Origin of the sequence: Actinoplanes sp. NPDC051346, assembly GCF_040682215.1 — a bacterium.
GTDB lineage: Bacteria > Actinomycetota > Actinomycetes > Mycobacteriales > Micromonosporaceae > Actinoplanes.
Map to the genome: position 1 here is coordinate 160650 of NZ_JBFBAJ010000014.1, position 56317 is coordinate 216966.

The 56317-nt window shown below is 71.2% G+C and carries 52 protein-coding genes and 1 pseudogene; 29 read left to right on the top strand and 24 right to left on the bottom strand.

What is annotated here, in order from left to right:
• Nucleotides 1-117: 117 nt before the first annotated feature.
• Genes AB0M36_RS30315 through AB0M36_RS30330 form a run of 4 tightly spaced genes read right to left on the bottom strand, consistent with a single transcriptional unit; the run spans nucleotide 118 to nucleotide 7641 of the window.
• Complete coding sequence (locus AB0M36_RS30315) at nucleotides 118-1197, bottom strand: hypothetical protein (RefSeq protein WP_364164313.1); 1080 nt, start codon at nucleotides 1195-1197, stop codon at nucleotides 118-120.
• On the bottom strand, nucleotides 1194-2723 hold the full coding sequence (locus tag AB0M36_RS30320) for a copper-binding protein (protein WP_364164316.1): 1530 nt from the start codon (nucleotides 2721-2723) through the stop codon (nucleotides 1194-1196). The genes AB0M36_RS30315 and AB0M36_RS30320 overlap by 4 nt, the downstream gene beginning before the upstream one ends.
• A gap of 2 nt (nucleotides 2724-2725) precedes the next feature.
• The gene (locus AB0M36_RS30325) at nucleotides 2726-6640 is read right to left on the bottom strand and encodes a ThuA domain-containing protein (RefSeq protein WP_364164318.1); all 3915 of its coding nucleotides are present in this window, start codon (nucleotides 6638-6640) and stop codon (nucleotides 2726-2728) included.
• Nucleotides 6637-7641 carry a multicopper oxidase domain-containing protein gene (locus tag AB0M36_RS30330; protein WP_364164321.1) on the bottom strand — a complete coding sequence of 335 codons (1005 nt, stop codon included), beginning with the start codon at nucleotides 7639-7641 and terminating at the stop codon, nucleotides 6637-6639. The genes AB0M36_RS30325 and AB0M36_RS30330 overlap by 4 nt, the downstream gene beginning before the upstream one ends.
• A gap of 179 nt (nucleotides 7642-7820) precedes the next feature.
• Here AB0M36_RS30330 and AB0M36_RS30335 point away from each other — a divergent pair.
• Nucleotides 7821-8156 (top strand): annotated as a pseudogene (locus AB0M36_RS30335) (ATP-binding protein); the annotation flags it as partial.
• On the opposite strand, the gene nhaA reads toward AB0M36_RS30335, so the two are convergent.
• The 4 genes from nhaA to AB0M36_RS30355 are packed head-to-tail and all read right to left on the bottom strand — an operon-like array spanning nucleotide 8144 to nucleotide 12555.
• Complete coding sequence (gene nhaA, locus AB0M36_RS30340; protein WP_364164324.1) at nucleotides 8144-9409, bottom strand: Na+/H+ antiporter NhaA; 1266 nt, start codon at nucleotides 9407-9409, stop codon at nucleotides 8144-8146. The pseudogene AB0M36_RS30335 and the gene nhaA sit on opposite strands and share 13 nt — an antisense overlap.
• A 5-nt stretch (nucleotides 9410-9414) precedes the next feature.
• Nucleotides 9415-10365, bottom strand: coding sequence for a VWA domain-containing protein (locus tag AB0M36_RS30345; RefSeq protein WP_364164326.1), 951 nt, complete (start codon nucleotides 10363-10365; stop codon nucleotides 9415-9417).
• A complete protein-coding gene (locus tag AB0M36_RS30350) occupies nucleotides 10362-11354 on the bottom strand; it encodes a DUF58 domain-containing protein (RefSeq protein WP_364164329.1) in 993 nt (330 codons plus the stop codon). The genes AB0M36_RS30345 and AB0M36_RS30350 overlap by 4 nt, the downstream gene beginning before the upstream one ends.
• A gap of 10 nt (nucleotides 11355-11364) precedes the next feature.
• On the bottom strand, nucleotides 11365-12555 hold the full coding sequence (locus AB0M36_RS30355) for a MoxR family ATPase (RefSeq protein WP_364164332.1): 1191 nt from the start codon (nucleotides 12553-12555) through the stop codon (nucleotides 11365-11367).
• Nucleotides 12556-12848: 293 nt separating this feature from the next.
• Here AB0M36_RS30355 and AB0M36_RS30360 point away from each other — a divergent pair, with 293 nt between their 5' ends.
• From AB0M36_RS30360 to AB0M36_RS30380, 5 genes are all read left to right on the top strand, one after another.
• The gene (locus AB0M36_RS30360) at nucleotides 12849-13055 is read left to right on the top strand and encodes a hypothetical protein (protein WP_364164335.1); all 207 of its coding nucleotides are present in this window, start codon (nucleotides 12849-12851) and stop codon (nucleotides 13053-13055) included.
• An 85-nt stretch (nucleotides 13056-13140) separates the two neighbouring features.
• Nucleotides 13141-13629, top strand: a complete 489-nt coding sequence (locus tag AB0M36_RS30365; RefSeq protein ID WP_364164519.1) for a PH domain-containing protein — start codon at nucleotides 13141-13143, stop codon at nucleotides 13627-13629.
• A gap of 20 nt (nucleotides 13630-13649) precedes the next feature.
• Entirely contained in the window at nucleotides 13650-14987 is a 1338-nt protein-coding gene (locus AB0M36_RS30370; RefSeq protein WP_364164522.1) for a PH domain-containing protein, read from the top strand.
• Nucleotides 14984-15316 carry a hypothetical protein gene (locus tag AB0M36_RS30375; protein WP_364164338.1) on the top strand — a complete coding sequence of 111 codons (333 nt, stop codon included), beginning with the start codon at nucleotides 14984-14986 and terminating at the stop codon, nucleotides 15314-15316. Before AB0M36_RS30370 ends, AB0M36_RS30375 begins: the two co-directional genes overlap by 4 nt.
• 68 nt (nucleotides 15317-15384) lie before the next feature.
• Nucleotides 15385-15780, top strand: coding sequence for a hotdog domain-containing protein (locus AB0M36_RS30380; protein WP_364164340.1), 396 nt, complete (start codon nucleotides 15385-15387; stop codon nucleotides 15778-15780).
• Between the two features lie 19 nt (nucleotides 15781-15799).
• On the opposite strand, the gene AB0M36_RS30385 is transcribed toward AB0M36_RS30380, so the two are convergent.
• Nucleotides 15800-16732: a carbohydrate kinase gene (locus AB0M36_RS30385; RefSeq protein ID WP_364164342.1), complete on the bottom strand. Its 933-nt coding sequence runs from the start codon at nucleotides 16730-16732 to the stop codon at nucleotides 15800-15802.
• A gap of 114 nt (nucleotides 16733-16846) precedes the next feature.
• Between AB0M36_RS30385 and AB0M36_RS30390 the strand changes: the two genes are divergently transcribed.
• From AB0M36_RS30390 to AB0M36_RS30410, 5 genes are all read left to right on the top strand, one after another.
• Nucleotides 16847-17521, top strand: a complete 675-nt coding sequence (locus tag AB0M36_RS30390) for a superoxide dismutase (RefSeq protein WP_364164345.1) — start codon at nucleotides 16847-16849, stop codon at nucleotides 17519-17521.
• Nucleotides 17522-17631: 110 nt separating this feature from the next.
• Nucleotides 17632-19098 carry an aminopeptidase P family protein gene (locus tag AB0M36_RS30395; protein ID WP_364164347.1) on the top strand — a complete coding sequence of 489 codons (1467 nt, stop codon included), beginning with the start codon at nucleotides 17632-17634 and terminating at the stop codon, nucleotides 19096-19098.
• A 148-nt stretch (nucleotides 19099-19246) separates the two neighbouring features.
• Nucleotides 19247-21838 carry a S8 family serine peptidase gene (locus AB0M36_RS30400; RefSeq protein ID WP_364164350.1) on the top strand — a complete coding sequence of 864 codons (2592 nt, stop codon included), beginning with the start codon at nucleotides 19247-19249 and terminating at the stop codon, nucleotides 21836-21838.
• 223 nt (nucleotides 21839-22061) lie between these two features.
• Nucleotides 22062-22463: a hypothetical protein gene (locus AB0M36_RS30405; protein ID WP_364164353.1), complete on the top strand. Its 402-nt coding sequence runs from the start codon at nucleotides 22062-22064 to the stop codon at nucleotides 22461-22463.
• 59 nt (nucleotides 22464-22522) lie between these two features.
• Nucleotides 22523-23440 (top strand): hypothetical protein, encoded by a 918-nt coding sequence (locus AB0M36_RS30410; RefSeq protein WP_364164356.1) that lies wholly within the window; start codon nucleotides 22523-22525, stop codon nucleotides 23438-23440.
• A 27-nt stretch (nucleotides 23441-23467) separates the two neighbouring features.
• Here AB0M36_RS30410 and AB0M36_RS30415 read toward each other — a convergent pair whose 3' ends face one another.
• On the bottom strand, nucleotides 23468-24151 hold the full coding sequence (locus AB0M36_RS30415; protein ID WP_364164359.1) for a DUF998 domain-containing protein: 684 nt from the start codon (nucleotides 24149-24151) through the stop codon (nucleotides 23468-23470).
• Nucleotides 24152-24565: 414 nt separating this feature from the next.
• Between AB0M36_RS30415 and AB0M36_RS30420 the strand changes: the two genes are divergently transcribed.
• On the top strand, nucleotides 24566-25324 hold the full coding sequence (locus AB0M36_RS30420) for a hypothetical protein (RefSeq protein WP_364164361.1): 759 nt from the start codon (nucleotides 24566-24568) through the stop codon (nucleotides 25322-25324).
• A gap of 15 nt (nucleotides 25325-25339) precedes the next feature.
• On the opposite strand, the gene AB0M36_RS30425 is transcribed toward AB0M36_RS30420, so the two are convergent.
• Nucleotides 25340-26233: an alpha/beta fold hydrolase gene (locus AB0M36_RS30425; RefSeq protein ID WP_364164363.1), complete on the bottom strand. Its 894-nt coding sequence runs from the start codon at nucleotides 26231-26233 to the stop codon at nucleotides 25340-25342.
• A 70-nt stretch (nucleotides 26234-26303) separates the two neighbouring features.
• On the opposite strand from AB0M36_RS30425, the gene AB0M36_RS30430 reads away from it, so the two are divergent.
• The 4 genes from AB0M36_RS30430 to AB0M36_RS30445 all read left to right on the top strand — a co-directional run bounded on the left by AB0M36_RS30430 (nucleotide 26304) and on the right by AB0M36_RS30445 (nucleotide 28845).
• Nucleotides 26304-27215, top strand: coding sequence for an SPFH domain-containing protein (locus AB0M36_RS30430; RefSeq protein ID WP_364164366.1), 912 nt, complete (start codon nucleotides 26304-26306; stop codon nucleotides 27213-27215).
• Nucleotides 27216-27219: 4 nt separating this feature from the next.
• Nucleotides 27220-27435 carry a hypothetical protein gene (locus tag AB0M36_RS30435; protein WP_364164368.1) on the top strand — a complete coding sequence of 72 codons (216 nt, stop codon included), beginning with the start codon at nucleotides 27220-27222 and terminating at the stop codon, nucleotides 27433-27435.
• A gap of 1 nt (nucleotide 27436) precedes the next feature.
• Nucleotides 27437-28066, top strand: a complete 630-nt coding sequence (locus AB0M36_RS30440; protein ID WP_364164371.1) for a GPP34 family phosphoprotein — start codon at nucleotides 27437-27439, stop codon at nucleotides 28064-28066.
• A gap of 125 nt (nucleotides 28067-28191) precedes the next feature.
• Complete coding sequence (locus AB0M36_RS30445; protein WP_364164374.1) at nucleotides 28192-28845, top strand: hypothetical protein; 654 nt, start codon at nucleotides 28192-28194, stop codon at nucleotides 28843-28845.
• A gap of 72 nt (nucleotides 28846-28917) precedes the next feature.
• Here AB0M36_RS30445 and pulA read toward each other — a convergent pair whose 3' ends face one another.
• Together pulA and AB0M36_RS30455 are read right to left on the bottom strand one after the other, a co-directional pair.
• Nucleotides 28918-32172, bottom strand: coding sequence for a pullulanase-type alpha-1,6-glucosidase (gene pulA, locus AB0M36_RS30450; RefSeq protein ID WP_364164376.1), 3255 nt, complete (start codon nucleotides 32170-32172; stop codon nucleotides 28918-28920).
• Between the two features lie 32 nt (nucleotides 32173-32204).
• Nucleotides 32205-32594: a hypothetical protein gene (locus tag AB0M36_RS30455; protein WP_364164379.1), complete on the bottom strand. Its 390-nt coding sequence runs from the start codon at nucleotides 32592-32594 to the stop codon at nucleotides 32205-32207.
• Between the two features lie 188 nt (nucleotides 32595-32782).
• Between AB0M36_RS30455 and acnA the strand changes: the two genes are divergently transcribed.
• Both acnA and AB0M36_RS30465 read left to right on the top strand, forming a co-directional pair.
• A complete protein-coding gene (gene acnA, locus AB0M36_RS30460; protein ID WP_364164382.1) occupies nucleotides 32783-35554 on the top strand; it encodes an aconitate hydratase AcnA in 2772 nt (923 codons plus the stop codon).
• 96 nt (nucleotides 35555-35650) lie between these two features.
• On the top strand, nucleotides 35651-35896 hold the full coding sequence (locus tag AB0M36_RS30465; protein ID WP_364164385.1) for a DUF2630 family protein: 246 nt from the start codon (nucleotides 35651-35653) through the stop codon (nucleotides 35894-35896).
• Nucleotides 35897-35975: 79 nt separating this feature from the next.
• On the opposite strand, the gene AB0M36_RS30470 is transcribed toward AB0M36_RS30465, so the two are convergent.
• On the bottom strand, nucleotides 35976-36860 hold the full coding sequence (locus tag AB0M36_RS30470; protein WP_364164525.1) for an RIO1 family regulatory kinase/ATPase: 885 nt from the start codon (nucleotides 36858-36860) through the stop codon (nucleotides 35976-35978).
• 183 nt (nucleotides 36861-37043) lie between these two features.
• A complete protein-coding gene (locus AB0M36_RS30475) occupies nucleotides 37044-37694 on the bottom strand; it encodes an HAD family hydrolase (protein ID WP_364164388.1) in 651 nt (216 codons plus the stop codon).
• 161 nt (nucleotides 37695-37855) lie between these two features.
• Here AB0M36_RS30475 and AB0M36_RS30480 point away from each other — a divergent pair, with 161 nt between their 5' ends.
• From AB0M36_RS30480 to AB0M36_RS30500, 5 genes are all read left to right on the top strand, one after another.
• Nucleotides 37856-38431 carry a helix-turn-helix domain-containing protein gene (locus AB0M36_RS30480; protein WP_364164391.1) on the top strand — a complete coding sequence of 192 codons (576 nt, stop codon included), beginning with the start codon at nucleotides 37856-37858 and terminating at the stop codon, nucleotides 38429-38431.
• 63 nt (nucleotides 38432-38494) lie between these two features.
• Nucleotides 38495-39415 carry a TIGR04222 domain-containing membrane protein gene (locus tag AB0M36_RS30485; protein ID WP_364164394.1) on the top strand — a complete coding sequence of 307 codons (921 nt, stop codon included), beginning with the start codon at nucleotides 38495-38497 and terminating at the stop codon, nucleotides 39413-39415.
• A complete protein-coding gene (locus AB0M36_RS30490; protein ID WP_364164397.1) occupies nucleotides 39403-40233 on the top strand; it encodes a DUF692 domain-containing protein in 831 nt (276 codons plus the stop codon). The genes AB0M36_RS30485 and AB0M36_RS30490 overlap by 13 nt, the downstream gene beginning before the upstream one ends.
• Entirely contained in the window at nucleotides 40230-40667 is a 438-nt protein-coding gene (locus AB0M36_RS30495; RefSeq protein WP_364164400.1) for a hypothetical protein, read from the top strand. Before AB0M36_RS30490 ends, AB0M36_RS30495 begins: the two co-directional genes overlap by 4 nt.
• A 96-nt stretch (nucleotides 40668-40763) precedes the next feature.
• Nucleotides 40764-41717 (top strand): hypothetical protein, encoded by a 954-nt coding sequence (locus AB0M36_RS30500; protein ID WP_364164403.1) that lies wholly within the window; start codon nucleotides 40764-40766, stop codon nucleotides 41715-41717.
• 122 nt (nucleotides 41718-41839) lie between these two features.
• Here AB0M36_RS30500 and AB0M36_RS30505 read toward each other — a convergent pair whose 3' ends face one another.
• Nucleotides 41840-43225 carry a hypothetical protein gene (locus AB0M36_RS30505; protein WP_364164405.1) on the bottom strand — a complete coding sequence of 462 codons (1386 nt, stop codon included), beginning with the start codon at nucleotides 43223-43225 and terminating at the stop codon, nucleotides 41840-41842.
• A 66-nt stretch (nucleotides 43226-43291) separates the two neighbouring features.
• On the opposite strand from AB0M36_RS30505, the gene AB0M36_RS30510 reads away from it, so the two are divergent.
• Complete coding sequence (locus AB0M36_RS30510; RefSeq protein ID WP_364164408.1) at nucleotides 43292-44047, top strand: SDR family oxidoreductase; 756 nt, start codon at nucleotides 43292-43294, stop codon at nucleotides 44045-44047.
• A gap of 10 nt (nucleotides 44048-44057) precedes the next feature.
• Here the strand turns inward: AB0M36_RS30510 and AB0M36_RS30515 are convergent, their stop codons facing one another.
• The gene (locus tag AB0M36_RS30515) at nucleotides 44058-44696 is read right to left on the bottom strand and encodes a M15 family metallopeptidase (RefSeq protein ID WP_364164410.1); all 639 of its coding nucleotides are present in this window, start codon (nucleotides 44694-44696) and stop codon (nucleotides 44058-44060) included.
• Nucleotides 44697-44799: 103 nt separating this feature from the next.
• Nucleotides 44800-45822, bottom strand: a complete 1023-nt coding sequence (locus AB0M36_RS30520) for a pyridoxal-phosphate dependent enzyme (protein WP_364164413.1) — start codon at nucleotides 45820-45822, stop codon at nucleotides 44800-44802.
• 124 nt (nucleotides 45823-45946) lie between these two features.
• On the opposite strand from AB0M36_RS30520, the gene mug reads away from it, so the two are divergent.
• The 3 genes from mug (at nucleotide 45947) to AB0M36_RS30535 (ending at nucleotide 47393) form a co-directional block, all read left to right on the top strand.
• Nucleotides 45947-46546, top strand: coding sequence for a G/U mismatch-specific DNA glycosylase (mug, locus tag AB0M36_RS30525; RefSeq protein WP_364164416.1), 600 nt, complete (start codon nucleotides 45947-45949; stop codon nucleotides 46544-46546).
• Nucleotides 46543-46716: a hypothetical protein gene (locus AB0M36_RS30530; protein WP_364164418.1), complete on the top strand. Its 174-nt coding sequence runs from the start codon at nucleotides 46543-46545 to the stop codon at nucleotides 46714-46716. The genes mug and AB0M36_RS30530 overlap by 4 nt, the downstream gene beginning before the upstream one ends.
• A 248-nt stretch (nucleotides 46717-46964) precedes the next feature.
• Nucleotides 46965-47393: a hypothetical protein gene (locus AB0M36_RS30535; RefSeq protein WP_364164421.1), complete on the top strand. Its 429-nt coding sequence runs from the start codon at nucleotides 46965-46967 to the stop codon at nucleotides 47391-47393.
• A 53-nt stretch (nucleotides 47394-47446) separates the two neighbouring features.
• On the opposite strand, the gene AB0M36_RS30540 is transcribed toward AB0M36_RS30535, so the two are convergent.
• Entirely contained in the window at nucleotides 47447-48544 is a 1098-nt protein-coding gene (locus tag AB0M36_RS30540) for a hypothetical protein (protein ID WP_364164424.1), read from the bottom strand.
• The gene (locus tag AB0M36_RS30545; protein WP_364164426.1) at nucleotides 48541-49038 is read right to left on the bottom strand and encodes a SigE family RNA polymerase sigma factor; all 498 of its coding nucleotides are present in this window, start codon (nucleotides 49036-49038) and stop codon (nucleotides 48541-48543) included. The genes AB0M36_RS30540 and AB0M36_RS30545 overlap by 4 nt, the downstream gene beginning before the upstream one ends.
• Before the next feature lie 131 nt (nucleotides 49039-49169).
• Here AB0M36_RS30545 and AB0M36_RS30550 point away from each other — a divergent pair, with 131 nt between their 5' ends.
• Nucleotides 49170-50012: a carbon-nitrogen hydrolase family protein gene (locus tag AB0M36_RS30550; RefSeq protein WP_364164528.1), complete on the top strand. Its 843-nt coding sequence runs from the start codon at nucleotides 49170-49172 to the stop codon at nucleotides 50010-50012.
• On the opposite strand, the gene AB0M36_RS30555 is transcribed toward AB0M36_RS30550, so the two are convergent.
• From AB0M36_RS30555 to AB0M36_RS30570, 4 genes are all read right to left on the bottom strand, one after another.
• The gene (locus AB0M36_RS30555) at nucleotides 49981-51918 is read right to left on the bottom strand and encodes an ABC transporter ATP-binding protein (RefSeq protein WP_364164428.1); all 1938 of its coding nucleotides are present in this window, start codon (nucleotides 51916-51918) and stop codon (nucleotides 49981-49983) included. The genes AB0M36_RS30550 and AB0M36_RS30555 overlap by 32 nt on opposite strands.
• A gap of 95 nt (nucleotides 51919-52013) precedes the next feature.
• Nucleotides 52014-52790 (bottom strand): enoyl-CoA hydratase/isomerase family protein, encoded by a 777-nt coding sequence (locus tag AB0M36_RS30560; protein ID WP_364164431.1) that lies wholly within the window; start codon nucleotides 52788-52790, stop codon nucleotides 52014-52016.
• Nucleotides 52787-53014 (bottom strand): helix-turn-helix domain-containing protein, encoded by a 228-nt coding sequence (locus AB0M36_RS30565; protein ID WP_015620263.1) that lies wholly within the window; start codon nucleotides 53012-53014, stop codon nucleotides 52787-52789. Before AB0M36_RS30565 ends, AB0M36_RS30560 begins: the two co-directional genes overlap by 4 nt.
• A gap of 515 nt (nucleotides 53015-53529) precedes the next feature.
• Entirely contained in the window at nucleotides 53530-55134 is a 1605-nt protein-coding gene (locus tag AB0M36_RS30570; RefSeq protein ID WP_364164434.1) for an ABC-F family ATP-binding cassette domain-containing protein, read from the bottom strand.
• A 218-nt stretch (nucleotides 55135-55352) separates the two neighbouring features.
• Here AB0M36_RS30570 and AB0M36_RS30575 point away from each other — a divergent pair, with 218 nt between their 5' ends.
• Nucleotides 55353-56270 (top strand): neutral zinc metallopeptidase, encoded by a 918-nt coding sequence (locus AB0M36_RS30575; protein WP_364164437.1) that lies wholly within the window; start codon nucleotides 55353-55355, stop codon nucleotides 56268-56270.
• The last annotated feature ends 47 nt before the right edge of the window (nucleotides 56271-56317 follow it).

Genomic DNA, 56317 nt, shown 5'->3' on the forward strand with positions numbered 1-56317 from the left:
CCTCAACGGCAGCCGCCCGCCGCGTGCCGGTACGCCGGTCCCCCGCGTCGCGGTCGCCAGCAACACGGTCCCCAGCAACGCCGTCCCCAGAGGGGCCGCTAACCCCGACAGCACCCATCAGAGACCGGCGTCGCCGGCCGCGCGGGCTTCCTCAACGGCAGCCGCCCGCCGCGTGCCGGTACGCCGGTCCCCCGCGTCGCGGTCGCCAGCAACACGGTCCCCAGCAACGCCGTCCCCAGAGGGGCCACTAACGCGGGCCCCCGAAGGGCCACCAGCAACCTCGTCCCCCAACGAACCATCAACGACGCGATCGACGGCGGACATGTCCGCCGCGGCCCGCGACGAACCGCCACCGGGCGGCGCCTGCTCGCCGACGACGCCGCCGCGGATGCGGTTGTTTGTCGCCACGCGGGCCACCGGGTTGTTCGCGGTCAGCGTCAGCTGCCCGTCGATGATGGTGTCGTCGACCGTAACCCCGCCGGTGGTGTTCGTGATGCTGACGTCACGTCCCCAATAGCCGCCGGACGCGCAGCCGTCGAGGCTTCCGTGTGGGCCGAGCTGCACCCCGCCGAGATTCCCGGCGAAGGTCGCCCGGCCGCGAACCGCGCTGCCGCACACGACGCTGCCGGTGGCGCTGTTGAGCACGGAGAACGTGCCGTCGACGAACGAGTCGTGCAGATCCGTGTAGTAAGTGCCGGAGCTGCTGACGTTGCCCGTGACCTGTGTGGTTCGGTCGAGGCGCACCTCGCCGGCGTTCGTGGCGACGTTGCCCTCGATCGTGGTGTGTTCGGCGAACAGGAAGCTGTCGATCGTCGCGGTGCCCTTGGCGCGGATGGTGACCTCGCCGCTGTGGACGTTCCTGAGGAAGATGCCGTAGCCGCCGGAGGCCAGCTCGACCGCGCCGCCGATGGTGGTGTCCGTGGCGTCGAGGTAGCCGTCCGCGGCGATCTGGATTTGGCCGCTCAGGCGGCCTCCGGTGACCACGAGGTTGGCGCCCGGGGCGACGCTGACGTTGCCGGTGACGGTTGTGCCGGTGAGGGCGCAGGATTCGCCCGCCGGCACGTGCAGGTCGTTGGGGACGGTCACCGCGCCGCCGGTGCCGACGCAGTAGGTGACCAGGCCGGCGTGGGCGCGGGGAGTGGCCATCAGGGCCGAGACGGCGATGGCGGTGCTCAGGACGGCGACGGTACGTCTCATCGGGCTGCTCCAGGTCCGTGGGTGCGGTTTCCGACGTCCGAGCGTGCCGCCGCCCGGACGATGACGCCCTGCTGCCGGAGGGTCAGCGTGCCGGCGGCGACCAGCGGGCCGGTGACCGCCTCGACGTGGCGGACGAACGTGCCGTGGTCGGGGTACGGGGCGTGCTCGGCGATCAGGTCGTTGATGGTGCAGCCGTCGCCGGTGTCCACATTGGCGATGCCGGTGTCCTCGGCGCCAATGGTCACCGTCGGCCGGGTGTCGGAGTTGGGGCAGGCGTCCGCGCCCGGCGGCACCACCGTGAAGGTGACCGTCTTCTCCGAGGCGGAGTTGCCCGACACGTCCGTGGCCCGATAGCGGACGGTGTGCGCGCCCGTCGCGGACACGACCACCGGGGTGCCGTAGGTCGTCCACGGCCCGGCGTCGAGGGCGTACTGGACCGTGGCGACGCCGGAGCCGGTGTCGGTGGCGGCGATGGTCACCGTCGCGCGGCCGAGGTAGGCGCCGGACGTGTCCCGTTCGCCGGTCACGGACGCCGAGGTCTGCGGGGGCGTGGTGTCGTCGACGGGCGGCGTGACGATGGTGAACCCGACCATCTGCTCCGCCGAGGTGTTGCCAGCGGCGTCGGTGGCGCGGAAGTGCACCATGTGTGTTCCCACCGCGTCGATCACCAGCGGTGTGGTGTACGCGACGAACGCCCCGCCGTGGAGCTTGTACTCCACTCCGGACACCCCGGATCCGGCGTCGGTGGCGGTGATCGTGACTGTGGCCGTACCGAGGTAATTGCCGGACGGGTCGCGCGACCCGGAGATCTGGGCCGACACTGTCGGGGGTGTGGTGTCCTGTGGTGGCCGCTCGACGACGCGGAACGACACCGAGCCGGTCTCGCTGACGTTTCCCGCCCGGTCCGTGGCGCGGTATCGGACCACGTGGTCGCCGATCGCCTCGATCTCGAGCGGGCGGGTGTACGGCGTGAAGCCGGCGTCGTCGAGCCGGTATTCGACCCTGTCCACACCGGATCCGGTGTCGGAGGCGGCGACGGTCACGGTGGCCCGGCCCAGGTATTCCCCGGACGGATTCCGCTGTCCCGCCACCTCGGCGGCGACCGTGGGCGCGGTGGTGTCCGGTCCACCGCCGCCGTCGGTGACCACCAGTTCGCCGGCCATCTGGCCGTGGCCGGGGATCGCGCAGAAGTAGCGGTAGCGGCCGGGCGTGAGGGTGACCGTGGCCTCGTGGCGGCCGTTGTTGGTGTCGAACGGGCCGGCCAGGATGTTCAGGGTGACGTCGTGGTTGTAGCCCGTCGTCGTGGTGTCGAAGGTGAGGGTGTGCGGCATTCCGGTGGTGTTGCCGGTGGCCGCGCTGTTCTCGAAGACGATCGTGGTCGCACCGGCCACGGCCTGCGCGGGCGCGGACTTGTAGCGGGTGATGTCGTCGTCGGCGGTCCAGGTGAGGACGGCGGCGGCGGCGACCGCCGGCGACGGCGCGACGAGGCCCGCGGTGACGAAGAGCAGCAAGCTCAGCAGGAACATGGCTAGAGCTCGCGGATCCGGATGTCGCGGAATTCGATGAGGTCGGCGTCGCCGTGGTTCTGCAGGCCGAGGAAGCCCGAGGCGAACTGCCGCAGATCCGTCGGCGGATCACCGGGGCGTGCGGACTGCTTGCCGGGGGTGTTGTCGAACTCGTTGATCACCACACCGTCGCGCACCACCGTGTAGTGCTGGCCGGTGACCCGGATCTCGTAGTCGCTCCACTGATTCTTCGGCACGGGGCCGACTAGCGGCACCGGGTCGAAGTTGTAGATCGCGCCGGTTTTCTGCGGTTCGCCGGTGTCGCCGTCGTAGATCTGGATCTCGTGTCCGCAGTAGATCGCCACCCAGGCCGCGGACGTCCGCGCCGATCCCACGGTGCCGCAGCTGCCGGGCGGGCGCTGGTCCAGCGGGATGCGGGGGTCGGGGAAGCGGACGAAGACGCCGCTGTTGGCGCGGCCCGCGCCCGGTGACACGTCGCGGAACTTCAGCTTCAGCGAGAAGTCGCCGTACGGGCGCCGGGCGTACCAGAGCATGCCCAGTCCGCCACCGGTGCGCAGCGAGCCGTCCGGCTGGATGGTGAACGCGCCGGGGCCGGCCTGCTGCCAGGCGAGCAGCGACTCGGCGGTGCCGTCGAACAGCGGCTCGTATCCGGTGTGGCCCGGGCGTCCGATCGGCGAGCCCGCGGCCGCCCGGGTCAGCGTGCCCGCCTCGCGCCCGCCGATCAGACCGTCGTCGCGCAGCCCGTCGGCGACGGTGGTGACGTGGCGAACGAAGCTGTCGTGGTCCGGCCAGGTGCTCTCGTCGTCGATGAGGTCGTTGATCGTGCAGTCGCCGCCGGCCGGCCGGTTGGGCACGCCGGTGTCCGCCTCCGCCAGCCATACGGTGTCGCGGCGGTCGGGCGTCGGGCAGCCGGCCGTCACGGTGATCCGTGTGGTCGCGGTCTCGCCGTCGGCGTAGGTCACGGTCAGCTTTGCCGCGTACGTACCCGGCTCGGTGTAGGTGTGTCGGGGGTTCGCCTCGGCCGAGGTGGCACCGTCGCCGAACTCCCACCGGTGGGAGACGCCGCCGGCGCGGGCACCGGTGAACGCGACGGTCAGCGGCTTGTTCTGCACCGCCACCGAGGACGCCGACGGTGCGGGTGTGGCGGGCCCGCCTCGGTAGGTGATCCGGATCAGCTTCTGGTTGGAGTGCAGGCTGAAGAATCCGCCGCCGTAGTCGAGCAGGTAGAGCGCGCCGTCGCTGCCGAACTTGGCGTCCATCCAGCTTTGCAGCCGGGTGTCGCCGTTACCGGCCGGGATGATCGCGCGCAGGGACTCGCCGAAGAGCGGCGGCCGCTGGCTCGGCACGCCGGCCGGGTCGACGGTGACGGCGACGCGGTTCTGCGAGTTCGACTGGTCGCCGATGAACCACTTGTCGTCCCAGTACGCCGGCCACGCCACCCCGCTGGCGGTGTCGACGAGCTCCCGGTGGTACGTCGGTCCCGACATGATCGCCTGTCCGCCGCCGCGCAGGTAGGGCTGGGTGTAGGTGGCGTCGGCGGCGTTGTAGGTGGGCAGTCCGCTGCCGTCCGTACGGGTGGGGAAGACGGGCCCACCGCCGCCGGGCGCGTACCAGATCATGTTGTCGCGGGCGGGCGGAAGCCCGACCCGTCCGGTGTTGCGCGGCGAGGTGTTCGTCAGGTCGTCGCAGTCGTACCAGCCGGTGAGCACGGTGGCGTCGGTGTTGCTGCGGTCGCGGTAGGGCTGCCGGTTGCCCATGCAGTAGGGCCAGCCCTGGTTGCCCGCGGAGGTGATGATCGTGGCGGTCTCGTACTTGGCCGGGCCGAGGGTGGGGCTCGGCGCGGGGGCGTCCGGCCCGACCCAGCCGGCGGTGAGCCACCGGTGCACCGGGTCGACGGCCAGCCGCGCGATGTTGCGCACGCCCATCACGTAGATCTCCGGCCGGGTCTTCGCGGTGCCGGGCGGGAAGAGATTGCCCGGCGGGATCGTGTACGTGCCGTCGGGTTCCGGATGGATGCGAATGATCTTGCCGGCGAGGTCGTTGGTGTTCCCGGCGGTGCGCCGCGCGTCCTGGTAGGAGATGCCCTTGTATTCCGCGGTCCAGTTGTTGCCGGAGTAGCCGAGCGAGCCCTCGGACGAGTTGTTGTCGCCGGAGCCGACGTAGAGGTTGCCCTGGTGGTCGAAGGCCATGCCGCCGCCCGCGTGGCAGCAGCTGTGGATCTGCACCGGGAATTTCAGCAGGTCCTTGCGGGTGGACTGGTCGATCGTCGCGGCCGCCCGGTCATAGGTGAACCGCGAGACGGTGCGCTGCCCGATCCGGTTCTCCCGGTCGATTGACTCGTGCGGCATCCAGAAGACGTAGAGCCAGCCGTTGGTGGCGAAGGCGGGGTCGGTCACGATGCCGAGCAGCCCCTCCTCGTTCTTCACCAGTTCCGAGCCACTGCCCCGGTTGCCCATGACCCGCAGCGTGGTGAGCAGGGTGACCCGTTTGGTCGCCGGGTCGTACGCGTGGATGGTGCCGCAGCCCAGACCCACGTCCGGGTTGTCCCAGTCGACGATCGGGCCGCTGGGGCACGCGGCCTTGCCGACGTAGAGCACCGTGCCGTCCGGTGCGATGGTCAGCCCGTGCGGCTCTCCGATCTGGTCGAGCCGGCCGGGCTGGTTGGCCGCGGTGAGCCGTTCGACGGAGTAGTTCGCGGCGATGGTCGCCTGGCAGTCGCCGCGCTGGATACCCGTGGTCCAGCGCAGGGCACCGCTGAGGTGGCCGCGGAAGCCGGGTTCGGCGTAGCCGTCCGCGGTGTGACCCATGCCGGTGTAGAAGGACCGGCCGCCGTCGTAGTCGCGGCACCAGGAGACCGGGTGGAACGGGCCGTTGGCGCCCGGGCCCGGGTCGTAGAACCGCTCCTCGACCTGCGCGAGGGTGTGCACCGCGCCGATCGGGTTGGGGTCCCAGTTGATCCAGCGGTCCGCGCGCCGCAGCGTCGCCGGCAGGGTTCGGGTCGCGGGATGCTGCCGGTCCAGGACGTCCACCACGGCCTCGCGCACGGCCGGGGGCGGCGGCGTGGTCACGGCACCGGTGAACAGCCGCAGGTCGGCGAGCTGGGTGTACGGCTCACCGCCGTTCGCGGTGACCGAGAGCCGGTAGCTGCCGAACTCGCGGGGGGCGGCGACGTCGAATCTGCGGGTCTGGAAGCGGTCCGGGAATGTCTGCTCGGTACGCCGGTCGAGGTCCGTCCACGTCGTACCGTCGTTGGATCCTTGTAACGTCCAGTCCTTCGGGTCACGGCCGGGTGCGTCGTTGGCGGAGGTGAGGGCGTAGCCGCTGATCGCGGTGGGCCGGCTCAGCTCGTACGTGATCCAGGCGGTCGGGGTGCGCGCGAGCCACTTGGTGTTCGCGTCGCCGTCGCTGAGCTTCTCCTTGGTCTCGTTGGGTGGGTTCTCCGCGTTGGCGCCGACGCGCGTCACGGGTTCGGTCGCGGGGATGCTGCCGGCGGGGCGCGTGCCGATCAAGCCGGTGAACCAGGCGGAGTCGAGCTGGGCCCGGGCGGCGTCGCCGATGCCGAGGAATCCCCCACCGGCCTTGATGTAGCTCTCCAGCGCCGACTCCTGCTCCCGGCCGAGGCCGGCGCCGGTGGCCGACAGGAACACCACCGCGCGATAGGGCGCCAGCCTGGCCGGGGAGAACACCGCCGGGTCGCTCGACCGGGTCACCGCGAGGTCGTCGGCGCCCGCCAGGTCCTCGATGGTCTGCGCGGCGCGTTCGACCGGGTCCTGCTGGTCGGCCGCCGGGCCGTGGAAGACGAGGACGCGCAAGGGCTCCCGCGCCGCCTCCGTCGCGACGGCGACCGCCACGACCGGCGTCGAGCCGATGAGCAGCGCGGCCACCGCGATCGCCGCGAGACCGATCCGATGTCTCATCTCCGCACCCCTTCATGATGCGCGCTGTGCGCGTGGCCGTGGAAACGGTGGATGGCCTCCTCGGCGCCGGGCGGCATGCTGCCGTCGGCGTTACGGACGAGGAAGAGCCCGGCCATGCCGCCGTCGGAATGGAACTGGACGTGGCAGTGGTACATCCACACGCCCGGGCCGACACCCGCGCCGGCCAGGACCTGGAACCCGAACGAGCCGCCCGGGTTCAGGTCCTTGGTGTCGATGACGGCGCTCGGGTCGGCGGGCCCCTCGAGCAGGCCGGTCCGGTTGTCCGCCCACCGGTGGGCGTGCAGGTGGAAGGTGTGGAAGGTGCCGCCGTGGCCGATGGCGATCCACTCGACCCGCTGCCCGAGGTTTGCCTCGAACATCGGCGTGTTCGGCGCGTTTTTGTTGTTGATCAACATGTCGTTGAATACGACGGTGAACTGCTTCTCCGGCAGCGCGTCGCCGCGGCGGCGCACGATCAGCGCGCCGTAGAGGCCCTTGGCGATGCCGGCGGTGCCGTGGTCCGTACCCATCGCGTGATCGTGGTAATGCCAGTAGCCGGCGCTGCCCGGCAGGAAGCGTCGCCCCTCGGCCGCGACCATCTCGCGGGACCGCCAGACATAGGTACGCGTCTCGCCCGGGCCGTTGAAGGACGCGTTCAGCGGGCTGCCGTCGGAGTCGGTGCTGTAGTCGACACCGTGCGGATGGATGGACAGCCGCTGGTCGGTGCGGTTCACCAGGGTGATCTCGAGGGTGTCGCCCTCCCACATCTGAAGGACCGGTCCGGGCACGGACGCCTGCCCCGGCGCCAGTCCGTAGCCGTAGAGCCCGCCGGGTAGGGCCTCGGCGTAGACGGTGATCCCGCGGGTGGCGCCCGCCGTGGCGCCGGCGGGTCGTCCCGCGAGGGAAACGCCGGCCGCGACCGCGGGCACGGCCAGCCCGGCGGCCCCGGCGGTCAGCACCGAGCGGCGCGACACGGCCCGGGTGACAACGTTGTCGTCCATGCGATCTCCATCCGGATGCGGCAACGTCGCGAACCTTCCATCAATTGACAGCAATCTATGTGTGGTGGCGACCGAAAGTAAAGGACCCGTCGGCAAAAGTCATCGATGTCCGCCATCCCACGATCGTGCGATGATGGCGGCCGCGGGTTTGGCCGTGGCGCCCGCCCCGGGCGGCGCGGCACGCCACCAAGGCCGTGCTCACGGGCTGGGGCTACCGGGACGAAATCTGGCTCGACCAGGCCACCGTGGTGATCAGCGAGCTGGTGACCAACGCCGTGCGCCACGGCGGCGGATGCGTCGAAGTGAGCCTGGAATGCCACGACGGCCAGGTGACCCTGCTGGTCGCCGACGGCTCGTCAGCCATCCCCCGGCGTCGCGACGCCGACTCGTGCGGGGGACGCGGGATCGCCCTCATCGAGGCGCTGACCGCCCGCTGGGGAGTTCGCGACCACCAGGGCGGCAAGCAGGTCTGGGTCGACCTCTGCACACCCGGGTCACCGGCTCATCTCTCGTAAACGTCCGGGATGTCGTTGCCGTCGGCGTCGACCTGTTCCGCCTCACGCAGGCGTCGGTAGGTGCGGTTCCGCAGCCGCAGGATGACGGTCGCCACCACCGCCGCCGCCAGGGAGCCGGTCAGCACGGCCACCTTGACGTGGCCGTCACGGGCGGTGCCGGCGCCGAACGACAGTTCGCCGATCAGCAGGGACACGGTGAAGCCGATCCCGCCGAGCACCGCGAGGCCGACCACGTCGATCCAGGCCAGCCCGGCGTCGAGGCTCGCCCGGGTGAACCGGGCGGTCAGCCAGGTCGCGAGCGTGATGCCGACCGGCTTGCCCAGGACCAGGCCCGCGACGACACCGACCGCCACCGGATCGGTGAGCGCCGCGGAAAGGCCGTCGAGGCCGCCGATCGTGACCCCGGCCGACATCAGCGCGAAGATCGGCACCGCTACCCCGGCGGACAGCGGACGGAACCGGTGCTCGAAGTGTTCCGCCAGTCCCGGCGCGTCGCCCCCGTCGCGGCGCAGCACCGGCACCGCGAACCCCAGCAGGACCCCGGCGACGGTGGCGTGCACCCCGGAGGCGTGCACCAGCGCCCAGGCGGCGAAGGCCAACGGCAGCAGCAGCCACCAGGAGCGGATGCGGCGCTGCACCAGCATGGTGAACAGGACGAGCGGCACGAGGGCCCCGACCAACGGCAGCACCGACAGGTGCGCGGTGTAGAACACCGCGATGATCACGATGGCGAGCAGGTCGTCGACCACCGCGAGGGTGAGCAGGAACGTCCGCAGCGCTGAGGGAAGGCACCGCCCGATGACCGCGAGCACGGCGAGGGCGAACGCGATGTCGGTGGCGGTCGGGATCGCCCAGCCACGGACCGCCCCGCCGAGGTTGACGGCGGTGTAGATCAGCGCGGGCACGGCGACACCGCCGACGGCGGCGGCCACCGGAACCGCCGCCCGGCGGGGGTCCCGCAGATCCCCGGCGACGAACTCGCGCTTGAGCTCGAGACCGGCGACGAAGAAGAAGATCGCCAGCAGGCCGTCGGCCGCCCAGGTGGCCAGGGAGAGGTCGAGATGCCAGGCGGCGGGTCCGATCGTGAGGCTCAGCAGGTCGTGGTAGCTCCGCGCCCACGGCGAGTTGGCCCAGACCAGCGCGATCAGTGCCCCGGCGAGCAGCAACGCCCCGCCGATCGTCTCCTTGCGGAGCACGTCGGCGATGCGCCGAGCCTCGGGCCAGGAGCCGCGACCGAACAGGTTGGGGGCCATGGGTGCTACGGCAGCCGTGAGGTCCAGAGCAGGCTCATCGCCGCGGCCGCCAGGCCCAACAGCAGCGCCGCTCCGGCGTACCACTGGGTGATCTCCTCGGCTTGCACCCGGTGCCCGATCGAGCTGCCCATGTCCTCGTAGACCTGCTTCAGCTCGCTGACCGAGGCGGCTTCGTAGAAATAGCCCTTCGTCTTCTCCGCCAGCTGCTGCAACGAGAGCCGATCCACCGGTACGCGCTGGAGCACCCCCCGGATGTCGACGACGCCGGTGTCCGTACCGAAGGCGATCGTCGAGACCGGGACGTTCGCCGCCTCCGCGGCCGTGGCCGCGTCCTCCACCGAGCGCCCCGAGGTGCGGTAGCCGTCGGAGAGCAGCACGATCCGCGCCGGCGGCGCACCGTCAGCCCCGTCCGCCGGCACCGAGCGGATCGCCTCCAGCGAGGTGAACACGGCCTCGCCGGTCGCCGTCGCCTCGGCCAGCGTCAGCCCGTCGATGCCGGCGATGACCGCCGCGCGGTCCTTCGTCGGGGAGACCAGCACGTTCGCGGCCTTGGCGAACGACACCAGACCCAGGTTGTAGGAGGGTGGCAGCTCCTGCACGAACGCCTTGGCGGCCTCCTGCGCCGCCTCGATGCGGTTCGGGGCGACGTCGTCGGCCTCCATCGACAGCGACACGTCGATGGCCAGCATCACGGTGGCCCGCTCCAGCGGCTCCTCCTTGTCGACCGACGGCCGCGCCATCGCCAGGGCCAGCACGAACAGGCTGAGCAGAGACGCCGCGGCGGCCACGTGACGGCGCCAGCCCAGGCCCTTGGGCGCGAGTGAGCGCAACAGGTCCACGTTGGTGAACTTCATCGCGTACTGGCGCTTGCGGAACTGGCGCCAGACGTAGGCACCGACCACCAGGAGCACGGGAAGCACGGCGAGCAGCCACCACGGCTGCAGGAAACGGATCATCGGGTGGTCCCCCGGGTGCGAGCGTGTCGTTGGGCGGCCACGAAACGGACCATGTCGAGCAGCCAGTCGGTGTCGGTACGCAGTCTCAGGTGGGCGGCCCCGGCCGCGCGCAACGCCCGGGCGATCTCGCCGCGCTGCTGCCCGGCCGCCTCGGCGTACCGCACCCGCAGGTCCGGATCGCTCGTGCGCACCTCGTGCAGCACTCCGGTCTCCGGGTCGGCGAGGGTCAGCACACCGACGTCCGGCAGCTCCAGTTCCCGGGGGTCGACGACCTCGATCGCGAGCACGTCGTGCCGCACCGCGAGCTTGCGCACGGGCCTCGCCCAGCCGTCGACGGGTGCCAGGAAGTCCGAGACCACCACGGCGACACCCCGGCGGCGCGGCGGCCGGTTCAGCATGTCGATCAACTCACCCAGATCGGTGCGACCGGGCCTGATCCGGGTACGCGCGATGGCCCGCAGCAAACCCTGAGCCTCCTTGCGCCCGGGTCGCGCGGGCAGGCGCACGACCGGCGCGGCCGTGGGCTCCACCACGGCCTGCCGCTTGCGGGGCCACCAACCGCCGCCGCCCGGCTCCTCGGCCACGCCCGCGCCGGTGCCGACGACCGCGCCGATCCGGTTGCCGCCACGCACGGTGAGGTGCGCCATCGCGGTGGCCGCCGCCAGCACCAGGTCGCTCTTGAGACACTGGGCGGTACCGAAGTCCAGGCTCGCCGACAGGTCGATCGCCATCCAGGTTTCCAGCTCACGGTCGGCGACCGTACGCCGGACGTGCGGCAACGTCGTACGCGCGGTGACCGGCCAGTCCATCCGGCGCACGTCGTCGCCGGGGCGGTATTCCCGGCTCTCCCCCGCCTCGCTGCCCGGCCCGGGCAGCAGTCCGGCGTAGTCGCCCTGGAGCAACCCGTCGAGCTTGCGGGTCACCAGGAGCTGCAGGCGCGAGAGGACGGCCTCAGCCCGCGCCGTGCCGGATCCGGAGGCTGTCGTCACGAGTGGACCGTCACTGCTGTCCCGGCCAGGCGGACTGGTGCGGGTGCTGCACGCCGTAGGCCGGCCCGCCGCCACCCGAGGGTGAGGGGGTGCCGAACGCCGGGCCGCCGCTCGCCGGAGCCGGAATGCCGGAGGCGGGTGCGGCATGGCCGTTCACCCCCGCGTCCTGGCGGGCGGACACCGACGGCATCGGCACGCTGGCCATGACGCGGGCCACGATGTGGTCGGCCGGGATGTCGTCCGCGAGCGCGTCGTAGCTGAGCACGAGCCGGTGCCGCAGGATGTCCGGCGCGATGTCCTGCACGTCCTGCGGCAGGGCGTAGTCACGGCCCCGGAGCAGCGCCAGCGCCCGGGTGGCGCGCACGATGCCGAGCGAGGCGCGCGGGCTGGCGCCGTACTGGATGAGCTGGGCGACGTCCGGCATGCCGTGCTGGGCCGGGGCGCGGGTGGCGAGCACGAGCCGCACGGTGTAGTCGACGAGCGCGTTGTGGACGAAGACCTGGTCGGCGCGGCGTTGCAGGCCGAGCAGGTCCTCGGAGGTGAAGACCTGCTTCGGCTCGGGCGCGCTGACGCCCATCCGGTAGACGATCTCGCGTTCCTCGGCGTCGGTCGGATAGCCCACGAGGATCTTCATCAGGAAGCGGTCGCGCTGCGCCTCCGGCAGGGGGTAGACGCCCTCCTGCTCGATCGGGTTCTGCGTCGCCATCACCAGGAACGGGTCCGGCACCCGGTGGCTCTCGCCGCCGATCGACACCTGGTGCTCGGCCATGACCTCGAGCAGGGCCGACTGCACCTTCGCCGGGGCCCGGTTGATCTCGTCGGCGAGCAGGAAGTTGACGAACACCGGGCCGAGCTCGACGTCGAACTTCTCGCTGGACTGCCGGTAGATCCGGGTGCCGACGATGTCGGCGGGCACCAGGTCGGGAGTGAACTGCACCCGGGAGAAGGAGCCGCCGACCACCCGCGCCAGGGTCTCCACCGCGAGGGTCTTGGCCACGCCGGGCACGCCCTCGAGCAGGCAGTGCCCCCGGGCCAGCAGCGCGACGAACATCCGCTCGATCATCCGGTCCTGCCCGACGATCACGCGCTTGACCTCGAACATCGCACGCTCGAGCTGCGTGGCGTCCTGCGCGGGTGGCACCGGCGTACCCATCGTGGCGGGCCCGGTGGTCGGGCCCTCGGGCGTGGTCGGCTCGGCCACCGGTCCTCCAGGGTGTCGCGCTTCGCGGTCGTGTCGGCGCGGATGCCGACGCTCAAGACTTACACGACCATGCGGGAAGCGGTCCGGCGGAGCGGTATTACGCGCCGACCGCAAGGGTACGAACATGTCGATCTTTCTGCGCGATACGCACGGACGGGCACGCCCCGCGGGTAGACGACGGGCCGGATGAGCCGTGTAACATTCAGCGCGTCGCCGGGCGACTTCCCCCGTGGTCGCCCGGCGCTCAACTCCCCTCCCGACGCCCCGCGACCAGCGGTCGATAGGCTTCCGGAGTGGTCGAGGAGCTTGCACCCCAGTGTTCCGCCAAGGGCTGTCGTGAGGCCGCCGAGTGGGAGCTGCGGTGGAACAACCCCAAGCTGCACACTCCGGAGTACAGAAAGACCTGGCTCGCCTGCGCCCGACATCGGGTGACCCTCGGCGACTTTCTCGGCGTCCGGGGTTTCCTGCGCGAGGTGACCGAATTCCGCGCCACGGCCTAGGCTCTGCTTCGTGACCGAGCCCAGCGCACCGGCGAGCCCCGCCACCGGCCCCACCACCGCCAACCCCGCCGCCGGGCCCGACGCGGTGAGCGCGCTGGAGCCGTGGCCCGACACGGTCGACTGGCGGCAGGTCTCTCCCAAGCTGATCACTGTGGAGCTCGTCGGCCTGGCGACCTGGATCGTCATCCTGCTCGCCGGCCTGGCGACCGCCTGGGTGATCACCGATTTCTGGGCCTGGCCGGTGGCCATGGCGGCGGTCGCGCTGCTCGCCGTCTGGCGCGCCCTCGTCACCGTGCGCGCCGTCCGGGCCTGGGGCTACGCCGAACGCGACAACGACCTGCTGGTCCGACACGGCCTGGTGATCCGCCGGCTGTCGATCGTCCCGTACGCCCGCATGCAGTTCGTCGACGTCACGGCCGGACCGCTCGAGCGCGCCCTGCGGCTCGCGACCGTCCAGCTGCACACGGCCTCGGCGGCGAGCGACGCCCGGGTCCCCGGCCTTCCCCCGGACGAGGCGGCCCGCCTGCGCGACCGCCTGACCGCGCTCGGCGAGGACCGGGCCGAGGGCCTGTGACCGAGCCCGTGGCCGAGCCCGTGACCGAGCCGCTGGGCGCCGAGGGCGGCGAGCAGACCGGTGGCGAGCCGCGCAAGCGCCTCCATCCGCTCAGTCCTCTGCTGCACGGCGCCAAGTCCATCGCCGTCATCGTCGCCGCGCTCAGCTGGCAGACGCTCTCCCAGGTCGGCGTGGAGCGCTTCGCCCTGGTGGTCGCCGTGCTCGCCCTCGGCGTGGTCGTCCTGTCCGTGATCGGGTGGCTGAACACCGGCTACCACATCGTCGGCCGGGAGCTGCGCATCCAGGACGGCCTGCTCTGGCGCCGCAACCGGGCCATCCCGCTCGACCGGCTCCAGGCCGTCGAGCTGCGCCGCCCGCTGCTCGCCCAGCTCACCGGGCTGGCCGAGCTGCGCCTCGAGGTGGTCGGCGGCGGCAAGACCGAGGCGCCGCTGGCCTACCTGACCGTACGCGAGGCCACCGCGCTGCGGGGACGGCTGCTCGCCCTCGCCGGGCGGGCCCCGGGCACCGTGGATCCGGCGGCGCCCGAGCACGCCGCGCCGGCGCCCGAGCAGCCGCTGCTCCGGGTCGACCACGGAGACCTGCTGGTCAGCCAGTTGCTCACGCCGCAGGCGTTCTTCCTGCCCATCGGCGTCGCCTTCGTGATCACGCAGTTCGTCCTCGACGGCTCCTGGACGTTCGTCGGCATCGCGAGCACGGTCACCGCGATGGCCGGCGTCATCCTTCAGCCGGTGCGCCGCGTGCTGCAGGACTGGGACTTCCGGCTGGCCCGGGACCCCGACGGCCGCCTGGCGGTCCGTTACGGCCTGGTGGAGACCCGCAGTCAGATCGTGCCCCTGCACCGGGTCCAGACGATCGGCGTGACCTGGCCCCTGCTGTGGCGGGTGAAGAGCTGGCTCCACCTGCGGCTCGACATAGCCGGGTACGCGGGCCCGCAGAACGGCGACGCCAAGCGCTCGGACCGACTGCTGCCCGTCGGCGACTTCGAGACGGCCAGGCTGCTGGTCTTCCAGGTGCTGCCCGGCGTCGACCTCGCGGCGCTGGCCACCGTCGCGCCGCCGGCCCGGGCCCGCTGGCTGCACCCGATCGGCCGGCGCTACCTCGGCATCGGCCTGACGGCGGAGGTGTTCGTGTCCCGCTCGGGCGTGCTGACCCGGGAGATGACGCTGGTGCCGTACGCCCGCCTGCAGAGCGTCCGGGTGGTGCAGGGGCCGATCCAGCGGCGGCTGGGCCTGGCGACGGTCTACGCGGACACCGCGGGCGGGCGATCCGGCGTGGCCGAGGACCGGGACCTGGCGGAGGCCTGGTGGCTCGCGGAGCAGTTGTCGATCCGCGCCCGCGCGGCCCGTTCACGTCGATGAGCATCCGGAAAGGGTCGGCGACCTTCACCTTCAACTACCCGCAGTGGCGGGGATACCGGGGTGGCCCGACGGGCGGCGCGATGCCGGACGCCGTGCCGTACAACTCCAACACCCAGGCCCTGGCGAGCCTCGTCTACCGGCTGGAGCGGCTGCAGGACAAGAGGGTCGTCGCCACCAGGGGCGGTGAGACGCGGATGTCGAACTCGACCGTGTCGATGACGTTCCCCGACCTCGAGAAGAACCGCGCCTACGTGCTGCGCACGAGCAGCAGCAACGGCTGGGGCACCTGCGCACGCCAGGACGGCCGGATCCTGCTCCAGGCGCGATAGTCACCAGCGGCGCCGAACGGCGGAAGCTGGGCCGCCATGATCGGTGGGACAGGCCCTAAGGTGGTGGCATGGAGCTTCCGGAGTTCACCGCCGGTCTCAGCGCACGGGTCGAGCTGACCGTCACCGATGCCGACACCGCACAGTCCCTCGGCTCCGGCGACGTGCCGGTGCTCGGCACACCCCGGGTTCTCGCCCTCGCCGAGGCCGCCACGGTCGCCGCGACGGCCCGGCAGTTGCCGGGAGGCGTGACGACGGTCGGCACCCGCGCCGAGGTGGAGCACCGGGCGCCGACGCCGGTCGGGCACCGGGTCACCGCCCTGGCCACGCTGGCCAAGGTGGAGGGACGCACGCTGCACTTCGACGTCGTCGTCCGCGACGGCGAGGACCTGGTGGCCGAGGTCCGCGTCGAGCGGGTCATCCTCGACCGGCAGCGCTTCATCCAGAAGTCCCTCGGCGAGGCGTAGGGCCGCCAGCGCCGGCGGATCAGGGTGCCCAGCGCTCCGTGACCTCATCCTGGGTGGGCATGGCCACCGCACCGCCGTGGCGTTCGCACACCAGGCCCGCCACCGCGAGCGCGAAAGACACGTACTGCTGCCACCCCGCGACGTCCGCCGGCATCCCGCCGGCGAGCAGGCTGCGCACCAGGGCACCCATGACCGAGTCGCCCGCACCCGTGGCGTCGACCGCGGTGACCGTCGGGGCGGGCAGCATCGCCGAGCCGTCCGCGGCCGCCACATAGGCGCCCTGCGAGCCGCAGGTGACGACGACCGCGCGGGCGCCGAGTTTGAGGATGCGTTCGGCCGCGGCCGCGGGGGTCGCGCCGTCCCACAGCACGCCGGCGTCCGCGGAGCTGAGCTTCACCAGGTCGGCGGTGGCGAAGAACTCTTCGACCAGGTCACGCAGGGCGGCGACCGCCGCGGCGTCCGGCAGGAGCTTCGGGCGTACGTTGGGGTCAAAGACCCGCAGCGGACCCGGCACCGACCAGGCCTTGCGCGCCGCCGCCTGGAAGGGCTCGCGCATCAGCGCGATCGAGCCGGCGTAGAGCACGTCGGCGCCCGCGACCATGGCCTCGTCGACGTCCTCCGGGTGCACCAGCGAGTAGGACGGGGGCTCGCCGTAGAACTGGAAGGTCGGCTCCGCACCCTCGAAGGTGGTGACGGCCAGGGTGGTCGGCACCGGCACCCGGGTCGTCGAGGCGGTGCCGACCCCGCTCTCGCGCAGGAACGCGTCGATCCGGTCGCCGAGCGTGTCGTTGCCGAGGGAGCCGACGTAGCGAACCTCGGCGCCGAGCCGGGTGGCGCCGACCGCCACGTTCAGGGGCGCGCCGCCGATCGCCTGCCGATAGATCAGCTCGCCGTCACGCACGGTCTCCAGAAGATCCACGAGTGCTTCCCCGAGCACCACCGCGTAACCCATTCCGGCTCCCTCCACGTCCACGCCGCCGTGTCGTCAGCCTTCCGTCCACGGCGGGAGAAAGCTAGCACCTCGCGGATGCTCGCCCGATTTCCCGCTGTTTGGCATAATTCGCCCATGCGCCGCACTCTGTCCTTTCTGACCATCGCCCTCACGGCGCTCGCGGGGTGCTCGGACACGGTCGGCACCTCCATCCCGACCACCGTCCCGTCCCCGCCCCCCGCCGGCAGCCCCTGGATCGTCTCCAGCGGCATCCCCGACCCCCGGGGCTCCGGAGGCCCGCTGCCCACCAATTCCGGTCAGGCACCGCTGACGGTGGGCACGGCGTCCGGCACCTTCCAGCCCGTTCCCGAGGGCACCCAGGCGATCACCTACGACTCCGCGGCCGTCCCGCCGGGTGCGACGGCCCAGGTCACCGTCGCCACCACCGTCAAGGGGATCCGGGTACGGCTGGCAGTCACGGGCCTGGCGACGCGTCGGGCGTACGGCGCGCACCTGCACACGAAGACCTGCACCTCGGTGCCCGACGACGCCGGCCCGCACTACCAGCACCAGGCAGACCCGTCGCCGCCCTCGGTGAACCCGGCGTACGCCAACCCGCGCAACGAGGTGTGGCTGGACTTCACCACCGATCCGCGCGGCGCCGCCACGGTCGCGGTGGAGCAGACGTGGACGTTCGATCCGGTGCGGCCGCCCCGGTCGTTGGTGCTGCACGCGCAGCTCACCCGTACCGATGCGGGAAAGGCCGGTACGGCGGGCGCGCGAGTGGCCTGCCTGACCCTGCGTGGCTGACGTGCTCCCCGTCACGTCGCCGCTCGCCGGCGGCGGGACTCCGGCCGCGATTTCCGGTGGGGCGAGGCGGTAACGTCAGGGGCGCCACGCGGGAGAAGGGGAGAGCCACCATGGCCGAACAAGGCGAGAACACGACGGCGAAGACGGAATCGCACGACCCCGACTTCCCCGAAGCGTTTCTGCAATTCATGCGCGGCGGCTGGCGGGAGGACGCGCTCGACGTCACGGCCCGGCCGGAGGCGCCGAACTACGCGAAGCGGCGTGCCGCCCTCTCCGACGCCTTCCCGGGCGAGACGCTGATCATTCCCACCGGCAACGAGAAGGTGCGCGCCAACGACACCGACTACCCGTTCCGGCCCGGCAGCGACTTCGTCTACCTGACCGGCGACAGCGACCCCGACGGCGTGCTGGTGCTGCGCCCGAGCGGCTCCGGCCACGACGCCGTGCTCTACACCCACGACCGCAACTCCAAGGCGACCGACGCCTTCTTCCGCAGCCGCAACGGCGAGCTGTGGGTCGGGCGCCGGCACACCCTCGGCGAGAAGTCGGCGGAGCTGGGCATCGAGACCGCGTCCTACGCCGAGCTCGGCCGGGCGCTGGCCGAGTGCGCCCCGGCCCGCACCCGGGTGCTGCGCGGGCTCGACACGGCCGTCGACCGGGCCGTGCTCGCCTACGACACCGACCCGGCGGCGCGGCGCGACCGCGCCCTGGCGGCCGCGATCTCCGAGCTCAAGCTGGTCAAGGACGAGTGGGAGATCGCCCAGCTCCAGGAGGCGATCGACGCGACCGTCCGGGGCTTCGAGGACGTCGCCCGCGTCCTGCCCGCCGACCGTGGCGTCAAGGAGCGCCTGCTCGAGGGCGTCTTCGCGCTGCGCGCCCGCACGGACGGCAACGACGTCGGTTACGGCAGCATCGTCGGCGCCGGAGCGCACGCGACGATCCTGCACTGGGTCCGCAACACCGGCGTCACCGTGCCGGGCGAGCTGCTGCTCATGGACATGGGCGTCGAGGCCCGCTCGTTCTACACCGCCGACGTGACCCGCACGGTCCCGGTCTCCGGCACCTTCACGCCGCTGCAGCGCCAGGTCTACGACATCGTGCACGCCTCGCAGCAGGCGGGCATGGACGCGATCAGGCCCGGCGTGAAGTTCCACGACGTTCACCTGACCTGCATGCGGGTGCTCGCCGAGGGCCTGCACGACCTGGGGCTGCTGCCGGTGAGCGTGGACGAGGCGATGTCCGAGCGGTCGACGGTCTACCGCCGGTGGACGCTGCACGGCTTCGGGCACATGCTCGGCATCGACGTGCACGACTGCCAAGCCGCCCGCAAGGAAAACTACCGCGACGGGGCACTGCGGGAGGGCTACGTCCTGACCGTGGAGCCGGGGCTCTACTTCCAGCCCGAGGACGACCTGGTCCCGGAGGAGCTCCGCGGCGTCGGCGTGCGCATCGAGGACGACGTGCTGGTGACCGCCGACGGATGCCGCAACCTGTCGGACGGGCTGCCGCGCTCCTCCACCGAGGTGGAGGCGTGGTTGGCGGCCCAGCGCGAGGCCGGCCCCCGCCTGCCGGAATAAGCACCTCCGCCTTTCATCAAGGGGTAAATTCTTGCAGGGGATGGAAGAATTTACATACGTGAGGCATCGGTAACCGTCGCTTAACGACGTCCGACGAGACTCCCTTGCGGCCGTGGGGACACCACGGCCGCCCAGAGGGGGTAGATCGTTGTCCGTCCACCGCCGGCCGGGGATCGCGCTCGTCACGGCGCTCGCCCTGGCGATGACCAGCATCGCGGTGCCCGCGAGCGCGGCGCCCGGCGACTCCAAACTCGAGCCGCGCCTGCGCGCCCAACTCGCGGCGAACCGGAGCACCACATTCTGGGTAGAGCTGCGCGACCGGGCCGACCTGACACCGGCCCGGAACGCCGCCGGCGACGAGCGCGCCGCCCGGGTCCACCGGATCGCCACCGAGCACGCCGCGCGCAGTCAGGCCCCGGTGCGCGCGCTGCTGACGTCCCGCAGGGCGAGCTTCACGCCGTACTGGATCGCGAACACCATCCGGGTCACCGGCGACGCCGCCCTCGCCGCGGCCGTCGCAGCCCGGCCCGAGGTCAGCAGGGTGCTCGCGGACAAGGTGGTCCCGCTGCCCAAGCTGATGCCCGCCGCCACCCTCCCCCGCGTCCACAGCGGGACGCAGAACGCCGAGTGGAACCTCGCCCGCGTCCAGGCGCCGCGGGTCTGGGACAACCTGAGCATCCGCGGCGACGGAATCGTCGTCGCCACCGTCGACACCGGCGTGCAGTACGACCATCCCGCGCTGGCCGCGAGCTACCGGGGCCGGGCGGCGGACGGCACGCTCCAGCACGACTACTCGTGGTTCGACCCGACCGGGCTGTGCGCCGACGGCGTACCGTGCGACAACGCCGGGCACGGCACCCACACGACCGGCACGATGGTCGGCCTCGACGGCGACCACGCGATCGGGGTGGCCCCCGGCGCCCGCTGGATCGCCGCCAAGGGTTGCGAGTCGACCGACTGCTCCACCGCGTCACTGCTCGCCGCCGGCCAGTGGATCGTCGCGCCGACCGACCGGGCCGGGAACAACCCGCGACCCGACCTCGCCCCCGATGTCGTGAACAACTCCTGGAGCGGCTGGGGATCCGATCCCTGGTACTCGCAGATCGTCGACGCCTGGGTGGCGGCCGGCATCTTCCCGGCCTTCTCCAACGGCAACACCGGTCCCGGCTGCACCACCGCCGGCACCCCGGGCAACTACACCGCCGCGTACGCCAGCGGCGCCCACGACTCGGCCGGCGACATCGCCTCCTTCTCCAGCCGGGGCAGCGGCCAGGACGGCACCGTCAAACCCGACATCGCCGCGCCCGGCGTGGACGTCGTCTCCAGCGTTCCCGGCGGCTACGCCAGCTACAGCGGCACCTCTATGGCATCCCCGCACACCGCGGCCACGGTCGCCCTGCTCTGGTCGGCGGTGCCGGAACTACGCCACGACATCGCCACCACCCGGCAGGTGCTCGACGCGACCGCCACGGATACCGAGGACACGTCGTGTGGTGGCAGCCCGGCCCGCAACAACGTGTTCGGCGAGGGCCGGCTCGACGCGTACGCGGCGGTGCTCGGCGCCCGGCAGCCGTCGGGCGTCCTCGCCGGCACGGTGAGCGTCGCGCCGTCCGCGGCGACGGCGTCTGCGGCGACGGCGTCTGCGGCGACGGCGTTCGGCGCGGGATCGGTGGCGCGGCAAGGCGTCGCGTTGTCCGGAGCGACGGTCTCCGTCACCGGGCCGGTGACACGGCAGGGCACCACGGGTGCCGACGGCGCATTCCGGCTGGCGCTGCTGCCGCCGGGCACCTACGACGCCACGATCACCCGCTACGGCTATCGCGCCACCGCCAGCACGGTGGTGGTCAGCGCCGGGGAGACCGCCCGCCTCGACGCGGCTCTCGACCCCGCGCCCACCGTCATTCTGACCGGCACGGTCACCGGCCCACAGGGAGCGGTCGCTGACGCGGCGGTCACGTTCGCCGGCACTCCCGCCGCCACCCGCACCGGCGCCGACGGCCGGTTCACCATGTCCGCACCCACGGGCCGGTACGAACTGCGGGTGCAACCCCGCGGCGGCTGTGACGGCGTCCGTACCCAAGGCATCGACCTCACCGCCGACACGACGCTCGACGTCACCCTGCCCGCCCACCACGACGCGTACGGCTACTCGTGCGCCACGACCACCGGCGGCTACGCCGAAGGCGCCCAGCGGCGGGACACTGACAGCAACGACGACGCCGCGGTGCGTGTCGACCTGCCCTTCCCGCTGTGGTTCTACGGGCAGTACCGGTCGACGGCCTGGGTGTCGACCAACGGCCAGATCGCGTTCGACGGGCCGGAGACCGCGTTCACCAACGTCGCCATCCCGAACCCGTTCCCACCCAACAACACCATCTCCGCCTTCTGGGACGACCTCTCCATCGACGAGCAGGGCGGCATCTACACCGCCAGCGGCCACGACAGCGTCATCGTCGAATGGCGCAACATGCGGTTCTACGGCGCCTCGTCCCAGCGCCTGTCGATCAGCGTGGAACTGGGCCGCGACGGCACGATCGCCATCCACCATCGGGGCCTCCAGGGCGCCCTCGCGGACGGCGCCAGCGCCACCATCGGCATCGAGAACGCCGACGGCACGGACGGATTCCAGTTCGCGTACGGCACCACCATGACCGCCGAGGGCAGCGGCGTGACCTTCCACCCGCCCACGGCCCCGCCGCCGACGGTCCGGGCGCACCGCCCCGCTGTCGGCACCCACTGAGCCGCCGCCCCCGACTGGTCCGTGCCGGCCGGGGGCGGCCCCAGGGTGTGTCGCCCATACCGGCTTCGGTACACCGCGGCTCGGGAAGTGCTGCGCCCTCAGCCGATTGCGACGACAGGCAGCGGCTCGTCGTAGCCGACCCAGGCCGCCCGGCGCGTCAGCCCGCGCCGGCGGCGTCTCCCACCGGTGGGAGTTCGGATGACGCCGCGTCACAGCCAGCGTGGTGCCCGCCAGACACGCCGAGGACCCGGACGGCGTGCACTTCCGCGGCGTTCAGCTCAGCGGCGCGGTCACGACGGTGCTGAACGACTCGCGGGCCGCAGGCATCGAGATCACCGCCGACGACTCCGGCTGGCTCCTCGCCGACGGCGCGATCGCCCTGTATACGCCGTCCGCCGAATCGGACGCCCAGGTCGAGGCTGTCACAGCGTTCGGGCCGGGGCACGAGAAGCACGGCGAGATCGTCTTCTTCCCGGCCGGTGCGGACGCGACACCGACCGCCTCGTCCCACCTCGTCACCCCAGGAACGGGCGTCGGCTCGATCATGCTGGGACAGCACCGCGACGAGATCCGGCGCCGGTTGAACGGTGGTCTCTGCTCGCCGTGGTCGATGAAGTCATCTTGATCTAGTGCTGGTGGCTGTCTCGGCGGGCTGATTGCGATCAAGGGCTACCGTGCCGTGCCATGAACGCAGCCGATAGGTCCTTGCAGCCTCGATACCTCGAAGAGGTGTTCCTCGACGAGGTGGCGGGCGGACCCAGCCGGGATGTGGCGCTGGCCGAGGCGAAGCACATCTACCGCCAGTTCGCCCAGGACGAATCGCTCCGCCTGCGCCGGACCGAGGCCGAGCGGGTCGCCGACATCCTGATCGATCCCCGGTACTGGCACAACGAACTGGGTGCCGAGGGTGACGGCATCCGGGGGTACCTGGTCCAGGCGTTGGCATTGCAGGCCTGCCGGGACGACGACCCGACGCTGATCGGCCAGTTGCGCCGGTACGACCCCGCCCAGGTGTACCTGTTTCCCGAATCCCACCCGGTTCCGCGGCGGTGCCTTCGCGCGCTGGTGTCCGACGTGGCGCAGGAGACGTTGACGGTGCGGGCCGCGGCCATGAAATGTTGCCGCCGCATCGCCGCGTACGTCGATCTGACACCGGTCCTCGACGAGGTGATCGGGGAGTTGTGGGCGCCGGCGACCGGCCGTCCGCGTACCTCGACGAGGGTGGACCCCGCGGTCGAGGCCGCCAACGCCCTGTTCGAACACACACTGCGCCGCAATGACCCGGACGAGGTGGTACGGCGCGTGTACCTCCACGCGGACTCCGCACTCCTGCCGCAGCCGGCACTGCGCGCGGTCGCCGGGCTGCTGGTGATCGGCGACCGCGATGGCGAGGCTGCCGCCCTGGCGGTCGACGCAGTTAGCCGTACCGCCGTGATCGACGGACTGGCGTGGACCTACATCTTCATGACACAGACCATCGGCCTCCGGGCGGAGACCTTGGACATCGACCCCGGCCGGCCCGCCGAGGTGCTGACAATGACCGAGTCACTGGCCCGCAACGCGGCACATCGCAAGCAGATCGAGTGGATGCGTCGACGCTAGCCGACCCCTCCGCGGGTAAGAACTGGGTCACGTTCCGTCTCCGGGTCCGGAACCCGTGGCGCGGAACTGCCGTGCGCGCTGAAGATACAGGAGGCAGCCGGCGTAGCAGGCCCATACGGGCAGAGGGAAGACGGCGACACGTTCCATGCCTCCGACGCCCAAGCCCGCCCCTTGTTGCGCGATGAACAGGACGCTGCCGGCCAATCCGAGTACGCCGAGAGTCAGCGTTGCCGGCCGCAGCCGGGCCGGCAGCGTGCCATTGCGGGCGCACCCCGCAGTCAACAATCCCGCGTTCGCGCACCCGAAGACCAACACCGCGCCGAGCAGGTGGATGTTCTCGTTGCTGTCCGCCGGGAACGCCCCGGCCACACCCAGACCCGCCGACCCGAACAGCAGCAGCCACCGAGCCCAACGGACCGCCCTTCCCGGCCCCCACCTCCGCCAGGTCAGCACCAGCCCGGCGATGAGCAGCGCCGCCGTCAGCACGAATGCCACATTCATGGTGTTGTGCCACGGTGAACACACGTACCGGGGTCGGGTGGTGTCCCAGACGCCGCAGGTGACGTTGCCCAGATCGCTGATGTTGTTGGTCGCCCAGCTGAAGGGCGGATCGTCCCAGGCAAGTCCGACTACGACGTTCGCCGCCAGGAACAACGGAGCAGCGGCCGCCCAGCAGAGGGCGCCTATCGTGGCCACAACAGAAGATCGCATGGGTCCGAGTACATCAACGGCGCTGTCTTCAAGGCACTACGGCAGCACCCCGTGACCCGGGTAGGGCCAGCCCTACCCGGGCCGATGCGTGTCCTCTCCATTGCCGCGCTTCCCCTAACTGGACGTTCGCGTCGTGTAAGGATTTGCCCCGGTGTACGTAAGGATTCTTGTCGTCCGTTGAATTCGTCGCCGACGATGATCTTTGATGAGTGGAAGATTCTCATCGAGCTGCGTGGAGATGGATCATGCGCACACCTACCCTGGGGCCGCCCCCGTCGAGGAGCGACGCCGACCGCGCGGAGAAGTCCCGGTCGGTGAGCATCCCGGAATGATCTGCGCCCGGTCAGTGGGGCGTCTTCGACCTGGACATTGGCGAACGCCCGGCAACATCGCCATTTCCAACATGGAGTGTCAATGACTAATACACCGCTCGGCAACGATCCATGGCAGCAGCCGTTTCCGCCGCAACAGCCGGTCGCCCCGCCGGCCCATGGCCAGCCGGTCTACGGTCAGCCGGTCTACGGTCAGCCGTTCCCGATTCCGGTGGCCGCCCCGCCGCCCAGGAGGTTGAACACGACCCTCATCGTCGTCGTTTCAGTGGTGCTCACCGTCATAACCTGTTTGGCGGTTTCCGTGGTGTTCAGTCTGATACGTGAGGGCGACGATACCGATGACGCCCTCCCCGAGAAGGTGACCAGCCCGACGGTCATCGCAGCGCGGGTAAGCATCACCGAACCGGCCACGCTTGGCGGCCTGCCGAAATTGCGGAATGAGAACACCGACAAGGTCAACGAAACGATGACGCGGGCCCTTGGGGGATTTGAGAACGCGACCAACATGTTCAGCGCGATCTACGGCTCCGCGGATCCCGGTAAGGATCTGGTACTCGCCGCGGCGGTCCAGATGACCGTCTCCGACCCGGAGCAGGAGATCATCACAGCGTTCGAAAAGCTTCCCCCGAGCCCGGTGACCAATCTGTTGTCCGCTGACACCGGAACTCTCGGCGGCGTCGCCAAGTGCGGCACCACCACGTTGTCGGACATCCGGAGCGCACTCTGCATCTGGGTCGACGAGGGCAGCCTCGGCATGATCACGTGGCGACAGCGAAGCGCTTTTACCGTAGTGGAGAAGTTCCCGGAGCTGCGTGCCGAGATCGAGGCCAGGAGCCGCTGACTCGGGGATCGTCAATCAGCTACTTTCGGCTTGCGCGAAATGCTGGATGAGCAATGGGGTCATCTGCTCGGGCGCTTCCTCGGGCAGCCAGTGGGAGGCACCGCGAAGTACCTCGAACCGGTAGGGACCGTCGACGTAACGCTCGCACAGCTCGGCTGCGGCTCGGCAGATGAAGCGGTCTCCGTCGCTCCACAGGAAGAGTGTCGGCACGTCGATCCGATCGGGCCGGTCCCGCAGGCTGAACGGCAATGCCCGGTACCAGTTGAGCGGCCCGCGCATGGCGGCGCGGTCGGCCGCCCGGGAGGCGTAGCGGTCTGCGTTGACCGGGTCCAACCCCGTACGCATCAGAGAATCCCGCATGGCGCGGCCACCCCGTCGTGACAGCGCCAGTTCGGGCAGTCCCGGTATTTGAAAGGCGACCATGTACCAGGAGCGGACTGCTTGACTGCTGCCGGCCAGGGCTCGCAGGAACGCCTCCGGGTGTGGCACCGACAGGGCGCTCAACGAGATCACTCGGCTGCGGTGACGCCCGGCCAGAGACCAGGCCAGGGCCGCGCCCCAGTCGTGGCCGACCACGTGGAACCGCTCCACCCCGGCCGCGTCGGCCAGGGCCAGCACGTCTCCGGCGAGCCGGGAGAGTGTGTACGCGCGACGCGAGGCCGGCCTGGCGCCAGCGGAATAGCCACGCAGGTCGGGAGCCAGGACCCGATAGCCGGCCTCGGCCAATGCCGGAGTCACCGCAGCCCAGCAATGGCGATCCTCCGGGAAGCCGTGCAGCAGCACACAGGTCTGCCCTGTACCGCTGCCGTCGGCCGCGGGGGTGTCGGTGACGTCGAAGCCGAAACCGTCGTTGGCGAAGCGCTCCATCCCGGCATCCTCATAGATGTTCTCCGATATGGCTACCGGCATGAGGCATCCACTTGAAAAAGTGATATCACATTGATAGCCTCAAGACATCGCCACACCGAGGGAGGCTCATATGACGGAACACCTCGACCTGCCCGCCCCGCAGGTCCGTGAACGCATCGCTCGGGGTGTCTCGGGCTGGCCGGTCCTCGCCGTGTCCGCCCTGGTGCTGGTGCTCAGTGGCGCCGGTTTCATCACCGGCCTACAGCAGCAGGGTGACGCGGTCATTCTCGGCGTCGTCGGCGTCAGCTGCCTGTTCGGGCTGACCGCTCTGATCGCCCTGGCCGGTCTCACGCCGGTCGCGCCCGGTGAGGCCCGCGTCCTTCAGCTGCTCGGGCGCTACACCGGGACCGTCCGCACCGACGGGCTCCGCTGGGTCAACCCGTTCACCGCCCGACGCCGTGTCTCGACCCGGATCCGCAACCACGAGACCGACGTGCTCAAGGTCAACGACGCCGACGGCAATCCCATCGAGATCGCCTCCGTTGTCGTCTGGCAGGTCGAGGACACCGCCCGGGCCGTCTTCGAGGTCGACGACTTCATCGAGTTCGTCGCCATCCAGACCGAAACCGCCGTGCGGCACATCGCCAACAGCTACTCCTACGACTCCCACGACTCCGCCCGGATGTCGCTGCGCGACAACGCCGACGAGATCACCGCCCGACTCTCTGAAGAGATCGGGGTACGGGTAGCCGCCGCCGGAGTGAAGATCATCGAGTCCCGGCTGACCCGCCTCGCCTACTCACCCGAGATCGCCCACGCCATGCTCCGCCGACAGCAGGCGAACGCCATCGTCGCGGCCCGAACCCGCATCGTCGAAGGCGCGGTCGGCATGGTGGAGATGGCGCTGCTCCGCCTCGCCGAGAATGACGTCGTCGACCTCGACGAGGAACGCAAGGCCGCGATGGTCAGCAACCTGCTGGTGGTCCTGTGCGGCGACCGCGACGCCCAGCCCGTGGTCAACGCGGGCACCCTCTACGCATAGGCACATGGCTACCGAACGGAAGAAGCTCCTCCTCCGGCTCGACCCCGCCGTGCACGACGCACTCGCACGGTGGGCCGGCGACGAATTGCGCAGCACGAACTCCCAGATCGAGTATCTGCTGCGCAAAGCCCTCGCCGACGCCGGTCGCCTGCCCGGAGGAGTCAGCCGGATGCGCGGCCCCGGCAGGCCCCCCGCCGAACCCGAGCCGGAAGAGGAATGAGATGGAACTGCCCAGCAGCCTTCCCCAACGCGTCTTTCTCCTGGCCTACAACCCGGCCAAAGGGAGGGTCGGCATGGGTACCGAACTCGGCGCCATGCTGCGCGCGGGCGCCCTCGCCGACCTTTACCTCAAGGGCCAACTCACCGACGTACGCGGACGCGCCACCGTCAACGACCGGCTCCCGGGTGACGACTCGGTCCTCGCCGGACTCCTCGGGGAGATCTCCGGCTCCAGGCCCCGCAAATGGCAGCACTGGATCGACAAGCGACAGCGCGCCACCGTCGGCGCGGTACGCCAGCAACTCGCGGACGGCGGCTGGGCGCGCTGCCAGCCGTACAAAATCCTCGGTCTTTTCCCCGCGACCAGAGTGACCCTCCGCGACCCGCGCGTCCGCAAGGAGCTCCTGAGCCGGGTCAACGGCGCCTTCCGGACCCCCGCCGGCAGGGTCGACCCCGCCGACGCCGCGCTCGTGACCATCGTCGCCGCGGCGGAGCTCAATCTCGTCGTCGACCGCAAGGCCAGACGCGCCAACAAACGGCGCATCCAGGAACTCGCCGAACTCACCGGACCGATCGGTCCCGCCCTCCGCAAGTCGATCCAGGCCGCCGCCAGCGCCGCCGCGGGCGGCTGAGGCGAAACTAGGAAAGTTCCAACGGCACTGGCAACGCGCCGCCTAGGTAAAACGGAATTGCGGAGTGTCGGCCATGGGCCGGTACGGTAAGCCGGCTTGTCGGCGGCGCGCGGGGAAGGTGACCGATGGGATACGAGGTGCATATCACCCGAGCCATTCCCAGTCTGTATTTCCAACGCTTTCCCGTGACCGCCGCAGAGGTGCTCGATGGGGTCCGCCAGGCAGCGGACCTCGACGTCCCGACGAACCCGGGGCCGTCCTCTGAGATCTTCCCGATAACTGTGGGCAAGGACGACTGGCTCCTGTTCAGCCACGGGGAGCTACGGACCAAGCATCCCAGCGAGCAGCTGATCCGCCGGATGCTCGCACTCGCCGCCACACTGGACGCCTGGGTGCTGGGAGACGACGAGCACATCTATGCCGAGGAGAACGGTCAGATCGTCGCGCGACCTGCCGTCCTGACCGACCTGCCTTACCCCACCTATTTCATCGCCCGCCACGACAAGATCAGTGCGTCGGAGTGGGAAGGCGTCGTGGGCACGCAGTCCGACTTCGCATGGTGGACCCGCGTCGAGGCGCGCGTACCGTCCGGGCTCAAGTGGATCGGCTCCCCACCGGTTGCCTGCTGGACCGGCCACCCCGCTGGCAAGCCGGTCCCGTTCTTCTTCGACGAGTACGACCGAGGAATCGAGGTGCTGCAGCCTGACTCGGCAACGCTCACGCGCATGCGGGTGCTCGCGCCGCGACTCGATGCGGAGGTGCTGAGGGACCCGCCGTAACCTTCTCGACGCGCATCCGGCACTGGGCCCGAGCCGGAGGTCATGCGGCAAGACCAGGCCAGCGACGAAAGCTCACGCCAGGTCGGCGACGAAGACCGCCACCGAGCGCGCCGGCACGGTCAGTCGGCCGCCCTCGGCCGTCGCCGATCGCAGCAGCGGGTCCGCCGACGCCACGAGCTCCGGGTGCGGCGAGAGATCGACGGCTGCCAGCTCCGGCACCTCCTCCACGACAGTCGACTCGGTGGCGTTGAAGACGGTGACGATCGTGCTCCAGCGCGGATCCAGGCCGGTGCCGTCGAGGCACATCACGATCACGCCCGGCGTTTCGTCGGGGCCGCCGCGGGGGAAGGTCAGGCGACGCTGGACCTCCTCGGCTGTGGGTAGGCCGAACACCGGTGTGGAGCGGCGGATCCTCAGCAGCTCGGCATAGCGGGCCGCGGTGCGGTCCATCAGCTCCGCGGACGGGATCAGCGTCGGTTCCGCGAGCAGTGGGCGGGCCCACGGCCACTTGTCCTCGTTGTCGGGCGCCGGGGGCAGGCCGAGGCCGAAGCCGTTGCCCTCCGCGCCGTTCCAGCGGATCTGGTTGAACCAGTCGCCGGAGTCGTAGGAGTTGCGGTCGAGGGACTTGGACCGTAGCCGCTCGGTGCCCAGCGCCACGAAGCCGACGCCCTGGCCGAGGACCACCAGGGAGAGCGCGAGGATCTGCATCCGGGAGCGGTCGGGCATCGGCAGGTCGATCGGCAGCTTGAAGGCCATCGCGTCGTAGAGGATCTCGTTGTCGTGGGCGTCGACATAGGTCACGCATTCCCCCGGCGCGGCGGTGTAGCCGCTGGGTGAGCCGTTGTAGTCGATCTGCGCGCCGCTCAGTTCGATGCCGGTGTGGGTCGTGAAGCGGTAGGTGGCCAGTCCGCCGGAGAGGCCCACCTTGATCCGGTCGTGCAGGGCGAGTGGGGTGTCCGAGCCGAGCCCGGTCGCGAAGCCGCGCACCGACGGGTCGTCGCCGAACGAGCCGCCGCCGCGGACCGCGTCGCGCAGCCGGTCGTTGAAGGTGCCGATGCCGGTGCCGGCCATGTTGACCTGGGTGGCCTGGGCGAAGCGCGAGTCGTACGCGACCTCGCCGAAGTTCCAGCCTTCGCCGTACAGGTAGATGTCGGGGTCGAGGGCCGCCCTGGCTTCGAGGATGTTGGCCCGCGGGTGGTGGCCCATGAGGTCGAAGCGGAAGCCGTCGATGCGGTAGTGCCGCGCCCAGGTGCGCATCGAGTCGATCACCAGCCGGCCCATCATCCGGTGTTCGGGCGCGGTGTTGGAGCAGCAGGTGGACTCGGCGACCGTGCCGTCATCCAGCAGCCGGTGGTAGTAGCCGGGCACGATGCGGTCGAGGACGCTGAACGGCGCGAGGCCGTCGGCCATCGTGTGGTTGTAGACCACGTCCATGATCACGCGCAGCCCGGTGGCGTGCAGGGCCGCGACCATGCGGCGGAACTCCACGACGCGGGCGGTGCCGCAGGGATCGGTGGCGTAGCTGCCCTCGGGCGCGGTGTAGTGCAACGGGTCGTAGCCCCAGTTGAAGCCGTCGTGGGCGGCGACGGCCATGACCGCGTGCTGCTGCTCGGGCGAGTCCGGCGGGAACGACGCCAGGTCGCAGGTGGGCACGGCCTGGCTCGCGCGCCGGTCGGGCACGGTGGCGAAGTCGAAGGCGGGCAGCAGGTGCAGGTGGGTCAGTCCGGCGTCGGCGAGCATGCGCAGATGTCGCATGCCCGCGGTCTCCTCGTCGGTGAAGGCCAGGTAGGTGCCGCGGTGCGCCGCCGGCACCGTGGCGTCGGCGATCGAGAAGTCGCGGATGTGCGCCTCGGAGATCTGCATCCGTGCCGGCGCCACCGCCGGCGGCTTGCGCGTGGTGTCCCAGCCGGGCGGCCGCAACGCCGGGTCGTCGAGGTCGACGATCTGGCTGTGGGTGGAATCGGCCGACAGCGACAGCGCGTACGGATCGGTGACGCTGGTGGTGACCACGCGCTGGGCGGCCGGGTGCCACACCTCGACGCGGTAGCGGTAGTAGCGCCCGAGCCATTTGCGTTTGCCGGTGATGCTCCAGACGCCGGTCGCCGGGTCACGGTCCATCGGCAGGATCTTCGGCTCGTCGTCCGGGGTGCGCGACAGCTCGAGCGAGACGGTGCGGGCGGTCGGTGCCCACACGGCGAGGGTGGGCCGCTCGTCGTCGATGATGACGCCCAGCTCGGCGTCGGCGGCGTCCGCGTAGAGGTCGTCGAGCACGCCGGGCAGTTGCACGGCGGTGGTCGCGGCGACGTGCCCGGCGTGGTCGCGACCCACCACGAGCAGTTGCCCGCGCAGCAGGTGGCCGAGGGCCGCGTCGCCCAGCTCGGGCACGGCGAAGGCCCGGTATGCCCGCAGATGGGGAAACCGCCGGCTCTGCGCCTGGAAGAGCCCGCCGGGACGCGGCGTCAGCGGCAGCATGATCCGCTCGCCGGACAGCTCGTCGCCGTCCCGCCGCAGGTCGCCGCCCGCCGCCGTGACCAGGGCGAACCCCTCGGCAAGCTCGGCGAGGCGGGCCGGCAGGGCGATGGTGGTGCGGTCGACGAAGACCGCCAACGCCCGTGCCGGGTCAAGCTCAGGACCCAAAGACCGCAAATCCGGATGTACGGGCGCAGCCTCCCCCGAAAGCAGCCACACCTCACGCCCCACGGAGAAGTCCAGGCGCTGATCGTCGGGCAGGTCCTTGTGGTCGTCGCGGTGGATGACGAACCGCAGCCCCGCCGCGTCCGGCCGGACCGGCACCCGGAACACGGCGCCGAAGGCGTCGAAGCGGGCGGGCGCCAGCGGTCGGTGCCAGACGGGCTTCTCCGGCGTGCCCTCCCAGGCGTGCACGCCCCAGCCCCGGTAATCGCTGTCGGCCCGGCGATAGTGGACGACGGCGACGTCCTCCGGCGGGTGTGGCGGGGTGAAGCCGGCCGCCTCGGGGCTCGCGTACACCCGGGGGTCGCCGGAGACCAGCCAGATCTCCGGGGTGACCGCGGGGTCGACGTGCCGGTCGTCGGCGACGTCTTTCGCACCGGTGGCGTCGATGACCAGAAATCCGACGTCGCGGGCCCCGTCGGCGAGCCGGACCCAGGCGAAGCGCCCGTAGGCGTCCTCCCCGGCGAACACCTGCCCACCCGGGAAGCCGGTGGCCGCGCCGGGATCGATGTCGCCCCACGCGTACACCGCGCGGTCGTCGTAGGCCGCGTCGTCGCGCCGGTAGTGCACGACCAGCCATTGCGGCCGGTGCGGCGCGGTGAGGGCGTCGGCCGGAGCGGTCTCGATCGTGGTCACCTCGCCATGATGGCATCGGCGTCCGACGGTTTTCAGCGCGTGGCGATCACCGTGGTGATCCGCGGGCCGTCGACGTCGACCCGGATCAGGTATCGGTAACGCTCGCCGGGCACCGCGTTGCCGAAGCTGTCGAGGTATTCCCATTCGACCGCGACCATCGCCAGGACGTCGCTGAGCCACTGCACGTCGTGCATTTGGGCGTGCGCCGCGACGATCTGCTGCTCCTGGTAGGCCGGGGCCGCACCGAGGAACGACAGCGCCACGGCCGCCGGCGAGGCGAACGTGAAGCTGTACGAGTCGGAGACGACCATGCCGGGCAGCGCGTAGCAGCCCGCCACCCCCGCCACATCGCCCCTGGTCAGCGCGGAACCGTAGCGGCCGAAAAAGTCGGTGAGACCGTCGAGGTCGGTGGAAGACTGCACGGAACGCCGTGTTCCCGATGATCATCCCGGGTAAACCTCCGGGCGGAGTTGCACGGAATAACAAGACGGACGTACGGTTTACCGAAGACGTGAACCCTCAGTTAGGTAGACCTAACCGATGGGCGGCCGTCACCGGTGGGACAGACTGATGAGGACTACTCACAGTCGCTGGGTGTGAAGGAGATGACGTGGCCAGCCTCGACACCTTTGGTGCGAAGAGCGAGCTGCGCGTCGATGACGCGAGCTACGAGATTTTCACGATCGACAAGGTGGAGGGCCATGCGCGGCTGCCCTACGCACTGAAGATCCTGCTGGAGAACCTGCTGCGCACGGAGGACGGCGCGAACATCACCGCCGACCACATCCGTGCCCTCGGCGGCTGGGACTCCTCCGCCGACCCCAGCGTGGAGATCCAGTTCACGCCCGCCCGGGTGCTGATGCAGGACTTCACCGGCGTGCCCTGCGTCGTCGACCTCGCCACCATGCGCGAGGCCGTCAAGGAGCTCGGCGGCGACCCGACGAAGGTCAACCCCCTCGCCCCGGCCGAGCTGGTCATCGACCACTCCGTCATCGCCGACCTGTTCGGCCGCGAGGACGCCTTCGCCCGCAACGTCGAGCTCGAATACCAGCGCAACCGCGAGCGCTACCAGTTCCTGCGCTGGGGCCAGACCGCGTTCAACGAGTTCAAGGTCGTCCCGCCCGGCACCGGCATCGTGCACCAGGTCAACATCGAGTACCTGGCTCGCACGATCATGGAGCGCAACGGCCAGGCCTACCCGGACACCGTGGTCGGCACCGACTCGCACACCACCATGGTCAACGGCCTGGGCGTGCTGGGCTGGGGCGTGGGCGGCATCGAGGCCGAGGCCGCCATGCTGGGCCAGCCGGTCAGCATGCTGATCCCGCGGGTCGTCGGCTTCAAGCTGCACGGCGAGATGCCGGCCGGCACCACCGCCACCGACCTGGTGCTGACGATCACCGAGATGCTCCGCGAGCACGGCGTGGTCAGCAAGTTCGTCGAGTTCTACGGCCCCGGCGTCACCGCCGTGCCGCTGGCCAACCGCGCGACCATCGGCAACATGTCGCCGGAGTACGGCTCGACCGCCGCGATCTTCCCGATCGACGACGAGACCATCAAGTACCTCAAGCTCACCGGTCGCACCGAGGCGCAGGTCAAGCTCGTCGAGGCGTACGCGAAGCGCCAGGGTCTGTGGCTCGACCCGAACGCCGAGCCGGACTACTCCGAGCGCCTCGAGCTCGACCTGTCGACGATCGTCCCGTCGCTGGCCGGCCCGAAGCGCCCGCAGGACCGCGTACCGCTGCACTCCGCCAAGTCGATGTTCCGCGACGCGCTCACCAACTACGTGCAGGCCGAGGGCCACGCCGACGAGGCCAGCGCCGAGTCGTTCCCGGCCAGCGACCCGCCGGCGAACGCGGTGAACGACGACGTGGACAAGCCGCACGTCTTCAGCGCGGCGGCCAACGCCGACGGTCGTCCGTCGAAGCCCACCCGGGTGGTCGGCGAGGACGGCACCGAGTTCGAGCTCGACCACGGCTTCGTCGGCATCGCCGCCATCACGTCCTGCACCAACACCTCGAACCCGCAGGTCATGATCGGCGCGGCGCTGCTGGCCAAGAACGCCGTCGAGCGTGGCCTCACCCGCAAGCCGTGGGTCAAGACCACCCTGGCGCCCGGCTCCAAGGTCGTCATGGACTACTACGACCGCGCCGGTCTCACGCCCTACCTGGACAAGATCGGCTTCAACCTCGTCGGGTACGGCTGCACCACCTGCATCGGCAACTCGGGCCCGCTGCCCGAGGCGATCTCGGCCGCGGTCAACGAGGCCGACCTCACCGCCGTCTCGGTGCTCTCCGGCAACCGCAACTTCGAGGGCCGGATCAACCCCGACATCAAGATGAACTACCTGGCGTCCCCGCCGCTGGTCGTCGCGTACGCGCTGGCCGGCTCGATGGACATCGACATCACCACGGAGCCGCTGGGCACCGGCTCGGACGGCAAGCCCGTCTTCCTGGCCGACATCTGGCCGAGCGCCAAGGAGATCGACGACGTCATCGCCCAGGCGATCGGCGCCGAGGGCTTCTCCGCGGCATACGCCGACGTCTTCGCCGGCGACGAGCAGTGGCAGTCGCTGCCCACGCCGGAGGGCAAGACCTTCGAGTGGGCCGACGAGTCCACCTACGTGCGCAAGCCCCCGTACTTCGAGGGCATGGCCGCCGACCCGAGCCCGGTCAACGACATCTCCGGCGCGCGGGTGCTGGCCAAGCTCGGCGACTCGGTCACCACCGACCACATCTCGCCGGCCAGCTCCATCAAGGCCGACTCCCCCGCCGGCAAGTACCTCGCCGAGCACGGGGTGCCCCGGCACGAGTTCAACTCGTACGGCTCCCGCCGCGGCAACCACGAGGTGATGATCCGCGGCACGTTCGCCAACATCCGGCTGCGCAACCAGCTGGTGCCGGGCGTCGAGGGCGGCTTCACGGTCAACCACCTGACCGGCGACCAGACCACCATCTACGACGCCTCGGTGGCCTACAAGGAGGCCGGCGTCCCGCTGGTCATCCTGGCCGGCAAGGAGTACGGCTCGGGTTCGTCGCGCGACTGGGCGGCCAAGGGCACGATGCTGCTCGGCGTCCGCGCGGTCATCGCCGAGAGCTACGAGCGCATCCACCGCTCCAACCTGATCGGCATGGGCGTGCTGCCGCTGCAGTTCCCGCAGGGCCAGAACGCCGAATCGCTCGGGCTGACGGGCACCGAGACCTTCTCGTTCAGCGGCGTCACCGAGCTGAACGAGGGCCGGATCCCGTCGACGGTGAAGGTCCGCACCGACACCGGCGTGGAGTTCGACGCGGTCGTCCGCATCGACACCCCCGGTGAGGCGGACTACTACCGCCACGGCGGCATCCTGCAGTACGTGCTGCGCAAGATGCTGGCCAGCTGACCGTAAGCCCGCACAACGCCCCGTCGTCCCTGGTGGACGGCGGGGCGTTCGCGTTCGCCGGTCCCACGGGGCACCGGCAGGTCGTAGGCTCGAGGAATGGACGACAAGACGGTGTTGGGCCGCATCCACGGCCTGGTCGACGAGGAGCACAAGCTGCGCGATCAGCTCCGCCGCGGCGAGATCAGCGGAGCGGAGGAGCAGGCCCGGCTGCGGGAGCTCGAGGAGTCCCTCGACCAGTGCTGGGACCTGCTGCGCCGGCGGCGGGCCGCCCGGGACGCCGGCCACGACCCGGACGCCGAGCGGGCCCACAGCACCGGCGAGGTGGAGAGCTACCTCCAGTGAGGCGGGCGCCGGCTCCAGGGACGCCGCGCCGGCCGCGGCCACCGGGTGGCCGGCGGCCGCGGACCGAAACGCGCGCGGCTCAGCGCAGACCCGCCTCGTAGAAGAGGCGCTCGACCAGGTCCTCGGTGTCCACCGGCAGTCCGCGCGAGGTGAACCAGGCGGCGACGTTGCGGACGTCGCGGGCGATGAACTCGCCGCCCTGCGGGTTGGCGACCACGTCGACCACCTGCGGAAGGTCGATGAGCACCAGCCGCCCGTCGTGGACCAGCGTGTTGTAGGGCGACAGGTCCCCGTGGGCGAGCTGCGACCGGGCGAGAACGCTGAGCGCCTCCACCATCTGGCGCCAGAGGTCCTCGAGGCCGTCGCGGTCCGGGCGCACCTGGGCCAGGCGCGGTGCCGCCTCGCCGGTCTCCCAGTCGCCGATGAACTCCAGCATGAGCTCGGTGCCGATCAGCTGGACCGGGTACGGCACCGAGATCGTGCCGCCCTCCTGACCCACCTGCCAGAGCCGGGACAGCGCGCCGAACTCGGCGGCCGCCCACTGGCCGGCGATCAGTTCCTTGCCGAACGCCGTACGGTTGGTCATCGCGCGCATCTCGCGGGACCGGCGAACCCGCCGTCCCTCGAGGTAGCCCGCGTCGCGGTGGAACAGGCGGTGGTCGCCGTCGCGGTAGCGCTTGGCCGCGAGCATGCTGACCTCGCCGGTGGCCGGGATCGCCCGGCGCACCAGATGGACGTCGGCTTCCTTGCCGGTCTTGAGCATGCCCAGCTCGGTGTCCACGGCACCGTGCTCGGTGCGGACCCAGTCGGGTCGCGGTGTGGGCCCGTGCAGGGCACCGTCCCAGGTCGACCAGCGGTCGCCGGTCTCGGGTAGGTCGGGGTCCTCGGCGAGCTTCGGCTCGAGCCGGCCGCGCCTCAGAAAGTCGGGTTCGTCGTCGTCGAACTTGCGGCGGCCGCGGCGCATGGTGGACGGGCCGAAAGAGTCGTGCTCGCGCACTGGAGGGTCTCCTCGGAGAAGAAGGAAGGAAGTTTCTGAACCTGGGCACGGCGAAGAACAACGACAGCCATGAGGTCCACCCCCTTCTCTCGAGGAATTTCGCGGAACACGTACGGGAGCACTCTCCCGGGGGATCCCGGGACACGCAACCTATTTAGCGGTAGCCATGATGGCCGACAGGCCCTGGATGACGTTGCCGACCACGCGGGTCGGGGCGAACCGGTTGTCGATCCACTCCCGGCCCCGGTGCAACCACACGCTGGGTAGTCCCATCGCGGCCGCGCCGCCGATGTCGGCCTCGGGGCTGTCGCCGCAGATCCAGGCGCCGCTCAGCCGCATCCGGACCCGTTGGGCGGCGAGCGCGAAGATGCGCGGGTTGGGCTTGCTCACCCCGGCCTGCTCGGAGATGACCCAGTCGGCGATGTAGCGGTCGAGCCCGGTGCGCCGGATCCGCGATTCCTGCCGCTCGTGGGGGCCGTTGGTGACCACGACGGGCACCCAGCCGGCGTCACCGGCGATCTGCAGCGCGCAGGCGACGAGTGGATCGAGGCGTTCGTAGGCGAGCGGCCCCTCGTGCAGTTCCTCCAGCAGATCGATGGAGGGAATGTCGAGCTGGTAGCGGTCGCGAATCAGGTCGGCGAGGTCCCACCGGGAGGTCAGCCCGTCAGCATCCACGGACAGTAACCAGTCGAGGTCTTCGTGTGGCGCGGCGATCTCGTCGAGGAACCCCTTCGCCCACAGTTTGAACGCACCGCTGCGGTCGAGCAGGGTGTCGTCCAGGGCGAGGAAGACGAGAGGCACCCGCGCACTGTACGTGAGTGAATACGGGACCGAACAGACCACGAGTGGTAACAAGGGCCGGCCTGCCGGGTCTTTTTGCACTATCAGGACGCTGAGGCGCGAGCTGCCAAGCCGTACGTACGGATTGCAAGCGCGCCGGCCGGCGTGACACCATCGCTTCCGTGCCCAGGGTAAGCCAGGACCAGCTAGAGGCCCGCCGCCACGAAATCCTCGCCGCGGCTCGCGGATGCTTCGCGCGGTACGGCTACGAGGGCGCCACCGTGCGCCGCCTCGAGGAGGCCACCGGCCTGTCCCGAGGCGCGATCTTCCACCACTTCCGGGACAAGGACTCGCTGTTCCTCGCCGTGGCCGAGGACGACGCCGCCGCGATGGTGGAGACCGTCGCGCGCAACGGCCTCGTCCAGGTGATGCGCGACCTGCTGGAGCGCGCCGGCGGCAGCGGCGACACCGCCGGCTGGCTCGGCACCCAGCTGGAGGTGTCCCGGCGGCTGCGCACCGACCCGGAGTTCGCCCAGCGCTGGACCGAGCGGGCGGCGGCCATCGAGGCCGCCACCAAGGAGCGGCTCCAGCGGCAGCGCGACGCCCACGTGCTGCGCGACGACGTGCCGGTCGATGTGCTGACCCAGTTCCTCGAGCTGGCCTATGACGGGCTCGTGCTGCACCTCGCCACCGGCCGCCCGGCGGGCGAATTGGGCCGGGTTCTGGACGTCGTGGAGGAAGCCGTCAGGCGGCCGTGACCACGATGTTGCATTGATCTGCACAATGAGGGCCAGCAACCCTGCGAACACGGGAGGTCACACATGGCCCTCGCAGCACAAGGCGACACCTGGGGCATCTCCGGTCCGGCCTTCCTCCTCTTCTACGGCGTCGCCCTGGTCGCCGTGGCGATCATCGCCGTCGTCCACCGCCGCATCCTGTTCTCCGGCCCGCGCGACGCCTCCGTCGACTCGCTCGGCCCGCAGCAGGTCGCGTACCTGAACGGCGGCGACAAGCTCGCGGTCTACGCCTCGCTCAGCGGGCTGCGCGGCGCCGGAGCCATCGACGCCTCGGCGGGCAGGAAGCTGCGGCAGAGCGGGCCGATGCCCGCCGGCATGACCCCGCTCGACACCGCCGTCTACAACGCCGCCGGCCGACGGATCTCGGTCCGCCAGGTCCTCACCGACTCGTGGGTGCGTTCGGCGCTCGACCAGCTGAACGCCGGCCTGGAGGCGAACGGGCTCGCCGTCAGCGCCGCCAAGCGGCGGACGGCGCGGGCGTGGTTCACCGCCAGCCTGGCCCTGATCGGGCTGGGCGGCGCGCGGTTGGTCGCCGGCATCATCAACGGCAAGTCGGTCGGCTTCCTCGTCATCGCCCTGGTGGCCGCGTGCTTCCTCGCCGTCCTGCTGAGGCGGGCCCCCCAGCGCGCCACGACCGTCGCGCGCAAGCGCATGGCCGACCTGCGGCGCCGATACGACTACCTCTCCCCTCGGCAGTCGCCGTCCTACGCGACCTACGGCGCGGCGGGTGCGGCGATGGGCGTGGCCCTGTTCGGCGCGGCGTCGCTCTACGCCATGGACCCGGCCTTCGCGGCCGAGGCGGAGATCGAGCGCATCGCCGCCACCGGCGGGGTGAGCGGCTACACCAGCACCTCTACGAGCAGCGGCTCTTCGTGCGGTGGCGGTTCCTCCTCCTCGTGCGGTGGCGGTTCCTCCTGCGGTGGCGGAGGCGGGTGCGGCGGGTGAGCATCCCCGCCTACGGGGTCGGCATCGGCTGGCGCCCCGAGATCTCCGGCTACGTCGCCGGGCTTCCCGGGCTGCGCTTCGCCGAGGTCGTCGCCGAGTCGGTGCACGCGCACGCGGAGCTGCCGCGGGGCCTCGCCGAGCTGCGCGAACGCGGCGTCGCGGTGATCCCGCACGGCGTCAAGCTCTCCCTCGGCGGCGCCGAGCCGGTCGACCCCGACCGGGTCACCCAGCTGGCGGCGGTGGCCCGGCGCCTCGACGCCCCGCTGGTCAGCGAGCACATCGCGTTCGTCCGGGCCGGCGGGGTGGAGGCCGGGCACCTGCTGCCCGTACCCCGCACCCGCGAAGCGGTCGACGCGGTGGTCGCCAACGTGCGGCGTACCCGCGCGGAGTTGGACGTGCCGATCGCGCTCGAGCCGATCGCCGCGCTCTTCGACTGGCCGGACGACGAGCTCGACGAGGGGGCGTTCCTCACCGAGATCCTCGAGCGTACGGACGCCCTCCTGCTGCTCGACGTGGCGAACGTGTACGCCAACGCCCGCAACCGCGGCACCGACCCGGCGGCCCTGCTCGACCGGGTGCCACTGGAGCGGATCGCGTACTGCCACGTGGCCGGCGGCTCGGCGCACGACGGCGTCTACCACGACACGCACACCGACGCGGTGCCGCCGGAGGTCCTGGATCTCGTCGCCGAGCTCTGCCGACGGCACCGTCCCCCGGCGCTGATGCTGGAACGCGACGGCGACTACCCGCCGGCCGCGGAACTGACGGCGGAACTGGACGCCATCGCCGCCGCGTCCGGCTACCCGGCGATCACATGACCTCCCTGGCCGAGCGGCAGGCGGCACTCGTGGCGGCGCTGACCTCGGGCGCCGCCGTACCCCCGGGGTTCGACGCCCGGCTGGTCGAGGTCGCGCGGGTCGCGCTGCTGCGCAAACGGGCCGGCGAGGTCGCGCGCCAGTGGCCCGACCTGGCGGCGGCCCTCGGGCCGCGATGGACCAGCGAGTGGGCCACGTGGGCCGCCACCCGCCCGACCCGCGGCTCGCTGCGCGACGGCTGGGACCTGGCCCGCGACCTCGCCGGACGCGGCGCCCTGCCACCGGCCGCCGGGGCCGAACTCGCCGCGCGGGAGGCGGCGATGCGCTACGACGGCCAGACCGCGCCGCGCTCCCGCCGGCTACCCGCGCTGCGCCGCGCCGCCGGGTCCGTCGCGATCCAGGTCGCCGGCCGGACACGGATCCTGCGCCGGCCCTGACACCTCTGCCATGACCTAGCCACCGGACCGGCAAGCGGAACGAGCGGGGCCGGATATGACCTCATACCCGAGCCGCCGGTGCCGATCCACTGACTCGTGACCGATGAGACATACCGGCGGCGGATCGCCCGGCAGTCGCGCATGCCAACCCGCCGGCACCCCGCCTGGGCTTTCACCGCCGGCGTCGTGGTCGGCGTGGGTGGGTTCGTCGCCATACACGCTGTGCGCCGGCGCACGAAGGGCGCCCCGCCACCCGGCCCCTCGACCGGGCTCGGGGTGCTACCCGGCGCCGCCGGACCGGAGCCGGTCGCCTCGACCGGCGGCGGACGCCCCACCCCGGCGCCGGACCACCGCTTGCGGGCCATGTTCCTGGTGGCTGTCCTTGTCGCGGTGACCGTCGGGTTTGTCGTCTACCGACACACCGCCGACGCCAACGAACTGGCGAAGCCGTACTCGCCCCTCATCGTTCCCACCGCACGGCCGTGGGTGCTCCCTGCCGACAGCCTGCCGGACTGGCCGAGGGACACGTCGACCAGGACCCCGCCCGCCAGCCCGCCCTCGGCTGGTCTGTCATCGGACCCGGACGACGGCATCGTCGCGCGCAGCGGACTCGTCCCGCGTACCAGCAAAGTGATCATGCGGCGGCTCAACGGCGATCGCATGACCGTCTCGATCGAGGATGTCGTCAACGCGCAACCCTGGACTCACCAGAAGCTTCCCGCGTATCCGCTCCTGCGGCCGGCCCGCGGCAAGCGGCTCGTCTTCGTCGAGGTGGAGGTTAGGAACACGGGGTACACCACGTTCCCCGAGCACGTCGGGTTCTTCCGTGGTTCGGTCTCCGACCGCGACGGCCACGTCTACCAACCGAACGCCCGTTTGACCAACGCCGTGAACAGCGGTCCCGAATCTGCCCCACTCGCCCCGGACTGGTCGGCCGTTGGCATCATGGTGTTCGAGGTGAAGGAGTCGACCCGGGTGACGAGTTTCCGGTTCGGTCCCTGGCCCTCCGTTTCCCGGCAGACCCAGGAGTGGTCGCTAGCCGACGGCTGAGACCTCCAGGTCTGCACGCAGCGTGAACAAGCTCGGGAGCGACCGTCGAAACCACCGGACGATCAAGATCCGCGAGTGGTGCCGGTTCAGTCAGGGTCCGACAGGCGAAGCGGGCCGGGATGTCAGGCAGGCGTGGCCGGGGCGAGGAGCCGGTCGCGCAGGAGCTCGTCGTTGATGACGAGGTCGTCGTCCGCGCCTCCGACGGCCAGCCGCTCATCGCGTGCGGCGAGCCGGGCCGCCTCCGCCGTCGCGCCCAGCTTCCGCAGCAGGGAGACCGCCGCGGCCGTGCGCCGGCTCTCCTCGATCGCCCGCACCACGACCGGCACCAGTTCGGCGGCCGGCACCCCGAGCCGCCGCAGGGCACCGGCCGCCGCCACCCCGGCCCACGGGTCGTCCAGCAAGGTCCGCAGCTCCGGCACCCAGACAGCCATCTCACCGCGCCACCCGCGGCCGCCCAGTCCCCGGTCGGCGCCCGGTCCGGCCGCGGGTCGATCGGTGTCGGGGACCGGGCCGGCCAGGTCGGCCACCACCGTCGCGGCCAGCACCGCCCGGTGACCACCCGCTATGAGGACGGCATGCAGGGTCGGCAGCGCCGCGGTCGTGTCCCCCGTCGCGGCGATCACCACCTGCGCCGCGAGCAGCTGCGCGGCGCACTGCGACAGCGTGGCGCCGGCTTCCCCGGTCAGCAGCAGTTCGAACTCGGGCACCAGCGGCAACGCCAACGGGCCGAGCAGGGCGACCACGCCGGGCGGCACCGGCGGGCGGGCGGTCAACAGGGCCCGCAGGGCGGGCGTCGGGTCACCGGTGAGCCGGAACAGCGCGGTCGCGGCGAGCAGGCCACCGGGCCGGGACGCGGCCGCGCGCAGGGCGGGCACCATCGGCGCGGCGAGGTGGCCGGCGGCCAGCAACGCCCGGGTAGCCGCTTGCGGCGCGCGGGGCACGGCGTCGAGCAGCTCCGGCACCGCGTCCGCGGCGTCGGTTCCCCACCGGGCCACGATCTCGCACAGGACGCTCGCGGCGTTCCGGGAAGCGTCGTCGGAGCCGGTGAGGCCGGCGAGGCGACCACGGACGGCGTCGCGGACCTCGGTCGGGCAGGTCAGCGGCATCAGGGCGTGCGGTAGCAGGGCGACGCCCTCGCGGATCACCGGATCGATCCACCGCGGATCGCCGACGAGCATCAACGTCTCGACCGCCCGGCGCCGCGTGGCGGGCTCCGGCGCGGCGGCCGCCACCTCGCCGAGGAAGCCGGCATACCGGGCCGCGGCTCGACCGCACCGGCGCAGCGCCGCGACCACCTCGTCCCGCAACAGCGGATCGTGCAGCAAGGGCTCCAGCAACGGTACGAGCACCGCCGGCGCGGACCGGGCCGTCTGGCAGCGTGCGGCCAGCGCCCCGACGGCGGCGCGGCGGACGTCGGGTGACGACGAGCTCAACCGCGCGGCCAGCTGCGCCGGGTCGCCGTCGCCGCGGGCCAGCGCCGCCGGGTCCACCCTGTATTCGTCGAGCACCGGGGCACCCTACCCGCCAGGCCCCGCGTCGGACGCCCACCGCGGGCGTGGTGGCAGGATCGGGGCATGGATCTGGGACTCGCCGACCGCGTCTACGTTCTCACCGGAGCCTCGCGGGGCCTCGGCTTCGCCACCGCGCGGGCCCTCGTGGCCGACGGCGCCCGGGTCGTGATCTCCTCCCGGTCACCCGCCGGGGTCGACGGGGCCGTCGCCGCCCTGGGCGACGCCGCCGTCGGGGTCCCCGCCGACCTCACCGACGCGGGCACGCCTGACCTGCTGCTGCGCACCGCGACCGAACGGTTCGGCCGCTGCGACGGCGCGCTGATCTCGGTCGGTGGGCCGGGCGGCGGCACCGCCGCCTCCCGCAGCGACGACGAGTGGCGCGCGGCCTTCGAAACCGTCTTCCTGGGCGCGGTGCGGGCCGCCCGCACCTTCGCGGCGGCGCTGCCGGCCGGCGGCGCGATCGGCTTCGTCCTGTCCACGTCGTCGCGCACGCCGATCCCCGGCCTGGGCCTGTCCAACGGCCTGCGCCCCGGCCTGGCCGGCGTCGCCAAGGACATGGCCGACGAGTACGCACCCCGCGGCGTCCGCGTGCTGAGCCTGCTCCCCGGCCGCCTGCTGACCGACCGCAACCGGGAGCTGTTCGCGGCCACCGGCGACCCGGAGCGGGCCGCGGCGGAGGCGGCGGCGGCCGTCCCGCTGGGCCGGCTCGGCGAGCCGGAGGAGTTCGGCCGGGTGGCGGCGTTCCTGCTCTCCCCGGCCGCGAGCTACCTGACCGGCATCTCCGTGCCCGTCGACGGCGGCGCGCTCCGCACCCTGTGAGCGGCCCGCGTCACCGCACCGGACCGTACGGCGCGTGGGACGCCCCGGTGGTCAGCGCCCAGTAGCGGTCGCCGTAGGACCAGTGCCACCACTCGGTCGGATAGTTCACCATGCCCACCGCGGCGAGAGCGTCGCTCAACAGCCGCCGGTTCTCGCCCGCCGCCGCCGGGATGTTGCGCGCCGCGGTGAAGCAGGCGTTGTCGCTCTCGACGGGCGTCGCGTCGATCGGCGTACCCATGTCGAGCTCGATGCCGTCCGCCGTGCACAGGGTCAGGTCGACGGCGCCGCCGGTGCTGTGGGGTGCCACCTCCACCGGGGAGACGAACTTGCTCGTCTCCACCAGCAGCCGCCGGTCCGGCCAGGACGGGTGGCGCCGGCGCAACTCGTCGCGGTAACGGGTCCAGATGGCGTGCTGCGCCGCGTACGGTCGATAACCCTCGACGACCAGCAGGCGCAGGCCGTCCGGCAGCTTGCGTTGCGCGTCCACCAGCCGCGACGCCACCTCGGCGCGCAACCGGGCGTAGGCGCCCTCGGGGTCGGCGGCGCGGCCGTCGAGCCGCAGCTCCGGCACGTCGCGCACGTCGATGATCGGATCGCCGTCGTCCTCGCTGGGCACCGCGGCGACGCGAGGGTCGCAGAGCAGGATCATCGCGCGGCCGCCGACCGCGGCATGGTGTTGCGCTCGTTCACGTCCAACCGTCCCGCCGCCTCGTCCTGACACAGTTTCCTACCCCGACCTACGCTCCCGACGCTCATGCTGCCGGCTGGTGTCGCTTCCCGGTCGCTTCCGTGCCGCGCGTCAGCAGATCGGCGACCAGGTCGGGTTCGACGTTGCCGCCGGTGAGCAGGACGCCGACCGTACGGTGGATGCCGGAAGCCGTGACCCGCAGCGCGCCGGCGAGCGCGGCCGCCCCGGAAGGCTCGGCCAGCAGGCGCAGCTCGGACAGGACGAGCCGGAACGCCTCCGCGATCTCGGCGTCGTCCACCCGCACCGCGCCGATGCCGGCCTCGTGCAGGATGCCGAAGGGCAGCGCACCGACACAGGTGGGCCGCAGTCCGTCGGCGAGCGTCGGCGCGGGCACGACCGGCACCCGCCGTCCGGCGGCGAGGCTGCGGGCCAGCGAATCGCAGCCGACCGGCTCGACGCCGTACAGGTCGATGCCCCGGCCGGCCGCCGCCAGGCTCGCCCCCGCGGCCCCTCCCCCGCCCCCGACCGGAACGACGAGGGCGTCCAGCGGCGTACCGGCCCGCTCGGCCTCCTCGATCAGCTCGAGGGCGGCCGTACCCTGGCCGGCCACCACGTCCGCGTGGTCGTACGCGTCGATCACGGCGTACCCGGTCTCGGTGTGAATCCGCGCGACCAGCCGCAGCCGCTCCTCGGCGTCGGCACCACCCACGACGACGCGCGCACCTGCCGCCTCGGCCCGCGAAACCTTGGCGGCGGGCGCGTCCGCCGGCAGAACGACGATGGCGGCCAGGCCGTGCCGGCGGGCGGCGAGGGCGACGGCCAGGGCGTGGTTGCCGGTGCTCTGGCAGACGACGCCGGTGGCGCTGCCGGCCGCCGCCAGCCGCCCCACGGCGACGGTCGCGCCGCGCATCTTGTAGGAGCCGCCGTCCTGGAGGTTCTCGGCCTTGAAGAGCAGCCGCGCCCCGGCCCGGGCGTCGAGCGACGCGGAACGGACCACCGGCGTACGCACCACTCTCCCGTCCAGGAACCGCGCCGCCTCCTCGACGTCAGCCCGCGTGAGCCGCAGATCCGTGACCGCACTCCCCATGCCCGTCTCCCTGCTCGATCGACCAACGGGCTCGAGTCTCACAGCGAACCTTCAGCGCGACCTCGGCCCGCGGGCGGATCATGCGAGCGGCGGCGCTGCGACTTTCGGCGGATAGGCTCGCCGGATGACGCCGCATCCACCGTCTTCTTCCGCGGCCGCGTCGTCGCCCGCGCTGTCCACGGTGCGGCCTACGCCCGCGGAGGTCGCGGCGGCGGCGGGACGGACGATCCCGGACCTGGTCGGCCCGGACCTGCGGGTGTTGTTCTCCGGCATCAACCCGAGCCTCTACTCGGCGGCGACCGGACATCACTTCGCCCGCCCCGGCAATCGTTTCTGGCCGGCCCTGCACCGCTCCGGCTTCACCCCACGGCTGCTCCACCCGTCGGAGCAGTGGGCGCTGCCCGAGACAGGGCTGGGCGTCACCAACGTGGTGGCCCGGGCGACCGCCCGAGCCGACGAGCTGTCCCCGGCGGAGCTGGTGGCGGGCGGTGAGGTCCTGGCCGCGCTGGTGGACCGGTGGCGTCCCCGGTTCCTGGCGGTGCTCGGCGTGACGGCGTACCGCACCGCGTTCGGCCGTCCGAAGGCGACGATGGGACCGCAGGCCGAGCGGATCGCGGACGTTCCGGTGTGGGTTCTGCCCAATCCGAGCGGGCTGAACGCCCACTACACCGCCGAGACGCTCGGAGTGGCCTTCGCCGAGCTGGGAACGGCGGCCGACCGGTGACCGCCGGCCCTGGCGCGTTCACCCCGGTGCTGATCCCGAGCGTCTATCTCGGCCCGGCCGCGTGGCAGCCCGTCGCCGGGGTGCTGCGGGACCGCTTCGGCCTGTCGGCGGTAACGCTCGCGCCGCCATGGGTGGGATCACGTCCCGGCGGCATATCTCTCCTTCGGTGACGGCTACGCCGAGGAGGTCGTCGACGCTCGCGATCGGGGCTGGACAGTGCACACCATGACGGGCTACCACCTCCAGATGCTGTGCGAGCCGGAGGCGGTAGCGGAGGAAATCGTCCGGTTGGTCATCTCGCTCGGTGAGCCGCCGGCAGGAGTGGTTGTCGGCCGTTAAGGAACGGGGTAGCGGCAGATCCGGTCATGCCTTACCGTTCCGGCCCGTGGGAATCTTGAGCAAGATCAGTGACTGGCGAATGAAGATTTTTTTGTGGGTGGGCCTGCCGTTTGTCGCCTTCGCGGCCATGGCGCTCGGCGCCACCGATCTCGTGCCGGCCTGGAAGGCGCATAACGGCGGCGGAACGGTCGGCACGTTCACCGCGGAGCGGGAAGAGTGCGGCCGGCGCTCGTGCTCGTTCCACGGCTCGTGGGTGGCCGACAACGGCAGCGACCGCCGGGCGAACGTCACGCTGTACGACGAGCCCGACTCGCTCGTCGTCGGCCAGACCGTCAAGGCCGCGGACACCGGGGCGAGCGGCGTGTTCGCCACGGCGGGCGGATACAGCTACCTCCTGCTCACCGCATTCGTGCTGGCAGGCATCGGGGCGCTCGTCGGCTGGGTGTTCGTGATCCGCAACGCGATCCGGAAGTGGCGTGGGCGAAACGCCCAGCCCGTCGCCGCTTAGTCAGGGCGGCATGAGGTCTCCGGACACCGGAGACCTCATGGCCACCCTGCCTCCTACCAGGTGCCGGGGTCGGGAACCTGTTCGGCGATGTGGAGGCCACCGAGGATCTGAAGTACCTCGGCCTGGGTGAAGGGATTCTTTCGCGTCTCGACGGTGGCCGTGATGAGCAGTCCATCGACCCTCATGGTCCAGGACCGGCCGTCGGGGTCGGCATACGCGTGGTAAGGGCCGGCTTTCAGCGGCGGGCGATCGTCGTCGGTGTCAGGCTCGAAGGCGTGGGCCTGAACGCTCAGCCGACGTTGCCCGTCGACTACGGTCCAGCCTCCGCTGCGGAACACAGCCGGAGAGTCCTGCGCGAGCGCGACGTCACAGTCCGGTACCGTCGCGCCCGCCGGCAGGCTACTCGGTCGGAACGGCAGCACGCACCGTCGCGTCTGGTCGAAGCGGACCTGCCGCAAGATCTGCTCCGCCCGCTCCTGGCTGGTCGTCTGCACCTCGACCCGCGCCCACAGACCGCTGACGGGTTGCCACTCGAACGCGTATATCCGCCCCTCGAGGCCGTTCTTCTCCTTCCAGGGCCTCGACGTGCTCAGGGTCGCTTCGCGGTCCCCCAGGCTGACGCCGACCGGGGCGGACATCTCGGTCCGGGGTCCGCTGCTGAACGCCAATGGCAGTGCCGAGAACCTCTGCTGGGACTGGGCCAGCGCCACATACACCTGAAAGTCGGTGCGCTGCACGTCCGCGGTCTCCAGCCCGGGTGCGGAGGTCCAGGCGACCCGCCGAGCGGTGGCCAGCGTGTCCACCGAGAAATGCAGCAGCCCCGGATCGCTGCCGACCAGATCGGGCCGCGCGGCGGCACCGGGCTGCCCGTCCGCGGCCGGCAGTTTCGCGAGGTCGACGTCCAATGCCGCGGACGGTGAGGGAGCCGGGCTCACCGGCGTCGTCGCATGCTGGCTGGGCAGCCACACAGTGATGACCGCCGTCCCGGCGATGGCGGCCGCCGCGAGTAGCGTGGCGGCTCGGCGCCGGGCCCGCATCCGTCGGCCCCGCGCCACCGCAACGTGCAGCAGCGGTTGCGGGTCGATCGGTGATCCGGCGTCCGCGCGCTGCTGAAGGCTCTTGGACAGCACCTGGTCGAGGTCGGCGCTCATCGGCGATCTCCCATCGGCTCGTGAAACTCGGGTCGCAGACGCTGCAGCTTGTCCAGGGCCCGCTTGGCCTGGGTGCGAACGGTGCCCTGCGAGCACTGCAGCAGTCCGGCGATGGTGGCGTCGTCGTAGTCCTCGTAGTAGCGCAACACGATCACCGCGCGTTGCCGGGGCGGCAACTGGTGCACCATCCGCCACACTTCGTCACGTTCGGCCGACTCCGCGGCGCAGTCCCGGCCGATGGCGCTGTCCCGCACGGCGGCCACGGTGATCTCGCGGTTGACCAGGCGGCGCAGCCAGGAACGGTGCGCGTTGACCACCATCCGCCGCACGTAGAGATCGGGTCGATCCAGCGTGCCCACCCGTCCCCACCGCACGTATGCCTTGGCCAGCACCTCCTGCACCAGATCCTCGGCCCGGTGCTCGTCACCGGTCAGCAGGCGTGCCAACCGCACCAGGGCCACGCCCCGCACCAACACGTATTCCTCGAACGTCACGCCCTATGAAACGCACCCACAAGGCCGCCACGTAGACAGGACAAGAGAAAAATTTCCGCGAGGGCGCCGAATCGACGGCTGGACCCCGCGCGCGTGGTCTTCCAGTCGTCGTTCACGATTGCCGGGTGCTGATGTCCGTCATGATCGCCCAAGTCCCCGCCACCTGGAACGTCGACGCCAACCTGGCCACGGTGCGGCAGGTTCTCGACGAGACACGAGCGGGCGATGTGGTCGTCATGCCCGAAGGCATGCTCTCCGGCTACGGCGAGGATCTGACGCGGCTCGACGCGATGGACCCCGCCGCGGTGCAGCACGCCGTCGCGGAGACGGCAGCGATCGCCGAGCGGAAGCAGGTGCACCTCTTCTGCGGATCGCTGCTGCCCTCGGACGGCGGATGGTGCAACGCCGGCCTGTTCTTCTCGGCCCACGGCGGCTACCAGGTCTACCGGAAGATCAACCTCGCGATGAACGAGCGTGGCCGACTGCACAGTGGCGACCACCTGCCGACCATCGACATACCGCAGCCCGGCGGGCCCGTCACCGCGGGTGTGCAGCTCTGCCGGGAGATTCGCTTTCCGGAACAGTGGCAGTATCTGGCTTCGGCGGGGGCTCAGCTGTTCGTCTACCTCACCAACGCCGCCAACACCGGCGAAGCCGAGGGTGTCTGGCGCAGTCATCTGATCAGTCGGGCCGCCGAGAATCAGCGCTTCCTGGCGTCCGCCAACATCGCGCACCCCGACCAGCACTGCCCGAGCATGGTGGTTTCCCCGCGCGGTGAGGTTCTCGGCGAGCTTCCTCCCGGGCGCGCGGATCTGTTACGGCAGACCCTCGACATCACCCAGGCTGGAGACTGGTATCTCGGTCAACGCCGCCAGGACGTCCTGTCCCTGGCCTATCACGGAGATGCCCCTCCCAGCCGCGACTCCGCTCGCCGGCGGACGGTCAGGGTTCGATCGGGGACGGGACCGGGATGATGACGGTTTCCACCTCGGGGACGAGCGGGCTGCTGTCCGCGAACTGGGTGCGGTAGAGCTCCGCATACAGGCCGCCGGCCGCCACCAGCTCGGCGTGTTTGCCGCGTTCGACGATGCGGCCGTCGTCGAGTACCAGGATCAGGTCGGCCTCGCGGACAGTGGACAGCCGGTGGGCGATGACCAGCGCGGTGCGGCCCGTGAGCGCGGTGGACAGCGCTCGCTGGACGGCTGCCTCGGACTCGCTGTCGAGGTGTGCGGTGGCCTCGTCCAAGATGACGATCGTCGGCTGCTTGAGCAGGAGGCGGGCGATCGCGAGGCGCTGCTTCTCGCCGCCGGAGAACCGGTAACCGCGCTCGCCCACCACGGTGTCGAGGCCGTCGGGCAGCGCACGGACGAGGTCGGCGACCTGTGCGCCGCGCAGCGCCTCCCACATCTGTTCCTCGGTGGCGCCGGGGCGCGCATAGCGCAGGTTTTCCGCGATGGTCTCGTGGAAAAGGTGCGAGTCCTGGGTGACCACACCGATGGTGTCGCGCAGCGAGTCGAGGGTGGCGTCGCGCACGTCGATGCCGCCGACGCGGACCGCGCCCTCGGTCGCGTCGTAGACGCGGGACACGAGCATCGAGGTAGTGGACTTGCCGGCGCCGGACGGGCCGACGAGGGCCACCAGCTGCCCCGGCTCGACGGTGAAGTCGACGCCGCGCAGGACGGGTGCGTTCTCCGTGCGGTCCAGCGCGGCCACGTCTTCCAGCGTGGCCAGGGAGACCTCGTCGGCGCTCGGATAGCGGAAGTGCACGTCGCGGAACTCCAGCCGGCCCGCGCCGGCCGGGATGGCGACCGCGTCGGGCTTCTCCTCGATGCCCGGCTTGAGGTCGAGCACCTCGAACACCCGGTCGAAGGAGACGAGCGCGCTCATCACGTCGACGCGCACGTTGCTGAGCGCGGTGAGCGGACCGTACAGCCGGGTGAGCAGCAGGGCGAGGGTCACGACGGTGCCGGCGGTGACGCTGCCGGTGACGGCGAGCCAGCCGCCCAGGCCATAGGTGAGGGCCTGCGCGAGCGAGGCGACCAGCAGCATCGCCACGAAGAAGGTGCGGGAATACATGGCCTGCTGCACGCCGATGTCGCGGACCCGCTGGGCGCGCTCGCCGAAGCGGGCGGCCTCCGCCTCGGGCCGGCCGAAGAGCTTGACCAGCAGCGCCCCGGAGACGTTGAAGCGCTCGGTCATGGTGGCGTTCATCTTGGCGTCGAGGTTGTAGGACTCGCGGGTGATCTCGGCGAGCCGCTTGCCCACCCGGCGCGCGGGAACGATGAACAGCGGCAGCAGCACCAGCGAGAGCACGGTGATCTGCCACGAGAGGCTGAACATCACGGCCGCGGTGAGCACGAGCTGGATCACGTTGCTGACCACGCCGGACAGTGTCGAGGTGAACGCGCGCTGGGCACCGGTGACGTCGTTGTTGAGGCGGCTGACCAGCGCGCCGGTCTGGGTCCGGGTGAAGAACTGCAGGGGCATGCGCTGGACGTGGTCGTAGACCCGGGTGCGCAGGTCGAGGATGATGCCCTCGCCGATGCGCGCCGAATACCACCGCTGGGCCAGGGACAGGAAGGCGTCGACCACCGCCAGCCCGGCGATGGTCAGCGCGAGCCGGATGACGATCGACGCGGCATCGGCACCACCGGTGGTGATCGCGTTGACGACGTGGCCCGCGAGCACCGGGGTGGCGACGCCGATGGCCGCGGCGAACACAACGGTGACGAGGAAGACGAGGATGTCGCGCCGGTAGGGCCGGGCGAATCGCAGGATGCGCCGGGTCGTGCCCTGGCTGAGCTGGTGCTGGGTGACCCGATCGGAATTCTGGATCGACCGCAGCATGGTCCAGCTCGATCCGCCGGATGTCGGACCCATGCGTCACCTCCCGGGCGTCGTTTCTCAGCAGGCCACAAGTGTGCCCGCTGGGTATGACAACCTGATCGGTAACCCCGTTGTTCCGGAGCTGGTCCTTACTCCACGCCTTTCAGATCACGCAGTCGGCGCGTCTGCGCCTCCCGTTCGGCGCTGTCCTGCTGGTCGTAGGAGCGTCCCGGCGCCCCGGCCACCAGCGCCTTGATCTCCGCGACCGCACCCGCGTCCGCCGTCAGGATCGCCGCGGCGAGGTCCGCGACCGCGCCGTCCAGCTCGTCGCGGGGCACGACGGCGGTGGCCAGCCCGATCCGGTCCGCCTCGTCCGCCGCGATCCGCCGGCCGGTGACGCAGATCTCCAGCGCCCGGGACGGACCGACGAGTTCGGTGAGCCGCTTGGTGCCCCCGAGATCGGGAACGAGTCCGAGGGTCACTTCGGCCATGGAGAAGCGGGCGTCGTCCGCGAGAATCCGCATGTCGCAGTTGAGGGCGAGCTGGAATCCGGCGCCGATGGCGTGCCCCTGCACGGCCGCGATCGTGACCAGCGACGGACGCCGCAACCATGTGAAGGCTTCCTGGAAGCCGGCAATCCGATCCGCGCACTCTTGGGGTGACAAGTCGGCCAGGGCGGGCAACGAAGAATCGCCGTCACCCCGTGCCACCGACAAGTCGAGTCCGGCGGAAAAAGCGCGTCCCGCTCCTTGGACAATGACGACTCGGACGTCCCCCGGCATTTTCCGGGAAATGTCGACGAGCTCGGACCACATGGCCGGTGTCTGCGCATTGAGCACATCGGGCCGGTTCAACGTTACCGTCGCGACCGGCCCGTCCTGCTCATACCGAACGGCCTCGGATCCAGGGGTTGCGCTGGTCGTCACGCCTTCTTGCGGCGCCTCGCGCCGCCCCGCTGGCGAAGCTGTACGCCCGACTCGGTGAGCACCCGGTGCACGAACCCGTACGACCGTCCGGTGGATGCGGCCAGGGCCCGAATGCTCTCGCCGGAGGTGTAGCGCTTCACCAGGTCTTTGGCGAGCGTCTGGCGCTCACTCCCGACGATTCGACGACCCTTCTCAGTGCTGGTGGCTGTGCCCGTGGCTGCCATGTTGAATCCTCACGTCCCAGACTGTGCGGTTCGATACGGTCCCACCTATTAGACCGCCTCCAACGATCATGCGCTAGGTATCTCGGCTTAGCGAGCGTGCCCTTTTAGCACTGTCAGGAACCCGACGATGACCACGGCCATCAATGTCAGACAGTTGCCAGTGACGCGCGATCGAGCGCCAATGAAGCGCCTCGGACACCTTTCGGCGGGGCCGCGACGGCCTCCACGCCGGCGGCGGGTTCCACCCGATCAAGGCCTGATGACCTGCACAAACATCATCCGGCCGAGGGACCGACAACGGTGTCACGCAGCGTCTAACGAGCGTTCACCCTCAGGCATGATGGCCGGCCGGACCGGGTCTGCCGGCACGCGCCGGACGCGCCGCCGGGAGCCCGGGTGGCGGTCGATGCCCGATCGACGTCGCACTGTCTGTGTGGGCACCAGTTGACAACTGACGATGCCCATGATCCCCGATCAAGCCCGGCCGGGGGCCCGCGTCGGGCCCCCGTCGTGGATCAGGCGAGCTCCACGAGCTCCAGCAGGTCGTCGCTCCAGGCGTCCTCGTCGCCGTCGGGCAGCAGGATCGCCCGGTCGGGCTTCAGCGCCTGCACCGCGCCCGCGTCGTGGGTGACGAGCACGATCGCGCCCGGATAGTTGGCGATCGCGTCGAGCACCTGCTCGCGGCTGACCGGGTCGAGGTTGTTGGTGGGCTCGTCGAGCAGCAGCACGTTGGCGCCCGAGCAGACCAGCGTGGCCAGCGCCAGCCGGGTCTTCTCGCCGCCGGAGAGCACGCCCGCCGGCTTGTCGACGTCGTCGCCGGAGAAGAGAAACGCACCGAGGATCTTCCGCAGCTCGGTGTCGGTCTGCTCCGACGCGGCGCTGCGCATGTGCTCCAGGATGGTGCGGTCCACGTCGAGGGTCTCGTGCTCCTGGGCGTAGTAGCCCAGCCGCAGGCCGTGGCCCGGGCGCACCTCACCGGTGTCGGAGTTGAGGTGGCCGCCCAGGATCCGCAGCAGGGTGGTCTTACCCGCGCCGTTCAGCCCGAGGATGACGACCCGGGAACCCCGGTCGACGTTGACGTCCACGTCGGCGAAGATCTCCAGCGAACCGTACGACTTGGAGAGGCCGACCGCGGTCAACGGGGTCTTGCCGCACGAGGCCGGGTTCGGGAAGCGCACCTTGGCCACCTTGTCCGAGGTGCGCACCTCCTCCAGGCCGCCGAGCAGCTTCTCCGCGCGGCGGGCCATGTTCTGCGCGGCCACCGTCTTGGTCGCCTTGGCGCGCATCTTGTCGGCCTGGGCCATGAGGGCGCCGGCCTTCTTCTCCGCGTTGGCCCGCTCGCGGCGGCGGCGGCGCTCGTCGGTCTCGCGCGACTCGAGGTACGTCTTCCAGCCGACGTTGTAGACGTCGACGACCGAGCGGTTGGCGTCGAGATACCAGACCTTGTTGACCGCGGCGTCGAGCAGCTCCACGTCGTGGCTGATCACCACGAGCCCGCCCTTGTGCTGCGCCATGTAACCGCGCAGCCAGGCGATCGAGTCCTGGTCGAGGTGGTTGGTCGGCTCGTCGAGCAACAGGATGCCCTTGCCGTTCTGGCCCGAGTTGGCGAACAGGATCCGGGCCAGCTCGATCCGGCGGCGCTGACCGCCGGAAAGGGTGCCGATGGTCTGCGCCAGCGCGCGGTCGGGCAGGCCCAGGTTGGAGCAGATGCGGGCGGCCTCCGCCTCGGCCGCGTAACCGCCCAGCGCGGCGAACTGGTCCTCGAGCGCGCCGTAGCGCCGGACCAGCTTGTCGTCGGCGCTCTCCTCCAGCTCGACCTCGAGCTTCTGCATCTCGGCGAGGAGCACGTCGAGACCGCGGGCGGACAGCACCCGGTCGCGGCCGGTGACGTTCAGATCGCCGGTACGCGGATCCTGGGGCAGATAGCCAACTTCACTCGTTCGGCTGACGTCGCCCGCGTAGGGCTGGCCCTCGCCGGCCAGGACCTTGAGCGTCGTGGTCTTGCCGGCGCCGTTGCGGCCGACCAGGCCGATCCGGTCTCCCGGCTGCACCCGCAGGGTGGTCGGGGAGAGCAGGATCCGGGCGCCGGCGCGCAGTTCGAGTCCGGTGGCGGTAATCATGACGAGAAGTCTCGCTCTCGGGGAGAGGCTGGCTCAGGGCACACGGAAACGCCGGCCGGTGTATCACGCGGTCGGCGCGGGGCAGGTCAGCCTTCGCAGAGCAGCACCCGACGATTGTACCGGGCGGCCTCCGCGGACACCCACCCGATTAGGCAGCAAGATCATCGGGTACACGGCCGAGCACACGAGCCGAGCGCGGCCGGTGCCGGGAGGACGAGATGGAACTCAACGAAAACGCCGAGATCGACACGAGCCAGATCGACGATCGGCGCTCGTCCGGCGGCGGTGGAGGCGGCGGCATCGGCGGCCTTCCCATCGGCGGCGGGGGCCTGACGGGCATCATCGTGACCGTACTGCTCGCCGTCGTCGGCGGCTACTTCGGCATCAACGGCCTCAGCGGCGACGGTGGGGAGCCACAGAGCGGCGACAACACGAGGTTGCGGCAGGAGTGCGCGCAGCCCGACAAGGTCAAGAAGCTCGAGTGCCGCAACACGCTCTACGTCAACGCGATCCAGGACTACTGGGTCGACGCGTACCCGCAGCACTTCGGCGAGGCGTACAAGCCGGCCAAGACGGTGTTCTTCGCCCAGCGGGTCCGGACGGGGTGCGGCGCCGCGGATTCCGGCGTCGGCCCGTTCTACTGCCCCGCGGACGACCAGGTCTACATCGATCTGACGTTCTACAAGCAACTGGCCGACCAGCTCGGGGCGCCGGGCGAGTTCGCGCAGCCGTACGTGCTCGCCCACGAGTACGGGCACCACATCCAGGACATCTCCGGCACCGAGAGCGAGATGCGCCGTGCCCAGCAGCGCGACCCGGACCAGGCGAACAAGCTGTCGGTGAAGCTGGAGTTGCAGGCCGACTGCTACGCCGGCGCCTGGGCCAAGAACGCGACCGGCGCCGACGACCGCAGCGGCCGGAAGCTCTTCAAGAGCATCACGGAGCAGGACATCCAGGAGGGCCTCGACACCGCCGCCAAGATCGGTGACGACACCCTCCAGCAGCGCGGTGGGGGCACCATCAACCCGGCCGAGTTCACCCACGGCACGAGCGCTCAGCGGCAGCAGTGGTTCCAGACGGGCTTCCAGAGCGGTTCTCCGAAGAGCTGCGACACCTTCGCCACCGGAGCTGTCTAGCCATCGAGCGGAAAACCCGTTGTCCGGGCGGGGCGGCGGACGCCACC

What these genes read in the sequence shown, in the direction of transcription:
- AB0M36_RS30325 (WP_364164318.1), bottom strand. Translation starts at nt 6,640, where the DNA reads ATGAGACATCGGATCGGTCTCGCGGCGATCGCGGTGGCCGCGCTGCTC.
- AB0M36_RS30430 (WP_364164366.1), top strand. Translation starts at nt 26,304, where the DNA reads ATGACGGAACACCTCGACCTGCCCGCCCCGCAGGTCCGTGAACGCATC.
- AB0M36_RS30425 (WP_364164363.1), bottom strand. Translation starts at nt 26,233, where the DNA reads ATGCCGGTAGCCATATCGGAGAACATCTATGAGGATGCCGGGATGGAG.
- AB0M36_RS30415 (WP_364164359.1), bottom strand. Translation starts at nt 24,151, where the DNA reads ATGCGATCTTCTGTTGTGGCCACGATAGGCGCCCTCTGCTGGGCGGCC.
- AB0M36_RS30565 (WP_015620263.1), bottom strand. Translation starts at nt 53,014, where the DNA reads ATGGCAGCCACGGGCACAGCCACCAGCACTGAGAAGGGTCGTCGAATC.
- AB0M36_RS30535 (WP_364164421.1), top strand. Translation starts at nt 46,965, where the DNA reads ATGAAGATTTTTTTGTGGGTGGGCCTGCCGTTTGTCGCCTTCGCGGCC.
- AB0M36_RS30540 (WP_364164424.1), bottom strand. Translation starts at nt 48,544, where the DNA reads ATGAGCGCCGACCTCGACCAGGTGCTGTCCAAGAGCCTTCAGCAGCGC.
- AB0M36_RS30510 (WP_364164408.1), top strand. Translation starts at nt 43,292, where the DNA reads ATGGATCTGGGACTCGCCGACCGCGTCTACGTTCTCACCGGAGCCTCG.
- AB0M36_RS30465 (WP_364164385.1), top strand. Translation starts at nt 35,651, where the DNA reads ATGGACGACAAGACGGTGTTGGGCCGCATCCACGGCCTGGTCGACGAG.
- AB0M36_RS30570 (WP_364164434.1), bottom strand. Translation starts at nt 55,134, where the DNA reads ATGATTACCGCCACCGGACTCGAACTGCGCGCCGGCGCCCGGATCCTG.
- AB0M36_RS30375 (WP_364164338.1), top strand. Translation starts at nt 14,984, where the DNA reads ATGAGCATCCGGAAAGGGTCGGCGACCTTCACCTTCAACTACCCGCAG.
- AB0M36_RS30345 (WP_364164326.1), bottom strand. Translation starts at nt 10,365, where the DNA reads ATGATCCGTTTCCTGCAGCCGTGGTGGCTGCTCGCCGTGCTTCCCGTG.
- nhaA (WP_364164324.1), bottom strand. Translation starts at nt 9,409, where the DNA reads ATGGCCCCCAACCTGTTCGGTCGCGGCTCCTGGCCCGAGGCTCGGCGC.
- AB0M36_RS30485 (WP_364164394.1), top strand. Translation starts at nt 38,495, where the DNA reads ATGGCCCTCGCAGCACAAGGCGACACCTGGGGCATCTCCGGTCCGGCC.
- AB0M36_RS30330 (WP_364164321.1), bottom strand. Translation starts at nt 7,641, where the DNA reads ATGGACGACAACGTTGTCACCCGGGCCGTGTCGCGCCGCTCGGTGCTG.
- AB0M36_RS30380 (WP_364164340.1), top strand. Translation starts at nt 15,385, where the DNA reads ATGGAGCTTCCGGAGTTCACCGCCGGTCTCAGCGCACGGGTCGAGCTG.
- AB0M36_RS30440 (WP_364164371.1), top strand. Translation starts at nt 27,437, where the DNA reads ATGGAACTGCCCAGCAGCCTTCCCCAACGCGTCTTTCTCCTGGCCTAC.
- AB0M36_RS30520 (WP_364164413.1), bottom strand. Translation starts at nt 45,822, where the DNA reads ATGGGGAGTGCGGTCACGGATCTGCGGCTCACGCGGGCTGACGTCGAG.
- AB0M36_RS30390 (WP_364164345.1), top strand. Translation starts at nt 16,847, where the DNA reads ATGCGCCGCACTCTGTCCTTTCTGACCATCGCCCTCACGGCGCTCGCG.
- AB0M36_RS30410 (WP_364164356.1), top strand. Translation starts at nt 22,523, where the DNA reads ATGAACGCAGCCGATAGGTCCTTGCAGCCTCGATACCTCGAAGAGGTG.
- AB0M36_RS30445 (WP_364164374.1), top strand. Translation starts at nt 28,192, where the DNA reads ATGGGATACGAGGTGCATATCACCCGAGCCATTCCCAGTCTGTATTTC.
- AB0M36_RS30320 (WP_364164316.1), bottom strand. Translation starts at nt 2,723, where the DNA reads ATGTTCCTGCTGAGCTTGCTGCTCTTCGTCACCGCGGGCCTCGTCGCG.
- AB0M36_RS30470 (WP_364164525.1), bottom strand. Translation starts at nt 36,860, where the DNA reads ATGCGCCGCGGCCGCCGCAAGTTCGACGACGACGAACCCGACTTTCTG.
- AB0M36_RS30315 (WP_364164313.1), bottom strand. Translation starts at nt 1,197, where the DNA reads ATGAGACGTACCGTCGCCGTCCTGAGCACCGCCATCGCCGTCTCGGCC.
- AB0M36_RS30550 (WP_364164528.1), top strand. Translation starts at nt 49,170, where the DNA reads ATGTCCGTCATGATCGCCCAAGTCCCCGCCACCTGGAACGTCGACGCC.
- AB0M36_RS30420 (WP_364164361.1), top strand. Translation starts at nt 24,566, where the DNA reads ATGACTAATACACCGCTCGGCAACGATCCATGGCAGCAGCCGTTTCCG.
- AB0M36_RS30555 (WP_364164428.1), bottom strand. Translation starts at nt 51,918, where the DNA reads ATGGGTCCGACATCCGGCGGATCGAGCTGGACCATGCTGCGGTCGATC.
- mug (WP_364164416.1), top strand. Translation starts at nt 45,947, where the DNA reads ATGACGCCGCATCCACCGTCTTCTTCCGCGGCCGCGTCGTCGCCCGCG.
- AB0M36_RS30385 (WP_364164342.1), bottom strand. Translation starts at nt 16,732, where the DNA reads ATGGGTTACGCGGTGGTGCTCGGGGAAGCACTCGTGGATCTTCTGGAG.
- AB0M36_RS30435 (WP_364164368.1), top strand. Translation starts at nt 27,220, where the DNA reads ATGGCTACCGAACGGAAGAAGCTCCTCCTCCGGCTCGACCCCGCCGTG.
- AB0M36_RS30495 (WP_364164400.1), top strand. Translation starts at nt 40,230, where the DNA reads ATGACCTCCCTGGCCGAGCGGCAGGCGGCACTCGTGGCGGCGCTGACC.
- AB0M36_RS30575 (WP_364164437.1), top strand. Translation starts at nt 55,353, where the DNA reads ATGGAACTCAACGAAAACGCCGAGATCGACACGAGCCAGATCGACGAT.
- AB0M36_RS30515 (WP_364164410.1), bottom strand. Translation starts at nt 44,696, where the DNA reads ATGATCCTGCTCTGCGACCCTCGCGTCGCCGCGGTGCCCAGCGAGGAC.
- AB0M36_RS30395 (WP_364164347.1), top strand. Translation starts at nt 17,632, where the DNA reads ATGGCCGAACAAGGCGAGAACACGACGGCGAAGACGGAATCGCACGAC.